At 28.1% G+C, this 57,671-nt stretch carries 49 protein-coding genes (1 of these 49 only partly in view); 12 read left to right on the plus strand and 37 right to left on the minus strand.

Features of this window, described 5'->3' with window-relative positions; genetic code table 11:
- From I1959_RS11740 to I1959_RS11775, 8 genes are all read right to left on the minus strand, one after another.
- Positions 1 to 1,047 (minus strand): glutamate decarboxylase (locus I1959_RS11740; RefSeq protein ID WP_195238365.1); only part of this gene is annotated, 1,047 nt, incomplete at its 3' end.
- A gap of 318 nt (positions 1,048 to 1,365) precedes the next feature.
- Entirely contained in the window at positions 1,366 to 2,427 is a 1,062-nt protein-coding gene (locus tag I1959_RS11745; protein ID WP_195238367.1) for a DUF2776 family protein, read from the minus strand.
- A gap of 205 nt (positions 2,428 to 2,632) precedes the next feature.
- Complete coding sequence (locus I1959_RS11750; protein ID WP_166506129.1) at positions 2,633 to 4,027, minus strand: glutamate decarboxylase; 1,395 nt, start codon at positions 4,025 to 4,027, stop codon at positions 2,633 to 2,635.
- A gap of 104 nt (positions 4,028 to 4,131) precedes the next feature.
- Entirely contained in the window at positions 4,132 to 5,553 is a 1,422-nt protein-coding gene (gene gadC / locus I1959_RS11755) for a glutamate:gamma-aminobutyrate antiporter (RefSeq protein ID WP_092921567.1), read from the minus strand.
- Positions 5,554 to 5,782: 229 nt separating this feature from the next.
- Entirely contained in the window at positions 5,783 to 8,989 is a 3,207-nt protein-coding gene (gene carB, locus I1959_RS11760; RefSeq protein ID WP_166506130.1) for a carbamoyl-phosphate synthase large subunit, read from the minus strand.
- Between the two features lie 34 nt (positions 8,990 to 9,023).
- Entirely contained in the window at positions 9,024 to 10,070 is a 1,047-nt protein-coding gene (locus I1959_RS11765; protein ID WP_092921571.1) for a carbamoyl phosphate synthase small subunit, read from the minus strand.
- Positions 10,071 to 10,080: 10 nt separating this feature from the next.
- Complete coding sequence (gene pyrF, locus I1959_RS11770; protein ID WP_195238369.1) at positions 10,081 to 10,797, minus strand: orotidine-5'-phosphate decarboxylase; 717 nt, start codon at positions 10,795 to 10,797, stop codon at positions 10,081 to 10,083.
- A gap of 468 nt (positions 10,798 to 11,265) precedes the next feature.
- On the minus strand, positions 11,266 to 12,108 hold the full coding sequence (locus tag I1959_RS11775; protein ID WP_092921575.1) for a nitroreductase family protein: 843 nt from the start codon (positions 12,106 to 12,108) through the stop codon (positions 11,266 to 11,268).
- Positions 12,109 to 12,537: 429 nt separating this feature from the next.
- Here I1959_RS11775 and I1959_RS11780 point away from each other — a divergent pair, with 429 nt between their 5' ends.
- Positions 12,538 to 13,767 (plus strand): aminopeptidase, encoded by a 1,230-nt coding sequence (locus tag I1959_RS11780; protein ID WP_092921577.1) that lies wholly within the window; start codon positions 12,538 to 12,540, stop codon positions 13,765 to 13,767.
- Positions 13,768 to 14,030: 263 nt separating this feature from the next.
- On the opposite strand, the gene I1959_RS11785 is transcribed toward I1959_RS11780, so the two are convergent.
- The 7 genes from I1959_RS11785 to I1959_RS11815 all read right to left on the minus strand — a co-directional run bounded on the left by I1959_RS11785 (position 14,031) and on the right by I1959_RS11815 (position 21,399).
- On the minus strand, positions 14,031 to 14,990 hold the full coding sequence (locus tag I1959_RS11785; protein ID WP_092921581.1) for a carbohydrate kinase family protein: 960 nt from the start codon (positions 14,988 to 14,990) through the stop codon (positions 14,031 to 14,033).
- Positions 14,991 to 15,144: 154 nt separating this feature from the next.
- The gene (locus tag I1959_RS11790; RefSeq protein ID WP_195238375.1) at positions 15,145 to 17,535 is read right to left on the minus strand and encodes a homocysteine S-methyltransferase family protein; all 2,391 of its coding nucleotides are present in this window, start codon (positions 17,533 to 17,535) and stop codon (positions 15,145 to 15,147) included.
- Positions 17,507 to 18,232: a vitamin B12 dependent-methionine synthase activation domain-containing protein gene (locus tag I1959_RS11795; protein ID WP_166506136.1), complete on the minus strand. Its 726-nt coding sequence runs from the start codon at positions 18,230 to 18,232 to the stop codon at positions 17,507 to 17,509. Before I1959_RS11795 ends, I1959_RS11790 begins: the two co-directional genes overlap by 29 nt.
- Positions 18,233 to 18,235: 3 nt before the next feature.
- Entirely contained in the window at positions 18,236 to 18,691 is a 456-nt protein-coding gene (locus I1959_RS11800; RefSeq protein ID WP_092921587.1) for an S-ribosylhomocysteine lyase, read from the minus strand.
- 126 nt (positions 18,692 to 18,817) lie between these two features.
- Positions 18,818 to 19,933: a sensor histidine kinase gene (locus tag I1959_RS11805; RefSeq protein ID WP_195238376.1), complete on the minus strand. Its 1,116-nt coding sequence runs from the start codon at positions 19,931 to 19,933 to the stop codon at positions 18,818 to 18,820.
- Positions 19,923 to 20,612: a response regulator transcription factor gene (locus tag I1959_RS11810; RefSeq protein ID WP_092921591.1), complete on the minus strand. Its 690-nt coding sequence runs from the start codon at positions 20,610 to 20,612 to the stop codon at positions 19,923 to 19,925. The genes I1959_RS11805 and I1959_RS11810 overlap by 11 nt, the downstream gene beginning before the upstream one ends.
- Before the next feature lie 103 nt (positions 20,613 to 20,715).
- Entirely contained in the window at positions 20,716 to 21,399 is a 684-nt protein-coding gene (locus I1959_RS11815) for a M15 family metallopeptidase (protein WP_092921593.1), read from the minus strand.
- Positions 21,400 to 21,551: 152 nt separating this feature from the next.
- Between I1959_RS11815 and I1959_RS11820 the strand changes: the two genes are divergently transcribed.
- The gene (locus I1959_RS11820; protein ID WP_330405538.1) at positions 21,552 to 22,277 is read left to right on the plus strand and encodes a tRNA 2-thiocytidine biosynthesis TtcA family protein; all 726 of its coding nucleotides are present in this window, start codon (positions 21,552 to 21,554) and stop codon (positions 22,275 to 22,277) included.
- 408 nt (positions 22,278 to 22,685) lie between these two features.
- On the opposite strand, the gene I1959_RS11825 is transcribed toward I1959_RS11820, so the two are convergent.
- The 7 genes from I1959_RS11825 to I1959_RS11855 form a co-directional block, all read right to left on the minus strand.
- The gene (locus I1959_RS11825) at positions 22,686 to 23,546 is read right to left on the minus strand and encodes a C39 family peptidase (RefSeq protein WP_195238377.1); all 861 of its coding nucleotides are present in this window, start codon (positions 23,544 to 23,546) and stop codon (positions 22,686 to 22,688) included.
- 1,506 nt (positions 23,547 to 25,052) lie between these two features.
- Entirely contained in the window at positions 25,053 to 25,670 is a 618-nt protein-coding gene (locus I1959_RS11830) for a DUF488 domain-containing protein (RefSeq protein WP_195238378.1), read from the minus strand.
- 207 nt (positions 25,671 to 25,877) lie between these two features.
- Complete coding sequence (gene mprF, locus I1959_RS11835) at positions 25,878 to 28,418, minus strand: bifunctional lysylphosphatidylglycerol flippase/synthetase MprF (protein ID WP_330383664.1); 2,541 nt, start codon at positions 28,416 to 28,418, stop codon at positions 25,878 to 25,880.
- A 294-nt stretch (positions 28,419 to 28,712) separates the two neighbouring features.
- Complete coding sequence (locus I1959_RS11840; protein WP_195238379.1) at positions 28,713 to 29,150, minus strand: YaiI/YqxD family protein; 438 nt, start codon at positions 29,148 to 29,150, stop codon at positions 28,713 to 28,715.
- A gap of 154 nt (positions 29,151 to 29,304) precedes the next feature.
- A complete protein-coding gene (locus I1959_RS11845; RefSeq protein ID WP_166506144.1) occupies positions 29,305 to 29,973 on the minus strand; it encodes an ATP-binding cassette domain-containing protein in 669 nt (222 codons plus the stop codon).
- A 1-nt stretch (position 29,974) separates the two neighbouring features.
- Complete coding sequence (locus tag I1959_RS11850; RefSeq protein ID WP_195238380.1) at positions 29,975 to 30,730, minus strand: ABC transporter permease; 756 nt, start codon at positions 30,728 to 30,730, stop codon at positions 29,975 to 29,977.
- On the minus strand, positions 30,705 to 31,706 hold the full coding sequence (locus I1959_RS11855) for an ABC transporter substrate-binding protein (RefSeq protein WP_195238382.1): 1,002 nt from the start codon (positions 31,704 to 31,706) through the stop codon (positions 30,705 to 30,707). The genes I1959_RS11850 and I1959_RS11855 overlap by 26 nt, the downstream gene beginning before the upstream one ends.
- Before the next feature lie 307 nt (positions 31,707 to 32,013).
- Between I1959_RS11855 and rbr the strand changes: the two genes are divergently transcribed.
- Positions 32,014 to 32,595 (plus strand): rubrerythrin, encoded by a 582-nt coding sequence (rbr, locus tag I1959_RS11860; RefSeq protein WP_195238383.1) that lies wholly within the window; start codon positions 32,014 to 32,016, stop codon positions 32,593 to 32,595.
- 166 nt (positions 32,596 to 32,761) lie between these two features.
- Here the strand turns inward: rbr and I1959_RS11865 are convergent, their stop codons facing one another.
- Positions 32,762 to 33,103 (minus strand): zinc ribbon domain-containing protein YjdM, encoded by a 342-nt coding sequence (locus I1959_RS11865; protein WP_166506148.1) that lies wholly within the window; start codon positions 33,101 to 33,103, stop codon positions 32,762 to 32,764.
- A gap of 369 nt (positions 33,104 to 33,472) precedes the next feature.
- On the opposite strand from I1959_RS11865, the gene I1959_RS11870 reads away from it, so the two are divergent.
- Positions 33,473 to 34,573, plus strand: coding sequence for a PQQ-dependent sugar dehydrogenase (locus I1959_RS11870; protein ID WP_195238385.1), 1,101 nt, complete (start codon positions 33,473 to 33,475; stop codon positions 34,571 to 34,573).
- A 220-nt stretch (positions 34,574 to 34,793) separates the two neighbouring features.
- Here the strand turns inward: I1959_RS11870 and I1959_RS11875 are convergent, their stop codons facing one another.
- A complete protein-coding gene (locus tag I1959_RS11875) occupies positions 34,794 to 35,312 on the minus strand; it encodes a YmaF family protein (protein ID WP_195238387.1) in 519 nt (172 codons plus the stop codon).
- 424 nt (positions 35,313 to 35,736) lie between these two features.
- On the opposite strand from I1959_RS11875, the gene I1959_RS11880 reads away from it, so the two are divergent.
- The gene (locus tag I1959_RS11880; RefSeq protein WP_195238389.1) at positions 35,737 to 36,441 is read left to right on the plus strand and encodes a DUF421 domain-containing protein; all 705 of its coding nucleotides are present in this window, start codon (positions 35,737 to 35,739) and stop codon (positions 36,439 to 36,441) included.
- Between the two features lie 490 nt (positions 36,442 to 36,931).
- Here I1959_RS11880 and I1959_RS11885 read toward each other — a convergent pair whose 3' ends face one another.
- Positions 36,932 to 37,300, minus strand: coding sequence for a phage holin family protein (locus I1959_RS11885; RefSeq protein WP_166506152.1), 369 nt, complete (start codon positions 37,298 to 37,300; stop codon positions 36,932 to 36,934).
- 684 nt (positions 37,301 to 37,984) lie between these two features.
- On the opposite strand from I1959_RS11885, the gene I1959_RS11890 reads away from it, so the two are divergent.
- Entirely contained in the window at positions 37,985 to 38,590 is a 606-nt protein-coding gene (locus I1959_RS11890) for a cupin domain-containing protein (protein WP_195238391.1), read from the plus strand.
- Between the two features lie 274 nt (positions 38,591 to 38,864).
- Here the strand turns inward: I1959_RS11890 and I1959_RS11895 are convergent, their stop codons facing one another.
- Positions 38,865 to 39,500 (minus strand): flavodoxin family protein, encoded by a 636-nt coding sequence (locus I1959_RS11895; RefSeq protein ID WP_092921625.1) that lies wholly within the window; start codon positions 39,498 to 39,500, stop codon positions 38,865 to 38,867.
- A gap of 232 nt (positions 39,501 to 39,732) precedes the next feature.
- On the opposite strand from I1959_RS11895, the gene I1959_RS11900 reads away from it, so the two are divergent.
- The 3 genes from I1959_RS11900 to I1959_RS15665 all read left to right on the plus strand — a co-directional run bounded on the left by I1959_RS11900 (position 39,733) and on the right by I1959_RS15665 (position 41,823).
- Positions 39,733 to 40,074, plus strand: a complete 342-nt coding sequence (locus tag I1959_RS11900; RefSeq protein ID WP_166506154.1) for a winged helix-turn-helix transcriptional regulator — start codon at positions 39,733 to 39,735, stop codon at positions 40,072 to 40,074.
- Between the two features lie 617 nt (positions 40,075 to 40,691).
- Positions 40,692 to 40,892 (plus strand): alcohol dehydrogenase catalytic domain-containing protein, encoded by a 201-nt coding sequence (locus tag I1959_RS15805; RefSeq protein ID WP_330615180.1) that lies wholly within the window; start codon positions 40,692 to 40,694, stop codon positions 40,890 to 40,892.
- A complete protein-coding gene (locus tag I1959_RS15665) occupies positions 40,879 to 41,823 on the plus strand; it encodes a zinc-binding dehydrogenase (RefSeq protein WP_330615181.1) in 945 nt (314 codons plus the stop codon). Before I1959_RS15805 ends, I1959_RS15665 begins: the two co-directional genes overlap by 14 nt.
- A 158-nt stretch (positions 41,824 to 41,981) precedes the next feature.
- Here the strand turns inward: I1959_RS15665 and I1959_RS11910 are convergent, their stop codons facing one another.
- The 5 genes from I1959_RS11910 to I1959_RS11930 form a co-directional block, all read right to left on the minus strand.
- Complete coding sequence (locus tag I1959_RS11910) at positions 41,982 to 42,347, minus strand: ArsR/SmtB family transcription factor (RefSeq protein ID WP_092921631.1); 366 nt, start codon at positions 42,345 to 42,347, stop codon at positions 41,982 to 41,984.
- A gap of 16 nt (positions 42,348 to 42,363) precedes the next feature.
- Entirely contained in the window at positions 42,364 to 43,140 is a 777-nt protein-coding gene (locus I1959_RS11915; RefSeq protein WP_195238400.1) for a nitroreductase family protein, read from the minus strand.
- 460 nt (positions 43,141 to 43,600) lie between these two features.
- Entirely contained in the window at positions 43,601 to 44,356 is a 756-nt protein-coding gene (locus I1959_RS11920; protein ID WP_195238401.1) for a class I SAM-dependent methyltransferase, read from the minus strand.
- A 579-nt stretch (positions 44,357 to 44,935) separates the two neighbouring features.
- Positions 44,936 to 46,084 (minus strand): toxic anion resistance protein, encoded by a 1,149-nt coding sequence (locus I1959_RS11925; protein ID WP_092921635.1) that lies wholly within the window; start codon positions 46,082 to 46,084, stop codon positions 44,936 to 44,938.
- Positions 46,085 to 46,111: 27 nt separating this feature from the next.
- Positions 46,112 to 47,254, minus strand: coding sequence for a 5-bromo-4-chloroindolyl phosphate hydrolysis family protein (locus tag I1959_RS11930; protein ID WP_166506159.1), 1,143 nt, complete (start codon positions 47,252 to 47,254; stop codon positions 46,112 to 46,114).
- Between the two features lie 484 nt (positions 47,255 to 47,738).
- Here I1959_RS11930 and I1959_RS11935 point away from each other — a divergent pair, with 484 nt between their 5' ends.
- Positions 47,739 to 49,118: a GntP family permease gene (locus I1959_RS11935; protein WP_195238404.1), complete on the plus strand. Its 1,380-nt coding sequence runs from the start codon at positions 47,739 to 47,741 to the stop codon at positions 49,116 to 49,118.
- A gap of 361 nt (positions 49,119 to 49,479) precedes the next feature.
- Here I1959_RS11935 and I1959_RS11940 read toward each other — a convergent pair whose 3' ends face one another.
- From I1959_RS11940 to I1959_RS11965, 6 genes are all read right to left on the minus strand, one after another.
- Positions 49,480 to 49,656: a hypothetical protein gene (locus tag I1959_RS11940; RefSeq protein ID WP_195238405.1), complete on the minus strand. Its 177-nt coding sequence runs from the start codon at positions 49,654 to 49,656 to the stop codon at positions 49,480 to 49,482.
- A gap of 12 nt (positions 49,657 to 49,668) precedes the next feature.
- Positions 49,669 to 50,985 carry a hypothetical protein gene (locus I1959_RS11945; protein WP_195238407.1) on the minus strand — a complete coding sequence of 439 codons (1,317 nt, stop codon included), beginning with the start codon at positions 50,983 to 50,985 and terminating at the stop codon, positions 49,669 to 49,671.
- A 219-nt stretch (positions 50,986 to 51,204) separates the two neighbouring features.
- On the minus strand, positions 51,205 to 53,256 hold the full coding sequence (locus tag I1959_RS11950; RefSeq protein WP_195238409.1) for a DUF262 domain-containing protein: 2,052 nt from the start codon (positions 53,254 to 53,256) through the stop codon (positions 51,205 to 51,207).
- Positions 53,257 to 53,512: 256 nt separating this feature from the next.
- Positions 53,513 to 53,992, minus strand: coding sequence for a 23S rRNA (pseudouridine(1915)-N(3))-methyltransferase RlmH (rlmH, locus tag I1959_RS11955; RefSeq protein WP_195238411.1), 480 nt, complete (start codon positions 53,990 to 53,992; stop codon positions 53,513 to 53,515).
- A gap of 46 nt (positions 53,993 to 54,038) precedes the next feature.
- Positions 54,039 to 54,833, minus strand: coding sequence for an MBL fold metallo-hydrolase (locus I1959_RS11960; protein ID WP_092921643.1), 795 nt, complete (start codon positions 54,831 to 54,833; stop codon positions 54,039 to 54,041).
- A gap of 87 nt (positions 54,834 to 54,920) precedes the next feature.
- Positions 54,921 to 56,393: a M1 family metallopeptidase gene (locus I1959_RS11965; protein WP_176698620.1), complete on the minus strand. Its 1,473-nt coding sequence runs from the start codon at positions 56,391 to 56,393 to the stop codon at positions 54,921 to 54,923.
- A 150-nt stretch (positions 56,394 to 56,543) separates the two neighbouring features.
- On the opposite strand from I1959_RS11965, the gene I1959_RS11970 reads away from it, so the two are divergent.
- Together I1959_RS11970 and I1959_RS11975 are read left to right on the plus strand one after the other, a co-directional pair.
- Positions 56,544 to 57,596: a DnaD domain protein gene (locus tag I1959_RS11970; protein ID WP_092921645.1), complete on the plus strand. Its 1,053-nt coding sequence runs from the start codon at positions 56,544 to 56,546 to the stop codon at positions 57,594 to 57,596.
- Positions 57,597 to 57,604: 8 nt separating this feature from the next.
- On the plus strand, positions 57,605 to 57,671 hold the 5' end (the start) of the coding sequence (locus tag I1959_RS11975) for an ATP-binding protein (protein WP_092921647.1). It continues 926 nt past the right edge of the window; 67 of the gene's 993 nt are visible here — the first part of the coding sequence; it begins with the start codon at positions 57,605 to 57,607; the stop codon falls past the right edge of the window.

A 57,671-nucleotide genomic window follows, 5' to 3' on the forward strand; every position in this document is an offset into this window, starting at 1 on the left:
ATCTTTTGTACGTTGATGTATTTGTCTATATCCTTCAAATCCAAGACGTAAGAAGTTATAATATTGTCCTATAACTTGACTTGCTGATCTTGAGAAGTTTATAGCCATAGTTGGCATTGATCCACCTAAGTAACTTACTTCAAATATTAATTCTTTTGGTAAGTATTCTTCATCTTTCCATATTACCCAACCTATACCTGGGTATACTAATCCATATTTATGACCTGATGTACTTATTGAAACTACATTTTTTAATCTAAAGTCCCATTCAAGCTCTGGATCTATAAATGGTACGAACATACCACCTGATGCACCATCTATATGTATAGGTACTGATATCTTAGCTGTTTTATTGTATTCTTCTAATAAAGCATCTAATGCTTTTATATCATCAAATTTACCTGTGTATGTTATACCTAGTAAACCTACTACACCTATTGTATAATCATCTACATAATCTAACACTTTGTCTACATCTAAACTCATGTGTTCTTCATCCATTGGTACTAAACGCATTTCTATATCCCAATATACACAGAATTTTTCCCAACAAACTTGATATCCTGAAGATATTACTAAGTTTGGTTTCTTAGCATTTACATCTATTCCTGCTTCTTTTGCTCTATTTCTCCATCTGAATTTCATAGCCATACCACCTAGCATACATGCTTCAGATGAACCTACTGTAGAAGTACCTATGTATTTCATATCTTCTGGTGCATTCCATAAATCTGCTAACATACTAACACATCTATTTTCCATTTCTGTTGTTTGTGGATATTCAGACTTATCTATAGCATTTTTTTCTAATGTTTCTGCCATAAGTTTAGTTGCTTCTGGTTCCATATAAGTTTGGCAGAATGTACATAAATTAAGTCTTGCATTACCTTCATTCATTAACTCATCTTTAATTAATTGATATGCTACATTTGGAGCAATAGAATCTTTCCCTAAAACATCTTTGGCTACCTCAGAGCCAGATTCTATTGTCCCAAATACTGGTGTATCATATTTATCGCCTAATCTGTCTTTTCTACTAAATAACATTTTTGATTCCTCCTAATAGTGTTTTTATAATTATTAATTTTAATAATTATAAATTTAATTTTTTGTTCAAATTATTGAGCATTTTTCATTTTAGACTTTTTATATATTATTTTGTTTTTTGTTATACTATATATATACCTCTCTTTTTGTGTGTTAAACATATTTTTACAATTTTTTTATATATTTTTTCTTTTTTCTAAATTTTCTTTATAATAGAAAAGAGTATTTTTCAATGCATAAAACAAGTTCTATACATTTCAAAATACTCTTTTTTGCAATTTAATTTTATATTAAAATCAATTTTCTTGTTTAAGTTAATTATTTTGAAGATGAAGTTCCACTTTCTAATATAGATACTATAGAGAATAATGTAAAACAAATTGCTCCAAGTCCAATCATTACACGCGCTGGTATAAAGTATGCTATATTAAATATTTCAGCTTCAAATAAAAATGCTCCCATAAATAAGCATATAAGTGCTGTCACTACTGGTATTAAAGGTACTCTCTTAGCTAATGGATTTGATTTTCTCCACACCATTCCTAATAAAAGTACTTTACTTAATATACTGTAACATACTATCCCTAATCCAATTAGAACAAATCCTGGAGCTATCCAAGCAGGATTTGTAGCTATTGAAAGTACTGCTATCCCCCATATTATATCTATGGTTCCTAATATAACAACTAATATTGACCATTTATAGCGCTCTTTCTCTGTAAACTTATTTTGTATTTGTCTTACAACACTAGCTACTAGTGCTACTAAGCTAGCACAAACTAATGAGATTCCTATTATTACATGCCCTGCTACAAAATTTTCAGTAGCCGAAGATGACATTAATAAATATATACCCCTAATAAAAGCAATTAACGCGCAAACAACAGGTACTGATATTAATATTTTAGCTGTAGGTTCTTTAAAAGAATCTTCAGGTTCATCTCCTTCTTTTAAGTTAGAACTATTTTTAGGTATTAAAAGAAATTTAGTTGATGAAGTTGCAACTGTTGAAACACAACAAGCTATTAATCCTAATCCAAATACTACGTTTCCTGAAACAACATATGCTGAATTTTGACCTGCTGTTTCAAATAACATTATTCCTGATACCATTGTAAATATTGATGCTAAATAACCTATACTTGGTAAAACCCACTTATCAAAATTATTGTACTTATTTATAAGCTGTCTTATTATAGTTGCTGCAGTGGTAAATAGTGCAATACATATAGCTGTTAAATATATCAGAACATGGCCTGCAACTACAAACTCAGATCCTATTAATTGCCCTAAATTTTTCACATAAAACCCATACCCTAGACATACCACTCCCATAAGTAATGGTATCGCCCTAAAAAATATACTAATATAATAATTCATCTTTCTTACCTCCAAAAAAATTTTGAAAGTAGATAAAAATCAAACCAATACCTACATATTAATTATTAGCTTGATTCATAGCTACTTATCTTATTGTAAAAAAGCAACTAGAATTATATTTAATTCCAATTGCTTTTTTATATATATTTTACCAAGTTAGATTAAAGGTTTGATTACTAAAATCTTATTATAATTTAATTTATTTTTAGTGAGTAAATCCATATTTTTTATTTTCTTGTTTTTTTCCATGAACTAATATCTTAGCATTATTTAAATCATTTATAGCCATTTTTAAATCTCTTATGAATAATTCAGCCATATCATAACTTAAGTCTGCTCTACATACTATACGTTGTATTATTGTATCTTGTAGGTTAACTGGTAATGGATATGCTGGTATTTGCCATCCTTTCATTGCTAATCTATCTGCTAAATCATATAATGTCCATTGTACATCATCTTCATTTTTTAATCTGTAACATACTATTGGTAAATTTTCACCATCATTATAGATTTTAAATAAACCAGTAGCTTCTATTTCTCTACTTAAGTACATAGCTACTTCTTTTGTACGTTGATGTATTTGTCTATATCCTTCAAATCCAAGACGTAAGAAGTTATAATATTGTCCTATAACTTGACTTGCTGATCTTGAGAAGTTTATAGCCATAGTTGGCATTGATCCACCTAAGTAACTTACTTCAAATATTAATTCTTTTGGTAAATATTCTTCATCTTTCCATATTACCCAACCTATACCTGGGTATACTAATCCGTATTTATGTCCTGATGTACTTATTGAAACTACATTTTTTAATCTAAAGTCCCATTCAAGTTCTGGATTTATAAATGGAGTAAACATACCACCTGATGCAGCATCTACGTGTATAGGTAATGATACTTTAGCTGTTTTATTATACTCTTCTACTACTGCGTCTAATGCTTTTATATCATCAAACTTACCTGTATATGTTATCCCTAATAAAGCTGCTATACCTATTGTATAATCATCTACATAATCTAACACCTTATTAATGTCTAAACTCATATGTTCTTCATCCATTGGCACTGTACGCATTTCTATATCCCAATATACACAGAATTTTTCCCAGCAAACTTGATATCCTGAAGATACTACTAAGTTTGGTTTCTTAGCATTTACATCTATTCCTGCTTTTTCTGCTCTATTTCTCCATCTGAATTTCATAGCCATACCACCTAGCATACATGCTTCAGATGATCCTACTGTTGATGTACCTATATAGTTCAACTCTTTTGGAGCATTCCATAGGTTAGCTATCATATCAACACATCTATTTTCCATTTCTGTTGTTTGTGGATATTCAGATTTATCTATAGCATTTTTTTCTAATGTTTCTGCCATAAGTTTTGTTGCTTCTGGCTCCATATAAGTTTGACAGAATGTAGCTAAGTTAAGTCTTGCATTTCCTTCATTCATTAACTCATCTTTAATTAATTGATACGCCACGTTTGGAGCAATAGAATCTTTCCCTATTACGTCTTTTGGAATATTAGAGCCAGACTCTATTGTCCCAAACACTGGTGTGCTGTAAGTATCTTCTTTTTTACTACATAACATTTTAAAAATCCTCCTAGAACTTCATGCTTTGATTTAAATTTTTAATGATTTTTTCTAGTGTCTATTTTGCGACTTTTTTACACTTTCTTTAGAGTTAAGACTGTTTAATTAGCCTTTCTCTTTTTATCAGTTATTGCATAAATTACAAAAGGTATTAGAATAGTTATTACAAAACTAACACTTAATATTGTTAAATATTCTGTAACACTCTTACCACTTAATTGGCTAGGTGGAACAAATGATATTACTAGAGCAAATATAGATGTTATGAATCCACATGCTGCTACTATTAATTTAAATGTTTTTCCTCCTGGAACTTGGTAAGAACGTTTTAAATCTTTATGTTTAAGTACTAAAGTAAAGTATCCTATGAAGAATAGTAAGTATCCTACTAGATATATTACAACTGTTAGTGATATTGCTGTAAGGAAAGATACGTTATTTCCTCCTCCACCAAAAGTAAGAACAGCTGCCCATATTGTAACTACTATTCCTTGAATTAATACTAAACGTACTGGAACATCATGTTCATTTGTTTTTGTTAATGATTTAGGTAAAATTCCTTTTTGTGCTGCTGAATACATTCCTCTTGAAGGACCTACAACCCAAGCACTAACTTCTCCCATTACTCCTAAAGCTAATAATAAAGCTATTAATTTTACAAGCCATGTAGCATTAGCACTAAAATGAAGTATTAGAACTTTAAATGTTTCAACAACACCTGAACTTAAGCTTAATTGAGACTTAGGTATTACAGATGCTACTGTTAAACCACCTATAGTATTTAGTATTATAGCTAGTACTACTAATATTATCATTGCTAATGGGTAATTTTTCTTAGCATTTTCTAATTCATTTACATGAGATGCTGATGCTTCAACCCCCATATAAGCTAATATAAATGAAACGAATACAACTAATGTATTTACTTTTGTAAAATCAGGTACGAAATATTTCATTCCAATTTTTACATCTACTGGGTTACCTTGTACTAAGTATGCTATTGATAAACCAAATAAAATTATAGCGGGTATAACTATACCAAATATAAATCCAGCCTTAGCTATCTTAGCTGTGTTTTTTGTTCCGCCTAACTGAGAAAATGTTAATCCCCAGAATATAACTAAAACTCCTATAAATTTTATAGCTGGAACATTGTTTAACGCATTCCAGTTAAATATGTATGAAACACATCCTAAAATAAAATAAATCATAGTTACAAATCCAACTGTGATTTGGAACCATTGGAAGAATATAGCTGCAAAGCCGTATCTTTCACCTAGAGTATTACCTACCCAAGCGAATATTCCCCCTTCTTGCCATCCTTCTACAGTGGCCATTTCTGCTGCACATAAAGCAACTGGTAAAAACCATAAAATTCCTCCTAATAAAAGGAAAAATACTAGATTAAATCCTGATGTTGCGAATGTTGGATATTCATAAACAGTCATTACCATTGATGCTGTCATTGCAAAGAATGCAAACAATGTAAGTGTTCCCTTTTTACCTACTTGTGCATCTTTCATTTGAATCATCTCCTAGGTATTAATTTTTTCTAACATATACTAAATTATCTTAGGCCTAAAGTAACTTATTGTCGTTATATGACATAAATACCCACGCTTCAACATCCATAACCATTTGATTTAAAATTTATTTAGTTTTCTTATTTTATAATTTTCTAACTTTTTCCATGTGTTAAAATTAATAAACACCACTTTAGAGATATCTCTAAAGTGGTGTTTATTAATTTTATTATTCAGCTATATTGTATACTTCTAAACCTTCATTCATTATATGCTTCTTTTTCACTTCAACTAAAGCCTTTAATGTATCAAGTGATGTCATTACTTCCGTAGAGAACTCTGTTGCAGTTCTTCTTATTTTAAATCCATCTCTTGTTGAGTCATTCCCTTTAGTAGGGGTATTTATTACTATATCTACTTGCTTGTTTCTTATAACATCAAGTATGTTTGGTCTAGCTTCTTCTACTCTCTTAACTATATCAGCATCTATTCCATTTTCTTGTAATATCTTAGCTGTTCCTTCTGTAGCTACGAAAGTATAGCCTAATTCATTCATATCTTTTGCTATTTCTATAAACTCTTCTTTATCATGATTATTTATAGTTGCAAGTACTACACCTTTTTTGTCAGACATAGTTTTTCCTGCTCCTAAGAACCCTTTATATAAAGCTTCTTCTAAAGTCTCACCTACACCTAGTACTTCTCCTGTAGATTTCATCTCAGGCCCAAGACTTACATCAACACTAGCAAGTTTTGACATTGAGAATACTGGAACCTTTACAGATACTAGATTAGGCTCTTTATATACACCTGTTCCATATCCTAAGTCTACTAACTTCTCTCCCAACATACATCTAGTAGCTAGGTCCACTATAGGTACATTACTTACCTTACTTATATAAGGTACAGTTCTACTTGCTCTTGGATTAACTTCTATTACATATAATTCATTTTTGAATTCTATAAATTGTATATTTACCATTCCAAGTACGTTTAGCTCTAAAGCAATTTTCTTCGTGTAATCTAATATTTTGGCTTTTATTTCATCATTTATATTTTGACTTGGATACATTGTTATACTATCCCCAGAATGAACCCCAGCTCTTTCTAAATGCTCCATTATTCCTGGTATTAGTATATTTTCTCCATCACATATAGCATCTACTTCTATTTCTCTACCTGTTAAGTACTTATCTATAAGTACTGGATTTTTCTTGTCTCTCTTGAAAGCATCTTCCAAGTATCTAGCTAACTTAGTTTCATCATAAGTTATTTCCATACCTTGACCACCAAGTACATAAGATGGTCTAACAAGTACTGGGTATTCTAATCTCTTAGCTTCTTCTATACCTTCTTCCACTGACCATATAGCTTTTCCTTTTGGTCTGTTTATATTTAATTTCTCTAGTAATTCTTCAAACTTTTCTCTGTCTTCTGCTGCATCTATGTCAGTAAAGTCAGTTCCTAATATTTTTATATTCTTTTCATGTAAGAATTTAGCTAATTTTATAGCTGTTTGCCCACCAAATTGAAGTATTACTCCATCTGGATTTTCTTTTTCTATTATATTTAATACTTCTTCTTCTGTTAATGGTTCGAAGTATAGTTTATCTGATGTATCAAAGTCTGTACTTACTGTTTCTGGGTTGTTGTTTACTATTATAGTTTCTATTCCCATTTTTCTTAATGATTTTACACAATGTACTGAGCAATAATCAAATTCTATCCCTTGACCTATTCTTATTGGTCCAGAACCTAATACTACAACTTTTTTCTTATTACTTACCTCTACTTCATCAAATTGCTCATAAGTTGAGTAGTAATATGGAGATAATGCATCAAACTCTCCTCCACAAGTATCAACCATCTTATATGCTGGTTGTATGTTGTATAGCTTTCTTAACTCACATAATATCTCTGGACTTATCTTCATTAGGTCAGCTATACCTTTATCTGAGAATCCTTTTTTCTTTAGTTCTAATAGGTAATCTTTATTTAAGTCTTCTATTTTCATACCTCTTAATTTTTCTTCTTGCTCTACTATCCACTTAAACTTGTGTATAAACCACTTATCTACACCTGTTATTTGCTCTATCATGTCAACTTTATAGCCTCTTCTTATCATTTCAGCTAAGTCGAATAATCTTTCGTCATCTGGTACCACTATACTCTTCTTTAATTCTTCTAAGCTCTTTTCTTCTGAAGGAGCATGAACTAATGAATATTTTCCTATTTCAAGAGATCTTATACCTTTTAACATTGCAGCTTCAAAGTTACTTCCTATACTCATTATTTCTCCAGTTGCCATCATCTTTGTTCCTAACTTCCTATTAGCTTGCTTGAACTTATCAAATGGCCACTTTGGTATCTTAACTACTACATAATCAAGCGTTGGCTCAAAACATGCGTATGTTTTCTTTGTAACTGCATTTTCTATTTCGTCTAGAGTGTATCCTAAAGCTATTTTTGCAGCAACCTTAGCTATTGGGTATCCAGTAGCCTTAGATGCTAATGCCGAAGATCTACTAACTCTTGGGTTTATTTCTATAATTGCATATTCTAAACTGTGTGGGTTAAGTGCTATCTGTACATTACACCCACCTTTAACCTCTATTGCATTTATTATATCTATAGATGCTTTTCTAAGCATTTGGTATTCTCTATCACTTAAAGTTTGACTTGGAGCTACAACTATACTATCCCCTGTATGAACTCCAACAGGGTCTATATTTTCCATATTACATACAGTTATACAATTTCCATTGCCATCTCTTATTACTTCATATTCTATTTCTTTCCAACCCTTTATACTTTTTTCAAGCAATACTTGGTTAACCGGGCTTAATTGTAAACCTTGAGTAAGTATTTCTGTAAGTTCTTCAACATTTTCAGCTATACCTCCTCCAGTTCCACCTAGTGTATATGCAGGTCTAACAACTACTGGATATCCTATTTTTCCTGCAAACTCTAATCCACTTTCTAAGTCAGTTACTATATCACTAACTACAACTGGTTGATTTATTTCTCTCATTACTTCTCTGAAAGTATCTCTGTCTTCACCCTTTTTTATAGATTCAACAGATGTACCTATTATTTCAACATTATACTTTTCAAGTATTCCAGCTTCATGTAATTCAACTGCTAAATTAAGAGCTGTTTGACCACCCATTCCTGCTAATAAGCTATCTGGTCTTTCCTTTTCTATTATTTTTTCTATAAATTCTATTGTTAATGGTTCTATATATATTTTATCCGCTACTTCTTTGTCCGTCATTATAGTAGCTGGGTTACTGTTTATTAATACGACTTCTATTCCTTCTTCTTTTAATGCTTGGCAAGCTTGTGTTCCAGAATAATCAAACTCTGCTGCTTGCCCTATGATTATAGGTCCTGAACCTAATACTAATGTCTTTTTTATTCTATCTATTTTAGGCATAATTTTTTCTCCTTATCTAATTAAATTTAACAATCTATACTAATGCTAAGAATTTATCAAATATATAATCATTGTCTTTTGGCCCTGGGCAAGCCTCTGGATGATACTGGACACTGTATATAGGTAATTTTGTATGTCTCATTCCTTCTACAGTATTGTCGTTTAAGTTTATATGCGTTACTTCCATATCCTGTGGTAATTCACATACGTAATAACCGTGATTTTGAGATGTTATAAATACTTTGTTTTCCTCTAAATCTTTAACTGGATGATTTCCACCTCTGTGTCCAAACTTTAACTTTCCTGTTTTTCCACCTAAAGTTAATGCTAGTAATTGGTGTCCTAAGCATATTCCTGCTATTGGCTTTTTATCAATTAATTCTTTTATATTTTCTATAACATCTTCTAAATCTTCAGGATCTCCAGGTCCATTAGATAAGAATATTAAATCTGGGTTTATTCCTAATACATCTTCTGGCTTTGTTGTTGCAGGAAATACGGTTATATCACATCCACGATTTGCAAATGATCTTAGTATGTTTTCCTTAACTCCAAAGTCCATTACAGCAACTTTTGTTCCTCTTCCAGCTATATGCTCTACTTCTTTCCTAGTTACTGTTTTTACTGCTTGAGTATTTGAGAATGCATCTAATTTAGCTTGAACTTGCTCTAATGATGTACCTTCTAAAGTTATTATGCCTTTCATAGTTCCGTTGTTTCTTAATATTTTTGTAAGAGCTCTTGTATCTATTCCTTCAAGCCCTATAACTTTATTTTGCTTTAGGTATGTGTCTAAATCCATTTCACATCTAAAGTTATTTGGCATATCACTTTTTTCTCTTACTATAAATCCCTTTACATGAACTCCCTTAGATTCTACGTCTTCTAAGTTTATACCATAGTTTCCTACAAGAGGATATGTCATCGTTACTATCTGTCCATAGTACGAAGGATCTGTTAACACTTCTCCATATCCTGTCATAGAAGTATTGAATACTACTTCTCCTACACTGTCATTTAAATATCCAAAGGCTTTACCTTCGAATATAGTTCCATCTTGTAATATTAATTTCCCCTTCATATTAACCCTCCTAAGCATTCGCTATTTCATTTACTATATTTTTAGCTGACTGAGCTGGATTTTCAGCTTTAGTTATAGGTCTTCCAACTACTAAATAATGTGCTCCTTTGTTGATTGCATCAGCTGGAGTTACTACTCTCTTTTGATCTCCCTTGTCTGCACCTGCTGGTCTTACACCTGGGCATACTGTTACGAAATCTTTTCCGCAAGCCTCAACTATCTTATCTACTTCTTGTGCTGAACAAACTATTCCATCAATTCCTGCTTCCTTAGCTAGTTTGGCTCTTTTTATAGCTAATTCTTCTGTAGTCATATTGCATCCTATATCTTGTAAATCTTTATTGCTTAGCGATGTTAATACTGTAACACCTACTATTATAGGTTTTTCTATATTCAATTTCTCAGCCTCTTCCTTAGCAGCTAATGCACATTGTCTCATACCTTCCATATCAGAAACATGTATTGTCATTAACCAAACATTATCCCTAACTGCTGCTCTTACTGCACTTTGCATAGTATTTGGTATATCATGGAACTTAAGGTCTAAGAATATTTTTTTACCTTTTTCTTTTAAGTAATCTACTGTTTTACCTCTTGTTGCTACATATTGTTCTAACCCTACTTTAAATATATCCACTTCATTTTCTAGTGTATCTATTAATTCTTTAGCTTTATCAAATTCGTTAGTGTCTATCGCCACTATTAGTTTGTCTTTTCCATTTACCATAATTTTACTCCCCTTTTTAATAAAGCCTTAATAAAAAATCCTCATACCACAGGGTATAAGGATTCTATCTATACATAACATTACATTTATAAGCTATGAGATATCTTTCCCAGCCTCTCTGGACTAGTTTAAAAGACTTTATTATATTTTTATTTTAAAAATTCACTTCGTTCATATCGCCAACGATATGGCTTCGTATTCACTCAGTCACATCCGTTGCTAAAAAAACCTCTAGCCAATCCAGCTAGAGGTTATATATACAAAATTAATTATTATAGTTAACCTTTTTAGCCTCTCTGGACTAGTTTCAAGGAATTTCTATTTTATTTTAATTACATACTACACTTCATATCCTCTCGGGATATTTTAAAGCTTTATCTTGTATACAATTATTACATCTTTTCCTTTTAATGTCAACTCTTCTTTTTTTCTTCTCTCTTTATAAATCGATATAATATATAATATTTTCTATTCTTCTATTATAGCACTTATATAATACTCTTTCCCTAATCTTTTTTTAGCCTTTGTTTTTTCATATTTTACTTTCATATCATATTTTTTACAAGCTATATCAAAATTTCTAAGACAAATTCCCATACTTATTTTACTCATTTTCTCTATAGACTTTTTTTGTTTTTCTTCATATATATCAATAGATGTTTTCGTATTGTAAAATCTCCAAGGTTGTACATTCTTTACAGATGATGACATTCTTACAGCACTTAATATTTTAGTCCACTTTCTATCCATTTTCTTTGATATTTCTTTTGTTCTTTTTCTTCTTGGCTCTGCATTTACATTTCTAAAAATATGCTCTCCTTCTTTTGGGTATCCAAAAGCTATTACAATATATGGTTGCTCTTCACTTTCCTCTATACTTTCTTCTAGTTCTATATCTTCTTCCTTAACTTGTTCTTTTGAATATATTTCTATACTCTCTGTATCAATGTCTATAATCTCCTTTACATCTTCTTGAGATAAGTTACACTCTATCCAACAAGTACCTAAACCTAAAGTTGTTAATTGTAACACTACATTTTCTATTGCAAAACCAATATTTTGTAAATAGTCTTCCCCTTTATTCGATGTTACTAATATATAGTGAGGTGCCTTTATATTACAGTCCTTTTTCATTAAAAACTGTATCAAGTGACCTCTATCTATTAAATGTGCTTTTATATCCAATTCTTCATTTAAATAATCAATACTCTTACATATTTCTTTAATTTCTTTCATTAATTCTGGTTTTACAGCTCTATTTGAATATTCTTTTATCGTTCTTCTATAAAATATAGCATCATATAAGTCCATTTATTTCCTCCTAAAATATTTCCAATATCTATATAAATCAAATTGATATATTATATATCTTTTATTAATAGTTATATTTTTCTAGTCATTTCTACAAATTCATATATTATATTATAAATTTTTTTATTCTTTTTGTACATTTAAATACATATTATTTATAATTTATAGTTAAATATTTTTTATATATTTACTTATATTTTTTTGGGTATAAAATATAGTATTATAGTTTATCTAGTGCTTATTTTTGCCGATAATTTATTTTATAAGAAAACTGTTTCCAATTTTCTGTTTTTGTAAATATATTATAAATATTTTTTTATAGTAAAATTATGTAATTCCCTTATTTTTTTAGTATTATTAAGTTAGCAGTGAATAAACTATAATTATCTTAATAAGATAATTTTATTAAAATTTTAGGAGGTTCAAATTATGGAATTTGAAAGAAATTTAGATAAGTATGCTGAGTTAGCTGTTAAAGTCGGAGTTAATATACAAGCTGACCAAACTTTACTTGTTAGATCGCCTATCGAATGTGCTCCTTTTGTTAGAAAAGTTGTTGAGCATGCTTATAAGGCTGGAGCTAAAAATGTACATATAGAATGGTCTGATGAAGAATGTACTTTAATAAAATACTTAAATGCACCTGAAGAAGCATTTAACGAATTCCCTAAGTGGACTTCAGAACAATATGTTGATATAGCAAAAGAAGGGGGAGCTTTCTTAACTATATATGCTCAAAACCCTGATTTATTAAAAAATGTAGATCCTCAAAGAGTCGCTAACTTCCAAAAAGCATCTGCACAAGCTTTAAAGGAATGGAGATCTTACACTCTATCTGACAAATGTAAATGGAGTATAGTATCTGTACCAACTGAATCTTGGGCAGCTAAGATATTCCCTGATGTTTCTAAAGAAGAAGCTGTTGAAAAATTATGGGAAGCAATATTTAAGTGTTCAAGAGTTTCTGGTCAAGACCCAATAGAAGCTTGGAATAATCACAACAATGACTTAAAAACAAGAATGAATTTCTTAAATGATAAAAACTTCAAAACATTAAAATTTAAATCAGCAAAAACTGATTTAACTATGGAATTACCTGAGGGGCATATTTGGTTAAGCGGTGCATCTCAAGACCCTAATGGTGTTAACTTCAACCCAAATATACCAACAGAAGAGGTTTTCTCTATGCCTCACAAATTTAAAGTTAATGGTGTAGTTCATAGCACGAAACCACTTGTTTATGGTGGAAATGTTATAGATAACTTCTCTTTAACATTTAAGGATGGAAAAATAATAGATTTCACAGCTGAAAAAGGTGCTGAGACACTAGGTAAATTAATAGACACTGATGAAGGTTCTCATTACTTAGGAGAAGTTGCATTAGTTCCTTTTAAATCTCCTATATCAGACACTAATATAGTATTCTTCAACACTTTATACGATGAAAATGCATCTTGTCACTTTGCATTAGGATCTGCATACAAGACTTGTATAAAAGATGGTGATTCTATAAAAGAAGAAGAAATGGATAAATATGGTGTTAATACAAGTTTAACTCATGTTGACTTCATGATAGGTTCAGCTGATATGGATATCGTTGGTATAACTAACGATGGTGAAGAAATTCAAGTATTCAAAGATGGAAACTGGGCTTTCTAATTTAATACCTATTAAATAAAAGAGATGCTAGTTAGGCTTAGCATCTCTTTTTAAGGTTATATAAAAATAATAGTAAATATTATAATAAGTTTACTGTCTTATCTATTTATTATCTATAGATAATAAAAAACATCTAGGATTACAAAATATAACCCTAGATGTTTTTTGGTTGTCGACGATAAATATTTTATATCAATTAATCTTACATTTTGCAGATTAACTTATAACTTAATTATACATAATTTTTTTAATATAGTAAATTTCTATTTACTATATTTTACTTCTGTCCACTCTATATTGTTAATATATTTTTCAACTAACTCGTGGCTCATATCTGGATGAATAGTTTCTTCTGTTGCTATAGTTATAGATGACATAGCTATTGCATATTTTACAGTATCAACTATATTAATATTATTCATATAACCATTAGCTATACCTGCTACAAAAGAATCTCCTGCACCAGTAACGTTGATTACTTTTACATCATTAGCCTTAATTTTACCTTCTTCTTGCCCATTGTTGTAGTATATACCATCTTCATCTAATGTTATAAATACGTTTTGGATACCTAAGTCTGTAAAATATTTACCAGCTTTTCTTAAATCTTCATCATTGTGTATTTTAAATCCACACATTATTTCAGCCTCATATCTATTTGGCTTTATAGTATGGAACCCTTTTATTAAGTGTTTAACTGTTTTAGCCTTTGCTGCTGAAACTGGATCTAATATAAGTTTAGTATCTTTACTAAAGTTTTGTATTATATATTCTACTATATCAGGTCTATCTGAGTCTAGTATCATATACTCAGCATTTCTTATTATTTCCGCTTTTGAGTCTATAAATTCTGTAGTAAACATGTCTATTATGTTCATATCAACTACAGCAGAAACCATCTCACCTTGTTCATCTAAGATAGCCATATATGTAGGAGTGTGCCCTCCTTTTATTATTAGAGACTCGCTCATATCATAGTTCATCTTTTTAGAATGATCTAACATTCTTTTTCCTGTCTCATCATCTCCTAATATAGAGATAAATCTTGTATTTACACCTACTCTAGCCATACATTCAGCTATATTTCTACAAACTCCTCCGAAAGAAGTCTTAACTTTACCTGGATTAGAATCATTACATCTATAATTATTGTTTGTAAACCCGCAGATATCAAAAACTGATACTCCGAAAACTAACGCATAAGGTTGCCTATTGTCTATCATTTTTGTTTAAACCTCCCTAAGAATCACCTTCCTATTTTATCACATTCTTATGAGTTTTTTCTATAGATTTTACGTTTTAATGTCAATTATGCAAATTTTTACACTTTTTTTGTCATATTTTAATAAAATAGGAGGTTAAAATACCCCCTATATTTTATCTTAAATTTGTCTTTGCTATTTCTATAGATGATTTCGCATCTTTAGAATAATAGTCTGCCCCAATCTCTTTTGCATACTCATTAGTAAGTACTGCACCACCAACAAATACTTTCGCATCTAGTCCTTCTTTTCTTATTGCTTCTATTGTTTCTTTCATGCTTTTAACTGTAGTTGTCATTAAAGCACTTAATCCTATAAGTTTTATATTTCTATTTTTAGCCTCTTCAACAATTACATCAATATCAACATCTTTCCCTAAATCTAGGACATCATACCCATAATTTTCAAGCATTATCTTTACAATATTTTTACCTATATCGTGTATATCTCCTTTTACAGTTGCTACTATAATTTTTCCTTTTTGCTCTATACTTTCACTTTTACTTTGTAAACTTACTTTTAGAATATCCAGTGCTACTTTCACAGTCTCTGCCGATTGTATTAATTGCGGTAAGAATATTTCACCATTTTCATATTTTTTACCTATTTTATCTAGTGTAGGTATAAGTATTTCTTCTATTACTTCATTTTCTGATTGACTTTTTAAAATATTTGGTATTACTTCTTTTATTTCTTCTTTAAGTCCTCTTTCTATTATTTGTTCTACTGATAATTTTTCTTTATTATTTTGTCTTGTATTGATATCTTTATTATTTACAACATTTGCATATTTACTTATGTAATTTATACAATTTTTATCTATATTTTTTATTACTTTAAAAGAGTTTATAACTTCCATCATGCTATCTTCATTTGGATTTATAATTGGTAAGTCTAGTCCATTTGCTAATGCCATAGTTAAGTAAGTACTATTTAAAGCTTTTCTATTTGGTACACCAAAAGATACATTTGATACCCCTAATATAGTTTTAACTCCCAATTCCTCTTTTATCATTTTTATACATTCTATAGTTGCCATGGCCTCTGATTGCTGCGCTGAAACTGTAAGTGATAAGCAATCTATAAATATATCTTCTTTATTTATTCCATAAGATATTGCTTTATCTACTATTTTTTTAGCAATATTAAATCTTCCTCTTGCCGTTTTTGGTATTCCATTTTCGTCTAAAGTAAGTCCAACCACACATGCTCCGTATTTTTTTACTATCGGAAGTATTTTACTTAATGATTCTTCTTTTCCATTCACAGAATTTACTATAGTTTTACCGTTATAATATCTAAGACCTTGTTCTAAGGCATCTATATTTGATGAATCCACTTGAAGAGGAGTATCTATAACAGATTGAATTTCTTTTATAACCATAGGCATAAAATTTTCTTCTTCTATATTAGGTATTCCTACATTTACATTTAATATTTCAGCTCCACCATTTATTTGTTCTAAACCTAAGTTTATAATGTAATCAAAGTTTCTATTTTTTATTGCATCTTGAAGACTTTTTCTCCCTGTTGGATTTAATCTTTCTCCCATAACAGTCGGAGCTTTTATTTCTACAACCTTTGATGGTGAGCATACAAAACATTTATTTACTTTCTCTACATTTACCTTTTTTAATTCATCTAGATTATTAGATATTTTATTTATAAAAGATGGATCTGTTCCACAACATCCTCCTATTATTGATGCACCTACTTTTACAAAATTTTTAACACCTTTATAAAATTCCTCTGCATCTACATCATATGTAGCTTGTCCATCCACTATATTTGGTAGTCCTGCATTAGCTTGAACCACTACCGGCACCTTTGTCATCTTAGCTATTCTCTCTACTATTGGTAAAAGCTGCTTTGGCCCTAAAGAGCAATTTACACCTACAGCATCTACTCCTAATCCTTCTATAGTTAAAACCATACTTTCTGGAAGGCACCCAGTAAAACTTCTCCCATTTTCATCAAAGGTCATAGTACAAAATACAGGTAAGTTAGTATTTTCCTTAGCTGCTAATACTGCTGCCTTAGCCTCATATAAATCCACCATAGTTTCTATTATTATTAAATCTGCACCAGACTTTTCACCTTGTATTGCTTGTCTTTTAAATATTTCATATGCCCTATCAAAACTTAGTGTTCCCATAGGTTCTAACATTTCTCCTATCGGTCCCATATCTAGTGCTACAAATTTATTATTAATATTTTGTGATTCATTAATAGCTTTTTTAGCAACTTTTACTGCATTATCTACTATTTTTTCTACAGTATACCCTAGTTTTTCTAATTTTAGCTCGTTAGCACCAAAAGTATTTGTAGTTATTACATTTGACCCTGCATCTAGGTATGATTTATGTATTTCTAAAAGTTTATCTGGATTTTCAAATCCAAATATTTCTGGATTTTCCCCTATTTTTAAACCTTTTTGTTGAAGCATTGTTCCCATAGCTCCATCAAATATTAATATATTATCTTTTATAAAATCTCTTACATTCATCTCTGTCATCCCCTTTTTTATATTTACAATTTTTGTTATTTTGGCATTTTGAACATGATTTAAAGCTTTGAATTGTTTTATCTTCTGATATTCCTATTATTGCTATAACAGACTTCCTTGGAATCATTATTCCACTTTCAGTTATAGTCAAACCGATTTCTTTTTGACAATTTAATAGATTTATTATTTCTCTATTTTTTTCTATTGGTAAGTCCCCATATCCTGGGCTATATCTTGATGTTATGAATTTATTAGTATTAATTAATTTTTCTTGTATTTCCAATTGTAGTCTATCGCACAGTTCTTCTATAGCTGTGGTAGCACAAGCATCTAATATTATACTTTTGCTTAACTCATTATAAGAGCGCTTTTTTATTTCTTTTTCTATTTCTATCCCTAGTGTTGTAGCCATTATTATGCATTCACTGCAACTATCTAATAAATTATACAAATCTCTACTTTTTAATGTTAAATTACTTCCCTTTATATATACCTTATCTCCATATGGTCTGTTATCTTCTCTTAATATAGGATAAACCCTCAAAATATATCGAGGGTTTATTGTTGATTTAGTTATTTTTATGCATTCATCAATTATATTATGAAGATTTTCATTTATTTCTTGACCTTTATACTCTAGATATCTTAATACTTCGTTTTTATCTATATCTATAGATTGTGAAAAGTCAATTCTCATTTATTATTCTCCGTATATATTTAGTGAGAATCCTTTTTCTAAAGCTTCTCTAGCATATTCTTGTGCTCCAAATAGAGATAAATCTTTGTAATTTCCACACTCTACAGCAGTAGCTGCTGGTATTTCTTTAGCATCTAAAACCATTTTTAATGCTTTTTCTAACCCTTCTTTTATAACTGCTGGTTCTACATCTCCCCATACTATTAAGTAGAATCCTGTTCTACATCCCATTGGAGATAAGTCTATTATGTTATCTATTGTTTCTCTTAAATAAGTAGCTAATAAATGCTCTAAACCATGCATAGCAGCTGTTCCAAATGTTTCTGCATTTGGTTGTAAGAATCTTATATCAAACTTACTTACCATATCTCCTTTTTCTCCATTTAATAAACAACACTTTCTAACATAAGGTGCTTTTACTTTTGTATGATCTAGTTTAAAACTTTCTACTTTTTGCATTTTAATTCCCTCCGATACTTAAATTTTTTATATGATAATATTATACTTCATAATAAGGATATATTATCAAGTTTTACATGATATTTTTATTTATTAAATTAATTTTTTATTAAATTTCTAAATATTTTATATTAATTTAAGCTTTACTTCAAAAATAGTTCTGCTACTATTACTTTCAACTTTGATGTTTCCCCCATGTAACTCTACTATATTTTTAGCTATAGCTAGTCCTAGTCCTGATCCACCATCATTTCTATTTCTAGATTTTTCTACTCTATAAAATCGTTCGAATATATGAGGTAAGTCTAAAGAAGGTATTTGTTCTCCATAATTTATAATTTGGACTATAGCCATATTATCTTGTTTTCTTGTTACTATATCTATATATCCCCCATCTTTACCATATTTTATCCCATTGCTTATTAAATTTTCAAATACCCTTACTAACTTATTAGCATCTGCATTTATTATTAATTTATCTTCAGAAAAATCAGTTCTTCCTTTTATATTATTTTGCTTAAATTCATACTTAAATTGTTCTGCTATTTGTCCTAATAATTCTACCAAATTTATATTGATTTTATCTAAACTTATAGTATTATTTTGCATCTTTGTAAGTTCAAATAAATCATTTATAAGAATGCTCAAGCTTTTAGATTTTTCGTATGCAATCGTCGTATAGTATCTAAGCTCAACTTCATCTTTATATCTATCATCTTCTATTAAACCTAAATATCCTATTATAGATGTTAAAGGCGTCCTTAAGTCATGCGAGACATTTGTTATTAAATCTGTCTTAGTTTGTTGTGCTCTTCTCTCTTCTATTGTTATATTTCTCAACTGTGAAACTATACTGTTAATATTATTACCTAATTGCCCAACTTCATCTTTTGATACAACTTGTATAGTTTGATTTAAGTCACCGTTAGCCATAATATTAGTTGTATTTATAATTTCACTTATACTATCAATCTTTTTCTTCATAAATATAATATATATAGGTATGGATATTAGGAGAATTAGTATTATATAAATTAAATCTCCTATATAATTATTCTTTGCATATAAAAATTCGTTTACTACATTTATAATTACTTGGGGAATCTTTGCATAACTATTTATATACATATCTACTAATATAAAATAAGTAACACCTATTATACTGCCACCTATTACTATGCTGATTATAAAATATATTACAGGCTTAAATGCGTATTCAAATAAAATTTTTTTATTTTTCAATTTTGTAACCTACTCCCCATACAGTGTGTATTATTTTATTATCTACATACTTTTCTATTTTTTCCCTTATTCTACTTATATGAACCATCACAGTGTTATTAGATTGGTAGTATTGTTCTTTCCATACTTTTTCAAAGATTTCTTCTGTGCTAAATACACGCCCTTTATTACTAGCTAATAGATATAAGATATCAAATTCTCTAGATGTTAAAGATATTTCACTTTCTCCAACAGTAACCTTATGCTTACTTTTATCTATATTTAAATTTTCTATTGTTATTATATCCTTACTATATTTTGATTTATTATTAAAATAATACGCCCTTCTAAGTAATGATTTCACTCTAACTGCAAGCTCTAATGGATTAAATGGCTTTGTCATATAATCATCTGCCCCCGTCATTATACCTTGAATTTTATCCATATCTTCAGATTTAGCACTTAGCATTAATATAGGAATATCTAGTTTTTCTCTTATCCTTCTACAAACTTCTATTCCGTCTATACCAGGCATCATTATATCTAGTATCATCAATTGTATATCTTCTTTTTCTACTATATTTAAAGCTTCTATTCCATTTTCAGCTTTTATTACATCATATCCTTCATTTAATAAATATATTTCAATAAGATTTCTAATTTCTTTTTCATCATCTACTACAAGTACTTTATTTTTCAAATTTCATCATTCCCATCTGTATAATTTGTTTTTATATAATACTTCTACATTATTCGTTAATGTTTCACATAAAACAATTATAATATACTTTTATCGATTTAATTTAATTAATTTTGCTAGCTGTGTACTCTTCTAATGTAGAATTATTTTCATATATTTCTTTAGCTACTTCTTTCCCTACATATCTTATATGCCATGGTTCATATGACTTACCTGTTATATCTTCTTTTCCTAATGGGTATCTTAATATAAACCCGAATTTATGAGCATTCTCTGCTAACCATATAGCTTCTTTCGTACTACCTACAAACCATCTATCTTCATTAGTCACGTCTATACATAATCCAGTTTGATGTTCACTACTACCTGGCTTAGCCACATATTCATTAGCCTTTGTTAATCCATCCGAAATAACCTTTTTAGTATATATATCTTTTTGAGTTGCATAAGATCTATACGCTGATGTACCTAAAAAATTAATTCCTTCTTCTTTTGCTTGCTTAAATAACTCCTCTACTGCTTTTGACGCAACCTCTTCCATTTGTTTTTCTTCATTAGTTGCATTATCGATAAAAGGAATGTTTGGCACATCACTTTTATATGGTTTATAGTTTTCATCTAACTTATTATCATTGTTTACTAATAGCGTGTTTGTTATAATATTTGAGTTACTTTTATTTAATATTTTTTCTTGTGTTGATGTTTTTCCTGGCATTAATATTTTTACTAAAATAATTGTAACTGCTACTATTATTATAATGGGTACTATAACCCTAAATTGTTTCATAATCTATCTTCTCCTTTTAACCTTAACTACTACATTTTCAATGAAATTGTAGTGAATTTTCATAGGTTTATTTTAAAAGATAGATTTTAAATAACTTATAAGTAATTCTTAAGAAATCTTAAGTTTATTAAATTTTGATGGAGGACACAAATATGACTATGCAAAAACTTCTTAGTAAAGCTCGTCAGGCTATACAAGATTTTGATATGATACAAGATAACGATAAAATAGCAGTAGGACTTTCTGGAGGAAAAGATAGTTTAACATTACTTCACATACTGAAAAACTATCAAAGATTCTCACCTCAAAAGTTTGAATTGATTGCAATAACGCTAAACCCTGGTGGTGTAGACAATTCACCATTATACAAACTTTGTGAAGATTTAGATGTAGAATTTCATGAAGTTCAAACTAATATAAAAGAAATTGTATTTGATATAAGAAAAGAGAAAAATCCATGTTCATTATGTGCCAACTTAAGACGTGGTGCGCTAAATGGTACTGCTAAAGAACTAGGATGTACTAAGGTTGCGCTTGGGCACCATAAAGATGATGCAATAGAGACATTTTTAATGTCTATGCTATATGAAGGAAGAGTTAACTGTTTTTCTCCAAAGACGGTTATGGATAAACAAGATTTAACAATAATAAGACCTATGATTTATATAGAAGAATATATGACAAAAAAGGCTACTAGAGAATATAACTATCCAGTTATAGAGAATCCTTGCCCTGCTGATGGTCATACTAATAGACAAAATATAAAAGAACTTGTTCAAAGATTAAATAAAGAAATGCCAGGTTCAAAAAAGAACATATTTGGAGCTTTAAATAATCCTGATAAATTATTTATATGGGATAAAGAAAAAATAAAATAAATATAAAATCTTAAAAATATTATATATCTTAGGTATCAATCTATGAATTAATATTATATTATTCAATTCATAGATAATACGTCAAAATGACTTAAATTTTATTTTGGCGTATTTTTTTATCTATAATAATTGTAATATTATCTCATTGAAGTTTTTTATAGTACCTGAATCGTATAATTAAATCAGATAAATATATAAATAAAAAAGACACTTATGATACGCTTAGGTAACCGACTAAGATCAACAAAAGGATGGTCAAAAATGTATTTTAATTATATTAACATAAATTAGCTATAGTAACTCTAGTAGAAAAACACCAAATGAAGTTATGAAAAAATGAACTGTTTTGAAAATAATTAACTCATCATCCAAAACAATTCATTTATATTTTATAAATTTTTATTAGTTTTAAGCTACACTAAACTTCCATAAATCCTTAGTTTCCTTCATGAAAATATCTATATCCCAAGTTTTATTGCTTTTTTCTTTACTATCAGGATCATTCACTATTATATTTCCATCTTTATCTACGCCAGTTAAGACTATATAATGTCCTTGAGTTGTAAATGTTCCTGGACCCATAGTTGCTATTATTGGCTCTCCTTTTTTAAGAGTAGATATAATTACTTCTTTGCTTAAAGGTATTTCTTTGCCCTTTAGTCCAAAGTTGCTTACTCCATCAGTCATTAAACTCCACTTAGAGCCTATACCCTCTACATAGTACCCTCTATCATAAGCAAAATCTGAAACTACCTTTGGATTTATGTTTGTATTTCCTGTAAGACCTACCGCAACCATCGCTAAAGAAGTTGATCCACATCCATCAATTGCAATAAAGTTAGAACCATATTTATCGTATCCCCATCTTTCGTCCCATTGAAGGAAAAGTGGTATTTCACCTTTTTTGTAATCATCTTTTACAGATATTTTTTTATTTATTTTTGAATCATTGTAGATATAATCCGAAACAAAGTCTATCGTTTCAGGCTTTTTAGCTGCTAAATCTAATAAATCTTTAGGATACAAATCTATATTATTTAATATCTTTTTTACTTTTGGGTATTCATTTGATTCTTCTACTAAACTAATTATAGTTGGATCATTTGAGTTTAAAATTTCTTTAGATATTAATTCATCACCTTTATTTCCAGACATTGTATGCTTCCCCAATATGGCTACTAAACCTATACCTAATATAGCCGCTACGCCTATAATAGAATATTTAACATTCTTCTTCATCACTCTTTTTTTCTTCTTTTTATAGACCATTATGTCATTCTCCTTTTGATGCATATAGAAAACATCTAAAAGCTACCCTATATAGGTTTATTCTATACTTCATAGTTTCCAGGTGTTTTATTTTTACTATAATCTTAAGTCATTCAGCTATTTTCTAGTTGTATCAAACAACTTTGAGCATAATCACCTTCTAACATATTAACTAACTTGTCCATGTTCTTTAATTGAGCTTTATCAATTAATTCTGTAGTAATCTTAGATATTAAGTTTACAGTAGATTATATAAACTAATATCCTTTAGCTTAAGGTTCATCTCTTATTCTATATAACTAAATTACAATATATATTATAATCTATATTTTATAAAAATTTTATTAAGTAATTATCTGCATTATCATATTCCACAATGCTTATAAAGTAGTTTATTATTCAAAGTTACAACACCATCATTTTTGATATATCCATTAACGAAATTATATGTTAATATAATACCTTAATACAATTCTATAACATATTAATAATCAAAAAAGACGCTTATGATAAGCTTAGTTAATCAATTAAAATCAACAAAAGGAATATCAAAAATGCATTTTAACCATACTAACATAAACTAGCTAGCAAATCTAGAGGCAAGTTATTACTTAGGTGTAAAAGAGAGAGGCTTACTTCCAGTTACTTAGTGAACCATAGGTAATTTTCCTTATGTAAATTAACAATTTAGGATATAAAAATTTCTTTATCAATTAAACTTATAACTTAAGAAAATATAATTTTTATAACAAAAAAAGACTGTTTCCGTTACAGTCTTTTTAAAGGGCTATTAAAATTTTTATCAAATACTATTTAAGGGGGGTTAGTATTTTTTTAGTTATAATTCTATATTTAGAAGGAGCATTAAGTATAGCTCCTCCTTTTATGTCAAATTCTTAAATGTCAATTTTTTATGTCCGTCCCTAATGCATATATCATCTTATGTCATTTCTTGTTGCTTATGTATACAATGTACTATATTTTTGTATAACTGTCCATAATACAAAATATTTTTTATATAAAATTTACTTTTTATAACAAATTTAGTTTTTTGTATAAATATTATATAAATTTATATTTTAAAAATCCTTGTAATGAATAAGTTCATAGAAATGCATTTAATATAACCGCTATGAACTTTGCTCCTTAAGAAATTGGATCTGAGATTCAGAAACATATACCAGATTTTGAGCTTAGCTATAATGTAGACCCTATACGTCAATCTATTGCAGAATCTTGGCCTAATTCTATAGATTCATCTTGTGCAGTAGCAGAATGGGGATTTAAGTTCGAACATAATTTAAGTAAGATGACATCAGATATGCTTAGTAAATTATCATCAAAATAATATATAATACGTTTATATAAAATATATGTAATTATTTACATTCCATAGATTCTATCAATAGGAATTTAAGGTGTTTAAAGATTATTCCTATTGATAAAATCTATTTTTTTACTTTTTTAAAAAAAACAATTCTATATACATTATTATGGTTTTATTGTTTATTTAGATATACCTTCCGTTCTATATCCAATTTCTTTATTTGCTAGCCTATATGCTTCATTTATCATGTCCTCTTTAGACATGCTATTACCAATTAAACTATCTATGGTTATTTGATTTCTTTCACTAAAATATTTATCTAAAAGTTGATTTTCTATATCCTCTTGTTCGGCCACATCTCCTTCGTGTAGTATATACTTCACATTTATTCCATTTTCATTTAATCTTCTTCCAACTAATATACTCCTATGACATCTGATTGGATCTTGCATTGCCCCTAAAAGAGCAATTTTATATCCTTTTTTACACCCATCTTTTATTCTCTCTATCCCCTTTTTAAATATATCTTCTTTGCTTACTTTCTCAAAATCAGCAAATCCTTCTCTATTATAAGATTCTTTTGATCCTCTCCTAGCTCCAAATTCTTTTCCCATGTATATATATATAAATCCTTCTTTTCTTAAAGTTTTACAAAAATCTTCTCTATTGTATTGAATATTATACCTAGAATATGGAGTTTCTCTAATATCTACAACACAATTTATATTGTATTGATTTAACATATCTATAAGCTTTTCAATTGGATAATTAGAGTGACCTATCGCAAATACTTGCATAACTTCACCACCTTTTTTAATGAACTTTTACTTATATTTATATCCAAAATGAATTTATATAAATTCTATTATTTTAAATTAACTATTTAAATAATTAGTGTTTTTTATTATTATATCTCATAAACAAAAAATGATAGTCTATTGATGATTGATTTAATCTCATAGACTATCATTTTATTATTATATTTACTTTATATCTTTATAAGTTTAATCTACCTTCTCTATAGGTTTCGAAACTAACAAAATAACTTGAATCATTGTAGTTATTAATGATGTTTTTCTTTTATAAGCCATATATCTTCCATCCCAAGAATCACAGTATTTTTCTTTGAACTTCTTTAGACCTTGGAATGAATAGAATTTATGTCCATGTGAATATACCTTGGCAGCTATCTTCTCACCTAGAAATGCATACTTTGATATACCTACATTTGATAATGGAGCCATACCCATATTAAATCTTGAGTATCCATTTTCTTTTCCCCACTCAAATAGATTAACGAACATGAAGTCCATTATTCCATTACAAGTTTCATGTGAAAAACGCATTAAGTCTATCGATAAAGTTTTATGACCATCATACATCGGCATAAAGTTAGCAAATCCCTTTATTTCACCATCTTTATTTTTAACTATAGATATTGGATTTCTACTTAAATACTCTACATCGAAAAATCCTATTGAGAATCCTTTTTCTTGTCTTCCACATAGCCATTCATCAGATACAGCTTTTATACTATCCATAAATTCATCACTGAAAGGAGGCTTTACAACTTCAAATGTATATTCTTCTTTGCTAACTCTTGATATAGCATTTCTTACACTCTTCATTTTTCTTCCTTCTAATGTAAATTTATTTAAATCTACAGCTGCCTCTTCTCCTAATTTAAAGAACTCATATCCTGTTTCATGAAGGTATGGAATTAATTTATCATCTATAGCACAGAATGTTGGTATATATCCATATTTATCAGCTAACTCATAGAATTCCTGAATAGTATTAAATATATTTTCATCATTCCCTACTGGATTTCCTAATATAAATATCTTATTAGCATAAGTTTGATATTGTATTAAAACATCCTTATCTTTATTTATATAAACATACTTATCATTTAAATATATAAAGTGTATTATAGATGTCCCGCCAAATTTATTTAGTATATTTTCTACATCATCTTTACATTCTTCTAATTTCATCTTAGGGAATTCATTTTTACCATTCTTATAATATATAATACATAAGAATAATATGGCTATTATAAATCCAGCTATACTTAAAAACATTACATTTGATGATGCATTTGAAAATTGTATTTGATATTGAGTAAAAGGTATCTTTCCTACTTTTCCATGAACGCTTGCGTAGAAAGTATATAGATATAGTATTAAGAAAGATAGCAATATTATTACATCTTGTATAAATATTCCCCAACGCATTACAAAACTTTCTCTATAAAATTGTTTTTTACCAAGCCAAATTATAAGACCTACTATTACTAAATACAATGCTCTACCATAGTCCGTTCCTTGTGCGAAAGTCACCCCAATACATAAGGCAACTATTATTAAAGTTAATTTATAAATATTTTTTGATTTATAAATTAATAATCTAGACATAGCTATAAGTAAAAATCCTAATACTATGGCAAATTTATCTGGTATATATATTATTGATAGATGTGAGACTCTACTTATTATATTTATTTTATTTATAACTTCGGGAATAGCTTCTGATATTAACAGAATACTTCCTGTTAATAGTACAATAAGTACTATACCTATATGAGCCATTTTTGATAGTATAGTCATTACTATATCTCTTATATCATCATCTACAGTCTTCCACATTACATTTCCATATAAAATTAATCCTATAATTAATGGAACTATATAATAAGAAATTCTATATAGGAATATAGCTAATAAAACTTTCTCTGATGGAACATTTAAAGCTTGTAATCCTAGTATCATTGTCAAATCAAAAGAACCAAGTCCTCCTGGTGATAAACTTACAATAGCCACTATAATTGCTAGTACAAATACCGGGAATAATTTCATAAATGATATATTTGCATCTAGTACTAACATGATAGAGTATATTAAAACTATAGTTGTTAACCATTCTAATGCTGATATTCCCATTATAGTTACCGCATCTTTAATATCTTTTCTATCTTCATCATTTCCCTTAATAAACTTATATATGAAGTATATTGATATTGCCGGGAAATATATACTTATTATTAAAGTTAATATGCTTGTCCAATCATTTAACTTTAATGACTCAAAATTAGTGATGGCATATATGAAACTTACCATCGAAAAACCAGTTAAATTTAAAGCTACTATTTTTGATATCTCTTTTACAAGTAACTTTTTGTCCTTCACATAATTACCATAAAAATTACTCTTTAATGCTATGGCTGTACTTCCTCCAAATCCAGCTATACTAGCAATTGAACTAGCTATCCATGAGAATTTATATAACTCCCTGTTATCTAAGTTGATATTCACTCTTCTTTTTAGTACAAAATCGTAAAGACTTAAAGGAAGATATGAAATAATTCCTAAAAGTATTATTGTTATTGAGTTTATAAGCGTTAACTTATCTGCATATAGTTTAAATGTATTCATATTAAATGAAGAAACTACACTGATAAACTCTTTCATAACTATAACAAATATTACTAATGCTATTAAATACTTTAATGTATTTTTTAATTTTACTTTATTTATAATTATAATCTCCTCCTTTTATATTTCTGATAATAAGGCTATTTTACCATACTTTGACACAATATATCCTTACATTCTTCTTTATCTTATATAACAGATTTGTAAGAATTTAAATTTATTGTAAAAGTTTTGCCTGACAATATATATTATTCTACAAAAAAAAATAGATATTTAAAATCTATCCCTTTTTATTTTTAATAAACTTCTTAATACTATTGCTTTATATTACTAATAATATTAAATATTCATACTATTTGTTAATAATATAAATTTTAAAGATAACGGATTTATAGTTAACAATCTTTATAATAATTCCTTACATAATTCTTGTAAATACTTTTCAAATCTTATATTATCTTCTTTCTTCCTTTTTGATGGACCCTTTACTCGAGCACCTGAGCTTCTTAGTTTTTTTGATATATGTCTTGTAAATAGTAATTGGTCTATATTTTCATTTGTATATACTCTTCCATTTTGATTTATTGGGTATCCTCCCTTTGAAAGTGCCATTGCAGCTAAACCGTAATCTTGAGTTACTATTATATCACCCTTATTTACTTTATTAACCAAAGAAAAATCTACGGAATCTCTTCCTTTTGATAAGACTATAGTTTCTACATTATACTTATCAAAGTTATGTGATGTATCACACATTATTAATACTTCTATATTAAATTTTTTAGCTACTTTTATTGTTATATCTACAACTGGGCATCCATCACCATCTATTAATATTTTCATAATTTCCCTCTTCTCTTTTATATGTAATACTACTCTATAGTATTTTACTTTATAATGTTTATTAATTACAAAAAAAGATGAACTAATTTTTAAATTAGTTCATCTTTAAATTAAATTATTTTTATATACCTCGTAAATACTAAAAAATTATTAATTATATTAAATTTATTATCTGTTTTTTATCTTCTATCTGATTTGAGTTAAATGTTGCTTTTATAATTAATGGATCCCCTCCTAGTATATATATTTTCCCCGTAAAATATAAGGCTTCATCTATATCATGTGTTACAAATAAAACTGTTCTAGTTTCTTCTCTCAAAACATTTTTGAAAGCCTTCATAATGTCATTTTTATTTTTTATATCTATCGATTTAAAAGGTTCATCCATTATTATAAGTTTTGATGGTTTAGCAAATGCTCTAGCGATATTTACCCTTTGTCTGATTCCACCGCTTAAACTTTGAGGATAATAGTTTTCAAAATCCTGTACTCCCACCAAGTTTAAGTATTTTTTGCAAATTTTGTCTAACTCACCTTTTTTATAGTCATTTTTTAATATTAACTTCAGATTTTCCTTTACTGTTAACCATTCTACAAGCCTATCCTCTTGAAATATGTAACTTATACTATTTGTATTTATACCTTCTATTTTTCCGCTATCTTTTTCTACTATATTGCTAATTATTTTTAGTAATGTAGTTTTTCCGCATCCTGATTTCCCTAATATAGTATTTACTCTATTTTCCTTAAATATAATATTAAAGTCTTTAAATATAACCTTATCATCATATTTCTTATATAAATTTTTTATCTTTATATCCATACTACACTCTCCATTTAAAGGACTTTTTAGTTATAAACTTATTAAGTATATCTAAAGCAAATGAAATCATTGCTATGATTATTATCCATGCAAATATAGCTTCTGTATTAAAATTCATTTTTTCATATTGAATTACTGTTCCTATTCCATACTTTGGTTGCCCGTGAACCTCTCCTGCTATAACCACTTTAAAAGCCAATGAAAATGTAGACACTAATAAATTAGTAACTTGAAACTTTATTAATGGAAAGTAGATATATTTAAGTTTGTCTATTTTTTTTACCTTATAGATGTTTGTCATCTCTATTATGTTTTTATCAACTCCTAAAATAGAACTTAATACACCTTCATATAATATGGGGAAAACTATAAATATCCCAACTATAAAAGGTGCGTTGTCCTTATCAAACCATATAAGAGCCAATACTACTAAAACCATAGTTGGGATAGATGTTGATAAAGCATTTACGGGTTTTAGTATGTTTCTAAATAAACTACTTCCTGAAGAAACTATACCTAAAAATATTGAACTTATTAAAGCTAATAAAAAACTTACTATTGTCCTGTAAGCAGAGCTAAGCACATTTATAAAAAAATCTTCACTTTTAAATATAATTAGAATATTAGCTAGAACCACTTCTACTGTAGGTAAATATATCGGATTATCTATAAGTGTCGCTAATATTTCCCAAATTATAATTAATAATATACAAGATGCAAGTATCTGTAATCTATCTTTCCATAAAAATTCCTTCATCTGGTATATTTCCTCCTAGTGACTTTGGATTTGAGTCGAATAGCTTTTTATAATAGTTTTTGTATATATCCTTGCTATCTTCTATAGGTACGAATTTAAGATTTGCTCTTTCAATAGATTTTACAATTATAGGTTTCTCTGTTGAAACTTCTATTTCTCCACAGTATGTAGCAAGTTCTGATGGGTTATCATTTGCCCATTCTATCCCTTCTTTAACATTATCTAAAAATTTATTAGTAAAATCTTTATTTTCTTCTAAAAAACTATTCTTAACTATAATAGTTGCTTGAGGATATCCATATTCTGAATCTGCTATTTCTTTATATTCATCATTTAAGCCTTTAAATATTTTCACATTTTCTTTTTTAGTCATGAGAGCACTAAGAGCTGGTTCTGGTACTATTGCTGTATTTTCTTTACCAGACACTATCATTGGTACTAATTCACTTGGTGAATTTACATAGCTAAAATTAACATCACCTTCAGTATTTAATCCCTTTTCAGATATTATATATTGTGCTGTTATGTCTGGTGTTAGACCCTTACCTATGTTCATAATATTTTTTCCTTTTAAGTCTTCATAATTATTTATATCTTCTGTTGAAACTATGTAAGATGAACCAAACCCTGTTGTTCCTGCTATTTGGTAATTCTTTGTTTTGTTATAAACTATAGATGCCATATTAGATGGTACTATAGCTATATCTGGTTCTTCTTTCATAACTGTTGTTGAAAGAGTTTCTGATGTCTTTTCTATCGTATATTCAATTTCATAATTTGACTTTATTTCTGGTTTCTCTTTTATTAATTTAGCTATTGCTATTGTTGGTAATCCATCTGGAGATACCACTTTTACAACCTTCTTAGATGTTTCGTCTTTAATACTTTCTGATTTTTCTTTATCAATAGATGAACAACCTGACAATACCCCCATTGCAATTATTCCTGTTGATAAAATACTTATAAACTTTCTCATATCTAATCCCCCTTTTTTATAAATTCCCTATAACACTTATTTGTTCAAATAAATTCTGTCAACTTTATCAAATATTTAATTTTTCTATCCTTTATATTTTCTATATTTATAATTAATTTACCTTTTATCATATTCTTTAGCTTATTAATTATTCGTCAAGTAATATAGCAACTATTCATTTTTATTCTATTATTCTTAAAATTACGAAAATATAAGATTTCTAATTATTTTGTTTAGATTAATTTTAAGTTGGTATTTATATTAAAGTATTTAAAATATAATTTATACTTAGGGAGATGAATTAAAGATGAAATCTTTAAAAGGAACTAAAACAGCACAAAATTTAATGAATGCATTTGCAGGAGAATCAATGGCTAAAAACAAATACCAATTCTATGCTAAAATAGCTAGAAAAGAAGGATTTGCTCAAATTGGAGATATATTTGATGAAACTGCTCAAAACGAAGAAATGCATGGAAAAATATTCTTTAGATACTTATTAAATGATTTCACTAAAGAGGATGTTCAAGTAACAGGTTCTTATGGGGTAGGTATGTCTAGTACTTTAGAAAACTTAAAAACAGCAGCAGCTGGTGAAAATGAAGAAGATACTCTTTACCTAAAATTCGCTGCAGATGCTAGAGAAGAAGGATTTGAAGAAATAGCTGCTTCTTTTACTCATATTCATGGAATAGAAGCTCATCATAGAGATAGATTCTTAAGATTAGCTAAGAATATAGAAGAAAATAAAGTATTCGAGAAACCAGAAGTTAAAGAATGGGTATGTACAGTATGTGGATATGTTCATTCAGGAACAGAAGCTCCACAAGTTTGTCCAGCTTGCAAACATCCACAAGGATATTATGAAATAAAAGCTGAAAACTTCTAAGGCTAAGTATATAAAAAAGGTTAAACACATATCATTTATCAATAATGTGTATTTAACCTTTTTTATATTTCATAAATTTTTACTTTCTATACTACTTTATATCGTTTATTCTAACACAAAAAAGCCAGGTATTTTACCTAGCTTTTTTGTGTTTAAAATCTATATACTATGCTTTTTTTACAACGCTAGACTTTAATTTCATAGCTCCAAAACCGTCTATTTTACACTCTATATCGTGTCCATCAGCTGCATCTGGAACTAAACGTATACTCTTTACCTTTGTTCCTATTTTTATAGAAGATGAACTTCCCTTAACTTTAAGGTCTTTAACTACTGTTACAGCATCTCCATCTTTTAATACGTTTCCATTTACGTCTTTTATTACAACTTCTTCTTCAACTGAATCAGTTGGATTCCATTCATATGCACACTCTGGGCAAACTAAAAGATTTCCATCTTCATATACATACTCTGAATTACATTTTGGGCAATTTGGTAAAGTTTCCATAATATTATTTCCTCCGTTCAATATAGTTAATTTTTTTGCTCATAGGCTATATAATATCATAGTCTTCTCATATTGACAAATCTTCATACCGACTAGGCTCAAAGTTAGTATTTATCCTTGCTAATATAATTATTTATTGATCACTTAATACTGTCTATTTTAATATTTTCTGATAAGTATCAAATGATTAATACTTTAAATCTCAAACTAATATAATTAAACATAGAATTACTTAACTAATAGAAATAATTTTACTAATACAACTTAGCTTCACTAAGTATTCTATTATAATTTCTACTTATTAGAATTGTAATTTTCACATTAAAATAACAATGTGATTTTTAGATAAATAATTTGGAGGATATCAATATGAAAAATAAGATTTTTAATGTTTTATATAATACAATATTTCGTAATCATAATAAAAACAATATAAAAATAAAGTCAATAGCATCAAGACAAATTCCTTATGAAATTGAAGTTATCGCTGAAAATTTATATGTACCTTGGGCTATAGATATAAGCAATGAAGGTAACATATATTTTACAGAAAGATCTGGTGCTGTTAGAATTATTGAAAATGGGAAACTTAATCCACAGCCACTCATCACATTTAGTTCTCCCTTTGTAAGTCAAGGAGAAGGAGGATTAATGGGTATAGCCCTAGATCCAAACTTTTCAAATAACCATTATATTTATGTTATGCATTCATATCTAGAAGCTAATCAAATCTATAATCGTATAGTTAGGTTAGTTGAAAACAATAATATAGCATCCATTGACCAGATTATACTGGATAAAATCCCTGGAGGAAGTATCCATAATGGAGGAAGAATAAAGATAGGACCAGACCAAAAATTATATATAACAACAGGAGATGCCGGAAATCCTGCATTAGCACAAGACCCTACAAGCACCGCTGGAAAGATACTTCGAGTAGAATTAGACGGAAGTATTCCTAAAGGTAATCCAATTATTAACTCTCCTATTTATAGCTTAGGTCATAGAAACCCTCAAGGCTTAGCATGGAATTCAAAAAATGTATTGTATGCATCAGAGCATGGGCAATCAGCGCACGACGAAATAAACATAATACAACCAGGAACCAATTATGGGTGGCCTATCGTTCAAGGAGATGAAGAATCTACAGAAGTTATAACACAAAAACCTTTGATACATAGCGGTGAAGTTACATGGGCTCCATCTGGTATCACCTTCGTAAATCAAGGACCATGGGAAGGAGAATTACTCGTTGCTACTTTACGTGGACAACAGTTGCTTGGTATTTCGCTAAATGGAAAGGGAACAGTAGTTAAGAATGTAGAATCATGGCTAAAAAATGAATATGGACGTTTGCGTGAAGTTGTCCAAGGAAAAGATGGTTCAATTTACCTTGCAACAAGTAATAAAGACGGTAGAGGGAATCCTGATATAAATGATGATAGAATTTTCCGCCTCACTCCAAAATAAAAACACAATTTCTAAATATACTTTCTTATGGCATAATCAAATTATTTTCTAAATAATTAAAGTAATTAAAATATAGGAGCTTACCTTTGATTTATGAAAAATATAGAATATATGTAAAGAGGTCTATAAAATATATTTTATAGACCCTATTAAACTTAATTCTCTTTTTTATGCAATTATATTTTTAATCACAGTAAATTTTTATCTATTTTTATAGAATTTATACTAAAGGTGCTTGAATTTGGGTAGTGAAAAGGAACATATGAAAATGGCCATCAACAACAGTAGTTTGTCCAGATACTAAGTGAACATGTTTATTAGTTCCTGGTATTGGAATTGCTGGACCAGTTGTAACGCGTATTTGATGGAAATGATCTAAAAAGTCTGTATTGTCATTTCTGATTCTATGAACATGGTTTGTCCCACCATTTATTGGAATAGCTTCTCCTGTAACACCAGCAACTCTATGATTATGTCTGTCATCGCCTTCTTCAGCTAATTTAACACTTTCTGAGTATTCATGAACATGCGTCTGCATTTCGTCTTCATCATGACAATTACAGCAATTACATTTATGCCAATTCATATGTTTACATTCATCTTCATTATGACATTTACAGCAATTATCTCTATGACAATTCATATGTCTACATTCATCTTCATTATGATATCTCATACATTTAAAGCTGTTACCTCTATTATCATTATCTCTTCTACATCTATTATTTTGAAAACTCATTCTTTCTCTCTCCTATTATATTATATTAAAAGACTCTTATAAGAAATCTCTTGATATAATATATATGAGCATTTGTCAATTTCGTTCCTATTTCTCGTTAATTTTACATAATTCCCTCCTTTACACACCACTATAATTTTTCGTTTTTTAGTAAACAATTTTCCCTTCACTCTTGATACTTCTTACTTTTTTAGATTCCATTAATATGTATTAATAGTTAGATTATTATTAATCATAATACTCAAGTTAAAATAAAAGATTCTATTCAAAAAATATTATCCTCTTATATATTGAAACATCATCATTCCACTTTATTTCGTTAGAAAAATGCTTTGCGAATTAGTCTATATACTCTAATTTTTTTATAAGTTATTGGTTAAAATAACATAAGTATTAAATATTTTAGGCAAAGGAGATATTTTATATGAACTTTTTAAATGGTCAAGAAACACTTAGCACCATTGACTGGATACTTCGTGCTATTATTGCTTTTTTCTTTTTGCTAGCAATTGCAAAGTTATTAGGGCATCGTTCCATTTCTCAATTAAGACTAATTGATTTTGCTATTACTTTAGTAATCGGTAATATTATTGCTCATCCATTGTCTGATGAAAAGCTTGGACTAGAAGGCTCCATCATTACAACACTTGTATTAGTTGTTCTATATATTTTGGGAGTATTCATAGTTCTTAAATTTCCGTACCTTGGAAAAATTATTAATAATCCACCAATCACGCTTATTCAAAATGGTGAAATCCTTTATAACGGGCTAAAAAAAGCACGAATATCAATCGATATATTATTAGAAGAATTACGTGAAAAAAAGGTAGAAGATCTGAAGAAAGTAGCATTAGCAACATTAGAGCCTAATGGTAAAATTTCTATTTTTTTACATCCAGAATATGAGCCCATTACACCTTCACATTTGTCTATTAAAATGGAACCTTTTGGTTTTCCAAGAACAATTATTAAAGATGGTAAAATTAACTTTGAACAGCTAAAAATGCTTAATAAAGATGAGAACTGGGTTGTTTCCAAATTAGAAAGTTTATATCAAGTCGATGTAAAAAATGTTTTACTTGCCACACTTGATAATAAAGATAACTTGAATGTTTTTTTATATAAATAATCCATTGAGGCATAAACATATCCATATACACAGATTAGTTTAAGCCTCTTTTATTCTAAGAATCTCATTTATCTATGATGCTGTTATCAGAGACTTACTCTACGGATCTTATTTTTATTTAGTTTGTTATTTATCTCACTTACATACCTTTTTAAACCAATGAAAAATATCACCTTCTATATTTACATTTATCTGTCTCTTAGCAGCATAACTACGTATTAAATGCCTTATCTAACTACTTCAAAATATCTATAATTGCTCTTTCATCCAATTGAACTAAATTAAAAATTAATATATTAATTTTTAATTTTATCCTTAAAAATCTAAAGAATTTTTTTATTTACTAAGTTGACAAAATCCTATATTTTTTAATATTTATTATATATAAAAACCCGTATCACTTCGTTGTGATACGGGTTTTTGTAATAACCTTAAATAAAACTATTGGTTAAATTACTACTTTAGTATAATTTTTTAAATGTATTTTAAATTACATAGCTCTAGCAGGGAATATTGCATCTAAAACTCCAATAACTATAGCTGCCAGTATTGCGCCTATAATAGTTACACCCATATCAGGTACTAAAAATTGTGCTAAATATATTATTATAGCTGCAATTATAAACCCTTTTATTCCTTTTCCAAAAGGAGATGCGTCAACTCCCATAAGTAATTCTGCTAAATAATCTAATCCAGATATAACAACTGCAGCTATTAAAAATGACCATATTCCATTGATTGAAAATCCTGGAGTTACAAATGATGTTATCATTAGAATAACTGCGACTAATATAAATCTTCCTATCCATCTTAATAAACTATTATTATTTCCTTTTTTTTCATTATTATCATGTGCCATATAAGCCACTCCTTTAATAAAATTTTATAATTACTTTTTGTTATTAAATCTCTACAAATAAATCTTCAGTATTTATTAAATAGTTCATTTTTAATAATAAATATTTATTATTTTTACATTATAGTTATATATTTACCATTGTGTTAAATATTATTCCTTATAATATTGAAAAACCTTACAATTATAATTTTATTATTATCTAAAATCCTAATAATCCCTATTTTTAATTTTTGTAAGCTAGGTTCGAGTTTAATAGTTAAAGGAGTATATAACAATGAAAAAATTTAAAAAAATTCATTTTTATCATTATTTGTATTAATGCTTATTTTAATTAATTTGATTATCATAAAAACTTTTTATTAATACTCTAATATCTAATAAAATATTACAATACTAAAAAGCCTTCTACTATCAACTATTTTGCTATATAGAAGTATAACTTACCATATATAAATAACACTACCCTATGAATTAATAATATAATTATTATTATACTAAATTCCACTATATCTTACTTCTAATGCACTTCTCTGTACTTTACTCTACGAAACAAATTTTTCTTTATTTTCTCATTTATATTGTCACCTTTAAATTCATTAACTTCAATACAACTAAATGAAAATACAACATTCTTGTGGGATAAGCACCTTCTCTAAACATATATCATAAAATATTATAAAGTCTATGAAAGGAATGAGAAATATGTTTAATGTTTGTGAACCATATACCTATTCTTACTGGATTAATACACCAATGTATAATATTTATAGAGGATATACATACCCTTACTGGGTTAATGCTCCAATGTATCCATACCCCTTCTGGACTAACATACCAATATATAACTCATACTTTAAGAGACAAACTACTACATTGAAGGATTATGGAGCAGAGCCATTTACAGTTAATATTGATGAAGCTACTAAGCAAAACAATACTTTTCGTACCGCTTTATGGACAGGAAACGATCTGCAAGTTACCTTAATGAGCATCGATGTTGGGGATGACATAGGTTTGGAAGTCCACCCAACAGGTGACCAATTCATACGTATTGAAGAAGGTCAAGGTCTTGTTAAAATGGGTGAGAATAAAGATAAATTGGACTTTGAAAGAGAAGTTCATGATGATTATGCCATCATGATACCTGCTGGTAAATGGCACAATGTAATCAATACGGGTGATAAACCACTTAAATTGTATGCTATCTATGCCCCACCTGAGCATCCACATGGTACTGTTCATAAAACTAAAGCAGATGCAGAAGCTGCTGAGCATAACTCCGAGCATTAATCAAAAGATACTGTAAAAATGGCTTTCTATGTTAAGATTAAATTCTCGTAGGAAGCTGTATTTTACAGCAAAACAAATTCTTCTATTTATACAATATAAGTATAAACTTTAATATAATTGTTTATAAAATCTAAATTCTATATTTCATTCAGAATATAAAGCATAACTATTCACTATAATTTATATACTTTTATTTAAGTAATCTAATGACTTTCCGTTTTTCATTAATAAATACCAAAAGACCGTATCAATTATTTGATACGATCTTTTTTATCTATCTTATAAAGTTTGTAAATATCTTATCTTCTTTTTCATTTTCTTTAACTTGAGATTTTCCAGCTTCAAGTACTTTCATCATCCAAGCCATATTTTTCCCAAGTACTCTCATTATTTGCATACCTTCTTCATCTTGAGTCACTTCTCCAGGAGTAGTTCCATAAGCTACATTCCAATAATTAGATGTAGGCATTATCATTTCTGAATAATTAATATAGTTATTTAATTGGTCAAATACAGGTATTCCTCCTGATCTTCTTACTGCTACTACACTTGCTCCTATTTTATGTCTAAACATTCCTCCATTTGAAGAAGCTACATAAAAAGCACGATCTAAGAATGATTTCATAGTTCCTGCTATTGCTGAATAATGAACTGGAGATCCTAAAATTATTCCATCAGCTTCTTTCATTTTTTGAACCCATTCATTTACTCCATCAGTTTCTATGACACATCTTTCATTCTGATTTCTTGAACATCCCCCACAAGCTAGACATCCACGTACTAATTTATTTCCTACATGAACAATTTCTACTTCTATTCCTTCTTTTTCTAATTCCGCTGCTACAGTTTTTATAGCATTATAAGTATTTCCGTTCTTATTAGGACTTCCATTGAAAGCAACTACTTTCATAACTTTACCTCCAAACATTGATTTTGCCTATGTGATTATTATATTTGTCATCTAGAAGCCTTACAAGTACGCACTTTTTAGTAAGATTACTTACCTATAGGTAAGATTTTTGAAATAAATATATTTTGAAATAAATAAATTTTTATAAAACTAAAAATAATATATAATATATTCATAAGTAATTTATTACAGTATTACTTTATTAAGAATAATTAGCAGGTAGGTAAAATTAATGGTTTATTATAATGGCAAAGAATTTGTATGTTTATTAGACTTAGCAATGGAATTTATTAAAGGTAAATGGAAATCTATTTTATTATGTAATTTATATAGAGGACCTAAAAGATTTTTAGAACTTCAAAAATCCATTGGAAGTTTAAGTCAAAAAGTTTTAAACGAAAAACTTAAAGAGCTTGAGAATGATGGTTTAATAGAAAAAATAGTATATGCTGAAGTGCCACCTAAGGTAGAATATTTCTTAACTGATAAAGGAAAAGAGCTTTATGAAATTATATCCCCTCTTGAAAATTGGTCTAATAAATACTACCCTAACTTAGATAAGATTCATAAATAAATATTATATAAAAGCAACTATATATTACTTTTATATAATATTTATTTTTTGTTTTATAAGATACAATATCTAATATATATCTAGAAAATAATATACAAATAAAAACCGTATCACTTACTTGGGATACGGTTCTCCGTTACACTTCTAAAAGAGATAATTTTTAGGTTAAATATTTTCAAATCAAGTATTTTCTACAATTATCTTCTCTACTAATTTTACCTCTGATCTAAAACCCAACTTCTTAAGATGTATTACTAGTTCATTCCCATCTATTACCCTATAATGAGACTTTCTAGTAACTTCTACATTGCCAATTATTTTTGAAATTTGTAACGTCTTATATTTATTTTACATAATATTTTCACCTCAATCCAACTATATCTTAACCTATATAATAAGTATGGTGTTGTAATGGATAGTTAGACTTAACATCACTTATGATACTGTTATTTTTACATTATAGTTATATATTTATTAATATATTAAGTATTATATTTTATTCTTAGTATATCTCAAGCAAAATACAATATTTCAGTATCAACCTAAAGAATATTTTGCCTTAATATAGCTAAAACTACATTATACGTAAATTTTGCTATATCAAGGAGGGCATATTATTGAAAGCTATTGTATATGAAGGAATTAAAAATGTAAATGTACGTGATGTAGCCGATCCCAAACTAGAAAAAAGTGATGATATTATTATTAAAGTTACATCTACTGCTATATGCGGTTCAGATCTTCATTTAATTCATGGAATGATTCCAAATCTTAAAAAAAAATTCAATCTTAGGTCACGAAACAATGGGAATAGTTGAAGAAGTAGGTAAAGATGTTACTAAATTAAAAAAAGGTGATAGAGTTGTTGTTCCTTTTCCTATATCTTGTGGACATTGTTCCTATTGTGAACATGAGTTATATAGTCAATGTGATAACTCTAATGAATATGGCTCATGTGGTGGTATATTTGGTTATAGTGATACTTTTGGTGGATATGATGGAGGGCAAGCAGAATATTTAAGGGTTCCATATGCTAATGTAGGTCCTATAAAAATTCCTGAAGAATTATCAGATGATCAGGTACTTTTCCTTACGGATGTTTTGCCAACTTCTTACTGGGGTGTTGATAATGCAGGTGTTAAAAAAGGTGATACAGTTGTTGTACTTGGTTGTGGACCTATAGGTCTTTCTGTTATCAAATGGCTTATATTAAAAAATGTAGGAAGAATTATTGCAGTGGATAGAGTTTCATACAGACTTAAGCATGCCGCCTCCTACAAAGGTATTGAGACAGTTAACTTTGAAGATCATGATGATACAGGTGAGTACATAAAAGAAATTACTCATGGTGGTGCGGATGTTATTATAGACTGTGTAGGAATGGATGGTGTAATGTCAAACTTTGAAAAAATTGAAACTCTCCTAAAACTTCAAGGAGGTTCAAAGTCAGCAATTGAAGTTTCATCTAGAGCTGTTAGAAAAGGGGGAACTGTTATGATGGTTGGTGTTTATGGTGCAAGATATAATCTGTTCCCATTAGGTGATTTCTTTTCTAGAAATATCACATTAAAGATGGGTCAATGCCCTGCTCAAGCTTATATGCCTAAAATTTTAGATATAATCAAAAAAGGTGAATATAATCCTACTGATATTATTACTCATAAGTTGTCATTATCTGAAGGTAAACATGCCTATGATATATTTGATAGTAAATTAGATAACTGTATAAAGGTAGTCTTAAAACCATAATTATAAAAACCGTATCACTTACTTGTGATACGGTTCTCTGTACCTTACTCTACAGATCATATCTTTAAGGTGACAATAGTGCCTCTGTTTTTAAATTCTTTATTTTATAATACCAACCAGAAGTTAATGATGCTATTTATATCTACAATAACTTTGATTTACTCCCCTTTTCTAGTGTCATCTTTACTAATGTGTTGTACCCCCATAAATATAAGATTCATTAGTTCTGTTAGGTTTTTCCATTGTGATTCCTTTGAATCGAGGTAATAAAAGTTTTTTGTTCCTTCTCGACGTACATTCACAATCTCTGCTTCTTTGAGTATTTTAAGATGATGAGATACAGCAGGACGTGAGAGATGAGTTTTTTCTGTAATTTCTCCCACTCGAATTCCATTAAAATCACTCTCTAATAGAGTAAGTAAGATCAATTGCCTTGTTTCGTCACCGATAGCAGAAATTGCCTTACGACATATTTTAAATTTTGATGTTATTTCTTTTAATCTTTCTTCACATTCTTTTTCCATAAACTTCTCCTCACACTTATAAGTATCTTACATTAGCTGTTTCTTTTTGTGCAGTACGTCTGTATTTCACATCTGGATATCCAAGAACTAGCGTTGTAACCACATAATCATTGCGTTTTAGATTTAAATGTCTTCGTAATTTTGGTGAATGGTTTACTACACTTGTAAAAAATCCACTATATAGTACACCCAATCTACAAGACTCTGCCATTAGTGCCATATTTGATGCTGCAAGCGATCCACTAACCTTATCTTTAGTTACTACCATTATTGCAATAGGTGCCTGTTTAAAAAAGAAGTTATCATCAATCGTAACTTCTTTTGCACTTTTCATAAAAAGGCTTACAATTGATTTTATTCTTCTAAAAAATTTCACTGCTATTTTCTCATACTTACTTTTGTCCTCACCCAAAACAATGTATGATACATTTTGTGCATTTTTAGCACTAGGTGTAAATCTACCTGCCTCAATAATTTTTTGTATAATTTCTGAAGGTAATTTTTTATTTTTAAACTTACGGATAGTTCTTCTTGATTTAATTGCCATTAATAATTCATCTGAATCTAAAACAGGTTGTTTTGAAAGTTCTATTGGTGGTTCATCAAATCCTGTCAGTGTAATAGCTTCTTTTGGACATATTGCTGCACAGTGACCGCACTTTATACAATCTTGATTTTTTATTACTGATTTTTTATCTTTAATAATTATATTATTTACCGGACAATCATTTTTACAAAGGCCACACCCAATGCAAAGATCTTTGTTAACTTCAATTATGTGTTGCTCTTTCATAATATATTCATCTGCCTTTCGTTTATTTGTTTAAACCATTATAACATTTAAATATTTTAAAATTTCATTGGTAAAGAATTTGATTACCATTAAATTTTATTAATAACACTACTTTTAGTTATTATTGTTAGTTTAACTAGCAAGAGTAATATATTTTTAATTACGTACAAATTGAAATTAAAGTAATCGAACTTGATATAGAAATTAATTGCAAAGAAAAAAGCACTCCATCTCGCAAGATTAGTGCTAATTTTTATTAACTTATTCTTATATTAGATTTCAGTTAAGCTATTATCCCTTACTTATGGTGCGGTGCTCCGTTACAGCTTTAAATGAGCACGATTTTATTTCCCTTTTATATCCTATATTCCTCTTATATTTACATCCCTTATTTATTCTTATTTTAAGTATTAACTATTTAAACCGCCAAATTTATTAAACTTAATATGGTGCTTATTTTCTATACATCTCCCACATAGCTACGTGTTAAATTCGGCATTATAAGTTGTCCGTTATTGCTATATTTTTTATAAATTTTTTTTAATTCATTAACGTAGTTATTATACTGTGAATCATTACTTTTTAGGGCATATGAGGATGATAGATTTCGTCCAATAAATTCATCCATATCAAAAATTAAATTGTTAGGAAAAACTTTTGTTTCATATTTACCGTTAAAAAAATCTGAAAAATCGTCCTTATTAGTTTTACCATACATTCCATCAGAAAAACCTTTGAAATTTGGGCAATATTTGCGATTAACTTCATAGTTTTCTATAACTAATTCATTGTTATTATCTCTAATATTCCAAACCAAAATCACTTTTTCTTCAGGTTTCAAAATACGCTGGCACTCTTTTTTAAATCTTTCCCTATCAAACCAATGGAAAGCCTGTGCAACAGTGATATAATCAACGCTATTGTCGTCAATAGTAGTATTCTCAGCATTTCCATTAACAGATGTAAATCCAAGAAAATTATTTAAATTAGTTTCAGCAATATCACGCATATCAGCATTAGGTTCAATACCATATACCTTACTACCTTTTTCAAGTAGTTGCCGAGTTAAAATACCAGTACCAGAGCCTATATCAGCAATAATACTCCTTTGAGATATTCCTACATCTGTAAAAAAATAATCAATAAAGTCGAAAGGATATGATGGACGATATTTAGAATATATTTTTCCCATACCATTAAATTTATTTTCATTCATATCTCTAACCTTCTAAGCTAATACAAATAATATTGCATATAATTTATGATTTATTCACATTCAGTATATAAGACCATAAAATTCTATCTATATAGAAATATTTTTTATAGATAGATTTCTATAGCTAGGTCTTGTATTCTTCTTTACTAATTATTTCAAAACTATGACTCTTTCCTTTTCATATTGTTTGATAGGATATTTGATAAACTATTTTGCCTACATTCTATAATTCATGACATACAAAGATCTATTTTTATTGTCTAGATTTTTACAAGTCATATACTTCCTTATCTTGAACTGTTTTAGAATAATGCATTCCAAGACAATAAATACATTAGAATTATTATCCCATTAATAAGTAAATCTGAAAATATCTATAATTTACCTTATAATAAAAGACTCACAAATACTTGTAAACCAAGTATTTGCAAGCCTTTTATTAATGTACCTAATGAATCTGAACTAACAATCTATGTTTTATTAACCCCTATTTCATATACTTAAATTTTATCTAACTATTAAAAAATGTACTTATTTATGATATGATTCACCGTATCAGCAATAAGTGAAGTATATATACTAATATTTAAAAGCTAAAAGCTTATTTTTTAATTGATTTTCAATATTTCTTAATTCAACTTCGGCTTCCCTACGTTTTTGACGTCCTTCTGTTTGTATATTAAGTATTTCATCAAGAGTTGAAATTAATGACTCATTTGTAGCTCTAAGTGTTTCAATATCAACAATTCCTCTTTCAGACTCTTTTGCAGTTTCTATAGTTGAAGTTTTTAATATTTCTGCATTTTTACGTAAAAGTTCATTTGTCATATCTGTTACTTCTCTTTGAACTCTTGCAGCATTAGCAGCGTGAGCAACTCCAAGTGCTAAAACCATTTGATTTTTCCAAAGTGGAATAGTATTTATAATTGTAGATTGTATTTTTTCAGACATTAATGCATCATTATTTTGAATTAAACGAATTTGTGGAGCCATTTGTAAAGAAATCATTTTAGTTAATTCTAAATCGTGAATTTTCTTTTCAAAACGATTGCAAAGAGCCACAAAATCATTCAATTCTTGAGCATCCTGAGGGTTCCCACTATTTCTTGCTTTTTCTTGCAATTTAGGAAGTTCTTCCTTTTCTAGTTTTTGAAGTTTCTTTTTACCAGCTAAGATATACATAGAAAGCTCTTTAAAGTATACTTTATTTATTTCATACATCTTATCTAGCATAGCAATATCTTTTAAAAGCTGTATTTGATGCGATTCAAGAACATTACACATTTTACTAATATTCTTATCTACATTTTCATATTTTATTTTCATTTGGGAAATCTTATCCTTACCTTTTTTAAAGAAACCTAAAATTCCTTTTTTCTCTTCGGATTCTTCAAAATTCTTTAATTCATGAACTACACTAGATAATATTTCCCCAATTTCACCTAAATCTTTAGTTTTTACATTATTCAGCGCTGACTGTGAAAAATCAGAAATTTTCTTTTGAGCACCTACCCCATATTGTAAAATAGAATTTGAATCATTTATCTCTATTTTATCTACAAATTGATCAACCATCTTTTTTTCTTCTTCTGTAAGTTGTATTTCATCAATTATTTTTTCTTCTACTTTTTCCTCTTTTACTTTTACATTAAGCACCTCATCTTGGAATGGTTGAAAAGTTAATTCTGGTTTTATATCAATAGACCCTTCTTTGAATTCATCACTCATTTTTAATGCCTCCCTTTTATTTAAAACTTACTTTTTAAAATCGTCTTCTGCTAATCCCTCTTGTTTAAATAATGTTTTAAGAACAGAAATATCTGTAGAAATATCTAAAACAACATCTTCAAATAAATCATCTAATAAATTTTCAAAAGCGCTATTAATAAGATCAATACTCTTTTCAATTTCACTTTTAGCACTTTCTATATTCTCACCTTGAACTAATTGATTGTTTATATCTTTGTACGAACTAATTAATTTTATAGTAATAGGAAGATAATGATTTATAAATTTATTAACTTCTTGTATCTTTTTAGGATTTTTTTCAACTTGAATAAGGATTTGGTTTGAAATGTTTCCTAATTTATCTAACTTTATAGCTATTTCTTCTTTATAAAGATCATTTCTTATACTTTTTATTTGTTCAATATAATTTCTTCCTATTTTAATTGTAGATTCTATTTCTTCTTTTTCTAAATTTTCTATTTCTTCATTTAATTTTTCATTATTGCTCTCTTTAACCATTTGTTGCTTTTTTAAATTTAAATAGTCACCATAAACTTCATCACTTAACATAAAGTAAGTTTTTTCTTCATCTATATGTCCTTCTAAAAACATACCTAAGTCAATCATTTTACTTAGATCTTTAACAACAAAACTCTCTTTTTCTTTGGCAAATTTAGCTAAGTCCTTAATTAAGAAATAACTATTGTCATCAATAAACCTTACATACTTCTTAAAACGTTTTACTCTTTTTCTTAAATTTATTCCTCTTAATAATAAACCTACACTTACTGCAAGGAATAAAAATAGAACTCCAAAAATAATGTTGCTACCTAAAATAATTCCACTGAAGAATGTATTAACTATTAGAAATATCAACACTGAAGAGCCAAAAACTAAACTTCCACTCGCTCCGAATAATATATAAAGTATTCCCGATATACTTCCAGCTGGTCTTTTACTAATATATGTTGATATATTATTTTTAGATTTTTTATTTAAGCCCATATATTTTTCACTATATTCATTAAGCTTTGATTTAAATTGATTTAAGGTATCCTCAGTTTTATCGTTAACATCCTTTTTAAAATTAGCTAAATCTATTGCTTTAAGTGCATTGCTAACTGTAGACATAATTTGGTCTTCTAAATTAGAAAAATCCTTTTTATCCATTATCTTGCCTCCAGATTATTTTTCTTATAATTAACATAAGTCTAGATATATACTATACCGTTATGTTAATATTTTAAGTTTATTATATCTTATAATTTAGCTAATTGTAACTGCTAACTTAAAAGGAATATAATAAATATATTTTATAAATACATTATTACTTATGATACAATACCTTTGCTAATAAATATAGCCTTAAGTAAGTCATATCAACACCTGAGGCTATGTATCTTGCTTATTTATGATACGGTTCTCCGTTACACCCCCAAAGGATGTCGCTTTTTATTCTATTATATTAGTATATTTTTTAATTTCTCTATATCTGTATATGGAAAGAAACTCAAGAATAGATGAAATCACAAATATAATATTTTTTATCATAAGTTGTCTAGTAAGAGCAACTTCCCCTGTTTTTAATTTAATCATTTTGGGTATCATAAGATAAGTTACTTTAAAATTTTAAATTGAAAGAGGACATTTTAATATGATAAGCATAATCGGATTAATTTTATCATTATCTTTGATAATATTTTTAGCCTACAAAGGGTATTCAACTATTATTACAGCTCCCTTAGTTGCCTTACTTACGGTATTATTAATAGGTGGAGATTCTAATACACAGTTAATGGTTCATTATACTGAAGTATATATGGGTGGGTTTGCAAATTTCGTAAAGAACTACTTCCCTATTTTCTTAACAGGTGCAATCTTTGCTAAATTAATGGAAGAAGCTCTTTATGCTAAATCCATAGCAAATTTCATTACTAAAAATTTAGGTAAAAATAAAACTATATTAGCAGTAGTACTTGCTGGTGCACTTCTTACATATGGAGGGGTTTCTTTATTTACAGTTGCCTTTGTATTATATCCTATTGCCAATGTTTTGTTTAAAGAATCTGATATTCCAAAGAGATTAATTCCAGGAACTATTGCTCTAGGGTCATTTACCTTTACAATGACAGCTCTTCCAGGTACTCCTGAAATACAAAATGTTATTCCTATGAGATACTTTGGTACAGATACTTTTGCTGCACCTCTTATAGGAATTATAGCTAGTGTATTAATGCTAGTACTTGGTATGGCTTGGCTTTCATATCGCGTTAGAAAAGCACATGATAATCTAGAAGGATATGGAAATCATTATATTGAGAATAACTTTAATGAAGATAAGAATATTCCAAATATATTTTTAGCAGTAACACCTATATTAATTATATTTTTAAGTAATTTATTCTTTTCAAAAATATTTTACCAATTAATCGATGGCTCTTATTTGAGTAAATATAACTTAGCACTAGATAATGTGTCTGGCACATGGAGTGTAATTATCTCTATAGTTATATCCACATTATTTATAATAATAACTAACTTTAGGAAAATTTCTAACTTAAATAAAGTTCTTAATGAAGGTATATCAAATTCCTTTTTACCACTGCTTAGTTCTAGTGCTATTGTTGGGTATGGAAGTGTTATAAAATCATTGCCTGTATTTATTGCTTTGCAATCAATGATATTAAATGTATCCTCTAATCCAATAATTTCAGAAGCTTTATCAGTGAACATAATTTGTGGTATTACAGCATCTGCCTCTGGAGGACTTACTATAACACTAGATGCTCTATCATCTACCTTTATAGCAATGAGTCACTCCCTTAATATTTCTCCTGAAATAATGCATAGAATAGCTTCTTTAGCTTCTGGTGGACTTGATACCTTACCTCATAATGGAGCAGTAATAACAACACTTGCTATTTGTAGCCTTACTCATAAGGATTCCTATAAAGATATTTTTATTACCTCTGTTGTTATACCTATATTAGTAACCGCATTGGTCGTTATTACTACATCTATATTATATACTTAAGATTAATGGTATAAAAATAACCACACTTTAGAATTTCAATATATTAAATCCTTAGGTGTGGTTATATATTTAGCATAATTTCTAGAAAAATTATCTATTGTGTAAATTCACGCATTCCTTCACGCCTTTTTTCTTATGGATAATAATATTATCACTAGAATCTTTTCAGTATATCACAAGAGAGTTATACTTTACTTGTGATACGGTTCTCCGTACCGTACTCAACGGAGCACGATTTTTATTTTATATTTTTCATTCCCATTTACACAATCTATATTTTTAAATATAACCTTCTACTTTACAAAAATTAAGCTAGATAAAGCATGCTTTATCTAGCTGTGAAACTTATAAATCTACTTATTTAATTCTTATTATCTTTTTCAAAAAAATGCTGCTTATTATAAGCTAATTTATCTTTTGTTTTATACGGATTATACACAAATAGTTTTTCACTTTTAGAAAAATCATTTTTATTAGAAAATATATTTTTGCTATTATTATTGTTATAATTTTTATCTAGTAAATTATATTTATTCATACTAATGCCTCCTTATTTATTTATATTAAAATATGAGTGATTTAGTTCTTTGCTAAAATAATGCTTTCTCTTAATCCATATAAACCCGTCACTTTTAGAAATTATAGCTACATCTATTGGTCCACCAACTGTTTCTGCATCAAATGTAAATTTTCTTTTAAAAGATGTTATATTCACCAATGTTTCAGCCATTATAGCTAACTCTTCTTTGGGAAGCAATGATACCATATCTAATATCGGATTTATAAACTTTTCCCTTTGTTTATTAGTAATATTAGATTTTAATTCATTTAAATTATTAATCAGGTATTCTGCAATACTATCTATATAAACTCCATTTTCCATTTTATTATTCTCTTTGTTTAGTAATGATATTCCATTTTCTTGTAGCATATTAATTATATAGCTCATTATTTCAGAATAACTATTTTCTAAATTTTGCATTAAGAACATCTCTAGATTTTGATCTATTCCTGTTAGTATTGAGTATACCATTTCTTGTTGTGCAAATGGAACAATTTCTGCTGTTGGATGTCCGTCTATATCATCTTGGTATATTTCACTTACCTTATTTAATTTATATTTTAATTTTCCATTAATTATACCTTCAGTATAAAACTCTTGTAACACTGGTAATAAATCAGATTCTCCATATCCTGCTATAACTATTCCTGTTTGATTTAACCATATATCTTTACAAATTAAATTTCCTGCTAATATTTTTAATTTCTCTATATTTTCTTCATCTAATTTTACAACTAGCCTATCACTTATGTTTCTCACAACACTTTCACTTTGTGATTTAATGTATTCTATATCGTCTTCACTGAATCCTTCTACAAATTCCCTATTTTTAGAATCTTCTACGATTCTATTTAAGACCTCTATAAATATATCATCTGATTCTTTAACTGTTGGATGTCTATCCACAAATATATTATAAATTTCATTTCCAGCTATTTCTGTTATTTCTTTTACAGCTACCATCATATTATTATATATTATTGCTTCACTATTAGTATTCCTATAAAACTTATTTGGATTTCCTAAAAAATTTATAAAACTATTTGATGCTTCTTCAAGAGTATCAAATTTAATATCTGATAGAGATATATGTTTTCTATATTCTTCTATCACAACCTCCCATGGTAAGCCCATAAATGATCCATTTCCATATACCATAATTCCTATTGGCATACCTTTTACTAAGTTAAATAACTTATTTGCCGAATTTAATATTTTAGGATTTTCACTTCCTCCAAATGTTACGGCACTATCAGCTGCAAGAGCAACACCTTGTCTATTTAAAATTCCAATTTCTGCTGTCATATATTCCTCCAAATTATTTAATTAATGCCTTTTAATAAGTAAATATTCGACAAAAATACTAATTTCCCTTTAAATTATCAAATAAAAAGACCGTATCACTTACTTGTGATACGGTTCTCCGTACCGTACTCTACGGAGCACGTTTTTTGTAATTATATATACATAGATTTTTATAAATCAAATCTAAATCATTAAATTAACTCTTTTCTTATAATTATATTAATTTTTAACTTCAAAAATTTCAATATCTTCTTCATTTATGTTTAAAAGCAATATTAGTCTCTTTAAATATTCATTTTTCATTTGAGAATTATATTTAGTTCCAATATATATACCAGTATTTTTTAATTCAAAATAATGATGTTTAAGTGATTCACTTTCATATGAAACAAATGATTTTCCACCAAATCCAGTTTCGTTTAATACGCTAATAAACTCAGTTGGATTTTCTAAATAAAAACATTCTATTAAAAATTTATATACATCTGTAACACTAGATACGTCTTTTTCCTTTTCTTTAAATATGACTTTATTGATTTTTTTATTTACCCAATTATCATTAATTGTTAATGCAGAGCTATTGCCTACCTCTATATCAGTAATAGGGTAATCCCAAATTTCTTTTGCTTTGCTAAATAAATCATTAGCTCTATTTATAATAGCTTCTTCATTCCAATGATCTAATTCTCTTAATCCATCATTTAACCTTGCTGGACATTCTTTAAATCCATTCTTCATATCCCTTTTTTCACAAAATACTTTATCACTCATCCTTGAGTTATATCCTGTAATTGTTAAATTACCTATACTATGACCATACTTATCTTGAATTTCTTTCCAGTTTTCTCCTAGTTCTGATATCCATTCTTTTGATAACTTTTTGTTTTGAGGTAATATATGTTCGATTGTAAGTTCACTAGCCTCTATATTTAATTTTTCATTTTGATTATAATTTTCTAACTCATATATTACATAATTTCTTATATTTTTATTTTTTTTGTATAGCGGCTGGCTTATAAACCCTTGTAAAAATTCATTATCCTTAATAAATTTAGTATTACCTTGTCTTGTTAATAAAAATCTCTCTACTGAATGTTTATAGTCTTTTTCTCTTATCTGGCTTATTAAAGCTATAGATAACTTATTATAAACATTGGTTGGTTGACCTTGAAAGAATCTTCTAATCGTATAACTAAGTATTATCTTAAATATATCTATTAAATCTGACTTAGATAGTTTTTTAGACTTATAATCTATTATTAACTTAATTAATATTATTTTAAATGGATTTATATCAATTTTATTAAAGTCAGATATATACTTTCTTATATCATCATCCTCAAAATTTTCACATATTATATCTTTATATGCTTTCGCATATTTTAACATATCATCTAATTCAGAATTAATAATAACTAAATCTTCTTTATTAAATTTATCCTTGAATTTTTCATATACATCTGTTTCTTTTATTATTTCCTTTGACTTTATAGATAAATAATTTCTTAGAAATTCTGTTAAAGATTTAGAGTCGTTATCAAATAAACCTTCTATTTTACTCCAATAATTATAATAAATTTCTTCTTGTAATCTTATTGGTAGATTTAAAAAGATATAGTTTCTAATAAAATCAGCACTTTCCATACCTAACCCTGTAGAATTTACACTTTCAAATGTTTCTTGAGCATCATCATTTTCTCCTAATGATAACTCTATAATCATTAATCTGTTCATTAAAGTGTATATTTCATCGCAATTAACTCTTTCTTCTTTTAATCTATTGTAAAAATATTTGTAATTTATATTGATTAAATGGTTTGAATCTTTAATTTCCCTATTATTAATTAAATCATTGTATACTTCTCTATCTGTTTGGGAAAGTGTTAATTTTGTTTTAGTTATTGATTTTGTATATGGATTAATCAATGCCTGATTATATATTTTTCTGTAAAAATCTGTTTCCTCACCATTATGTATTTCCTTGTCATAATCGGCTAAAGCTTTTAAAAATATTGATGTTGTTGTCAATCTTTGTTGAGAATCTACAATTTCTAAAGTGCTTACATCTGTTCCAATTAAATTATCTTTTTTATAAATAACAGTTCCTAAAAAGTGCTTACTTTTGCTATTTTTCTTTAACCTAACTATATCATCATATAATTTTTTACATTGAATAACAGTCCAACTATATTTTCGCTGATATACAGGTATATAAAATTGAGAATTTGGATAATTGATTAATTTAATAAATTCTATTTGTTGTGATTCCATTTAAATGTTTCCTTTCAGCTTTATAAAATTCATTATATCCTTTCGGTGTTATACAAACAATTATATCTTTTCGGTATAGAAAAATATATATCATTTTCGCAATTCCAAATATTACTATGTTTTTCGCAAATACATAGTAGTATATGTCGTAATTTTTTATATTTTATTCACAATATAATTTCATAAAAAATAAACACTCCTAAAAATATTTAATATATTTAGAAGTGCTTACTTTTATAACTTAAATTGTTATCCCTTATTTGTGATACGGTTCATTATTATCTATTCTAAACGCTCTATAAACTTGCTCTAAAAGTATAAGTCTCATAAGTTGATGTGGAAAAGTCATCTTAGAGAAAGATAACTTATAATCAGCTCTCTTCAATACTTCGTCACAAAGCCCTAAAGAACCTCCTATAACAAAAGTTATATGACTATTCCCTCTAACAGCTAGCTTGCTCATAGTATCTGCTAATTCTTCAGAAGATAAATTCTTTCCATCAATAGCAAGAGCGATAACATAACTATTACTCTTTATTTTACTTAGAATTTTTTTACCTTCCTTTTCTTTAACTATTAACATATCCTTTGGGCTTAAGTTTTCTGGACATTTTTCATCATCTAATTCTATTAAATCTAGTTTACAATACTTAGATAATCTTTTTGAAAATTCTTCTATTCCTAATTTTAAATACTTTTCTTTTAATTTACCTACGCTAATAACCGTTATATTCATAAGAATTCTCCTTTATCCGCTCTATTTATGTCTTAATAAATCCTCTTTATTTAACTTTGTATATATCTGAAACTTCTTCTCTTAATAAAACATCTAACTTAACATCTTGTCCAACTATTATATCATTTTGAGTAAGTATACTCTTAGATGTCTCATATGCTAGTTCTGGGAAGTTATTTTCTTTACTTAAATGAGCTAATAATATTCTTTCCGTTCCGTTATTTATAAGCTCAACACAGAATTTAGCTGCATCTTCATTTGATAAATGCCCTTCCTCTGACATCACCCTCTTTTTTAATGAGTATGGGTAAGACCCCATCATAAGCATATTAGGGTCATAATTTGATTCTAATATTACTAATTTTGATTTATATAAATGTCTTCTTATATTGTCATCTATATATCCTATATCTGTAGCTATAGACATCTTATCATTCCCTGTGTAGAAGTTGTATCCTACTGCGTCCGATGCATCGTGTGGTATTGAAAATGGTCTTATTACCACATCTCCTAAAGAGTAAGTTTTATCATTTTCAAATACCTTCATATTATTACTTTCTATATTTCCTAATTTATCTTTCATAGCACACCATGTTTTTACATTTGCAAATATAGGTATATTATATTTTCTAGACATTATCCCTGCACCTTTTATATGGTCTGAATGTTCATGAGTTATGAATATTCCTTTTATTTTTTCCATGTTTATTCCTATATCATCAAGTCCTGTTGTTATTCTCTTTCCACTAAGACCTGCATCTACTAATATTCCTGTATCTTTATACTCTATATAATGGCAATTTCCGCTACTTCCACTTCCTATTGAACAGTATTTTAGCATTTATTCACCTCGTCTTCTCATTGTCATAGATTATATTATACCAAAAAACTCAAGCATTAAATAATTATTTAATGCTTGAGTTAAAATTTACTTGTATTCTTTTATAATTTTATCTATATCTACACCTTTATCATTCCATAACTTTACAAACTCTGCACTACTTACATTTTTGTGCATATATGTAGAGTAATATTCCTTTAAAGTATCAAAAAATACCTTATCTCCCACTTCTTTTCTTACTTCATGGAAAGCTAAAGCCCCTTTAGTATACACATTTAAACTATATTCAATTGAGTTTGAATACCCTGTTACTGGTTTAAATATATCTTCACTACGATAGCTTTTGGCCTGTAACTCCATATTATCTATTAATTTTTTAGCTAGTTTATCTCCATATTTTTTTTCAAAGTATAATATTGTGGAATACTCTGTTAGTGCTTCATCTAGCCAAGGTTCACTTATTTCATTATTTCCAACCACTGAATACCACCATTGGTGCGCTGTCTCGTGTGCAATTACATATTCTAATAAAAACTTATCTCTCTTATTGTACAAGCTTTGATCTATCATTATTAAAGTTGGGTATTCCATCCCTCCTATAAAAAAGTCGCTTGCTATTACAGAGTATGTATCATATGGATATTTCCCAAATAATTCACTAAATATCTCCATAGAGCTCTTTGCGATATATGTAGCATCCTTAGATAATTCTTCATTTAAATTATATGTATTAATATTCACTTCATTATATTTATCACTATCAACGTGAAACTTATCACTTAAAATAAAAGCGAAATCTCTAACTTGTCTTGCTTCTACTTCATAAAGAGTCTTATCACTATCAGATGTCTCCTTTACTACCTTCCCTGTGCATCCCATTTTATACTTTTTAGGCAAAAGTATCTTTAAATAGAAGTCGCTTGTATCACTATAAAATGGATCACCTACTGTTTCATAACTATTTAAATTCCATCCGTTGGCATCATTGACACTAGCTATTGGAAACCAATTGGCTACATTTACTGTGTTTTCTCCATACCCAAATCTACCTTGTGAATTAGGTATTTTAACATTGTATTTCATATCTATAGATACTTTATTTCCTGGCTTAATTGGATTTTTTAATTCAACCTCTAGTATATCATTCTTATCACCACTTACCTTATAGGCCAATTTTTTACCATTATTTAGTATGTTTTTTAAATCTATATATCCTTCATTAAATCCATTTGGATATGCTTGTTTCATTTCAGATTTTTCAAAAGGTGCAAATTCACTCTTTGAAAAGGCATTTGGATATATATGAAAATATAATTTGTCTAAAGTGCTTTTTGTATTATTTACATACTCTATATTTTGGTTACACATTAAACGTTTACTTTCATCATCGAAGACTACATCTATTGTATATCTATTAATCTCTTTTTCATTTGCTAGGTTAGCTGAAGGTATTCCTTTTTTATCATTGTAAAAATATACTCCTCCACTGGCTACTAAAACTAATGCTATTATTCCTACTGATAATAGCTTTCTTACTCTTTTAGTAAAGTTTATTATCAAATCTTCTCCCCCCTGTTTTACATGAATAATTTAAAAGTTTTTTTGCAAGATAAATTTATATAGCTTTTTATGATATAATTCTTCTTGATAATTATGTAGGCTACATTTAATATCACATTTTTATGATATAATTTAAAGCGAGGTGATAAAATGTTTTTTAAAGAACCTAATGAGGTTGACTTAGGTGATACATCCATTCCAAATATCTTTATAGATATATTTATGCCTATGGCGGACGGGTTATACGTTAAAGTTTATCTCCTTGGATATAAAAATGCTTGTGACCCAAGTTCTAATCCTAAGTTTAACAATAATTCTATTGCAAAAGACTTAAATATCCCTCTTTCAGATGTGTTATCAGCATGGAAGTTTTGGGAAAGCAAAAATATAATTAAAATGCACAAAAACGAAGGCCTTGATGAATTTGATTATTCTGTTGAGTTTTTAGATTTAAAGAAACAGTATATAGAAAATACCACTGTTAATACTAAATCTATTAAATCAAATACAGACTCTATCGTTTCTGTTGCTGAAAACCCAAGCATTAGAAAGATGTTTAACTCTATAAATCAAATTGTAGGCAGACATCTTGACCCAGGTGAAAAAATTAGTATTTTAGATATAATGAATAAATACAATATGAATCCAGATATGATTGTTTATGCTTATGAAAATGTAAAAGAAAGAACTGGTTCTTCCAAGCCTGTTAAATATATTGAGAGTATAATTAGAAACTGGTATGATAGCAACTTATATACTCCTGATGATGTTAAGGTTAGTTTTAATGCTAGAAGTGAAAGATATACGATATACAAAACTATATTTAATGAATTAGGATTCTTTAGACAGCCTTCTAGGTCTGAAAAAGAAACTATGGATATATGGTTAGATCAATTTAATATGGATATTGAATTAATTCTTGAAGCTTGTTCTAAGTCCAAAAATATTTCTAATCCTTCTATAACATACATTGATGGTGTTATTAAAAGTTGGAATAATAAAAGCATAAAAAATCTTCAAGATTTAAAGATACAAGAAGAATCAAGAAAATTAAAAGAAAATGTTGGTAAATTTTCCTCTAATAAAACTTCCGAAAATTATAAAAAGACTAAGTTCCATAACTTTAATGAGACATTCACTCAGTATAGTCCAGAGGAATTAGATAGAATTATCGAAAAAAGTCAGAAGGAAAAATTTAGGTAGGTGATTAGATGAACGAAAGTAAAATAAGAGAGATCCTGCTAAAGTACGAGCAAAAAAGAGATGCAGATGAACTTG

It is taken from the genome of Romboutsia sp. 1001285H_161024_C4 (genome assembly GCF_015550185.1).
GTDB classification, from domain to species: domain Bacteria; phylum Bacillota; class Clostridia; order Peptostreptococcales; family Peptostreptococcaceae; genus Romboutsia_C; species Romboutsia_C hominis.

Coding starts and splice junctions, on each gene's coding strand:
- I1959_RS11745 (WP_195238367.1), bottom strand. CDS start 2,427: ATGAATTATTATATTAGTATATTTTTTAGGGCGATACCATTACTTATG.
- I1959_RS11750 (WP_166506129.1), bottom strand. CDS start 4,027: ATGTTATGTAGTAAAAAAGAAGATACTTACAGCACACCAGTGTTTGGG.
- gadC (WP_092921567.1), bottom strand. CDS start 5,553: ATGAAAGATGCACAAGTAGGTAAAAAGGGAACACTTACATTGTTTGCA.
- carB (WP_166506130.1), bottom strand. CDS start 8,989: ATGCCTAAAATAGATAGAATAAAAAAGACATTAGTATTAGGTTCAGGA.
- I1959_RS11765 (WP_092921571.1), bottom strand. CDS start 10,070: ATGAAGGGGAAATTAATATTACAAGATGGAACTATATTCGAAGGTAAA.
- pyrF (WP_195238369.1), bottom strand. CDS start 10,797: ATGGTAAATGGAAAAGACAAACTAATAGTGGCGATAGACACTAACGAA.
- I1959_RS11775 (WP_092921575.1), bottom strand. CDS start 12,108: ATGGACTTATATGATGCTATATTTTATAGAAGAACGATAAAAGAATAT.
- I1959_RS11780 (WP_092921577.1), top strand. CDS start 12,538: ATGGAATTTGAAAGAAATTTAGATAAGTATGCTGAGTTAGCTGTTAAA.
- I1959_RS11785 (WP_092921581.1), bottom strand. CDS start 14,990: ATGATAGACAATAGGCAACCTTATGCGTTAGTTTTCGGAGTATCAGTT.
- I1959_RS11790 (WP_195238375.1), bottom strand. CDS start 17,535: ATGAATGTAAGAGATTTTATAAAAGATAATATATTAATATTTGATGGA.
- I1959_RS11795 (WP_166506136.1), bottom strand. CDS start 18,232: ATGAGAATTGACTTTTCACAATCTATAGATATAGATAAAAACGAAGTA.
- I1959_RS11800 (WP_092921587.1), bottom strand. CDS start 18,691: ATGCAAAAAGTAGAAAGTTTTAAACTAGATCATACAAAAGTAAAAGCA.
- I1959_RS11815 (WP_092921593.1), bottom strand. CDS start 21,399: ATGAAACAATTTAGGGTTATAGTACCCATTATAATAATAGTAGCAGTT.
- I1959_RS11820 (WP_330405538.1), top strand. CDS start 21,552: ATGACTATGCAAAAACTTCTTAGTAAAGCTCGTCAGGCTATACAAGAT.
- I1959_RS11825 (WP_195238377.1), bottom strand. CDS start 23,546: ATGGTCTATAAAAAGAAGAAAAAAAGAGTGATGAAGAAGAATGTTAAA.
- I1959_RS11830 (WP_195238378.1), bottom strand. CDS start 25,670: ATGCAAGTATTTGCGATAGGTCACTCTAATTATCCAATTGAAAAGCTT.
- I1959_RS11840 (WP_195238379.1), bottom strand. CDS start 29,150: ATGAAAATATTAATAGATGGTGATGGATGCCCAGTTGTAGATATAACA.
- I1959_RS11845 (WP_166506144.1), bottom strand. CDS start 29,973: ATGGATATAAAGATAAAAAATTTATATAAGAAATATGATGATAAGGTT.
- I1959_RS11850 (WP_195238380.1), bottom strand. CDS start 30,730: ATGAAGGAATTTTTATGGAAAGATAGATTACAGATACTTGCATCTTGT.
- I1959_RS11855 (WP_195238382.1), bottom strand. CDS start 31,706: ATGAGAAAGTTTATAAGTATTTTATCAACAGGAATAATTGCAATGGGG.
- rbr (WP_195238383.1), top strand. CDS start 32,014: ATGAAATCTTTAAAAGGAACTAAAACAGCACAAAATTTAATGAATGCA.
- I1959_RS11865 (WP_166506148.1), bottom strand. CDS start 33,103: ATGGAAACTTTACCAAATTGCCCAAAATGTAATTCAGAGTATGTATAT.
- I1959_RS11870 (WP_195238385.1), top strand. CDS start 33,473: ATGAAAAATAAGATTTTTAATGTTTTATATAATACAATATTTCGTAAT.
- I1959_RS11875 (WP_195238387.1), bottom strand. CDS start 35,312: ATGAGTTTTCAAAATAATAGATGTAGAAGAGATAATGATAATAGAGGT.
- I1959_RS11880 (WP_195238389.1), top strand. CDS start 35,737: ATGAACTTTTTAAATGGTCAAGAAACACTTAGCACCATTGACTGGATA.
- I1959_RS11885 (WP_166506152.1), bottom strand. CDS start 37,300: ATGGCACATGATAATAATGAAAAAAAAGGAAATAATAATAGTTTATTA.
- I1959_RS11890 (WP_195238391.1), top strand. CDS start 37,985: ATGAAAGGAATGAGAAATATGTTTAATGTTTGTGAACCATATACCTAT.
- I1959_RS11895 (WP_092921625.1), bottom strand. CDS start 39,500: ATGAAAGTAGTTGCTTTCAATGGAAGTCCTAATAAGAACGGAAATACT.
- I1959_RS11900 (WP_166506154.1), top strand. CDS start 39,733: ATGGTTTATTATAATGGCAAAGAATTTGTATGTTTATTAGACTTAGCA.
- I1959_RS15665 (WP_330615181.1), top strand. CDS start 40,879: ATGGGAATAGTTGAAGAAGTAGGTAAAGATGTTACTAAATTAAAAAAA.
- I1959_RS11910 (WP_092921631.1), bottom strand. CDS start 42,347: ATGGAAAAAGAATGTGAAGAAAGATTAAAAGAAATAACATCAAAATTT.
- I1959_RS11915 (WP_195238400.1), bottom strand. CDS start 43,140: ATGAAAGAGCAACACATAATTGAAGTTAACAAAGATCTTTGCATTGGG.
- I1959_RS11920 (WP_195238401.1), bottom strand. CDS start 44,356: ATGAATGAAAATAAATTTAATGGTATGGGAAAAATATATTCTAAATAT.
- I1959_RS11925 (WP_092921635.1), bottom strand. CDS start 46,084: ATGAGTGATGAATTCAAAGAAGGGTCTATTGATATAAAACCAGAATTA.
- I1959_RS11930 (WP_166506159.1), bottom strand. CDS start 47,254: ATGGATAAAAAGGATTTTTCTAATTTAGAAGACCAAATTATGTCTACA.
- I1959_RS11935 (WP_195238404.1), top strand. CDS start 47,739: ATGATAAGCATAATCGGATTAATTTTATCATTATCTTTGATAATATTT.
- I1959_RS11940 (WP_195238405.1), bottom strand. CDS start 49,656: ATGAATAAATATAATTTACTAGATAAAAATTATAACAATAATAATAGC.
- I1959_RS11945 (WP_195238407.1), bottom strand. CDS start 50,985: ATGACAGCAGAAATTGGAATTTTAAATAGACAAGGTGTTGCTCTTGCA.
- I1959_RS11950 (WP_195238409.1), bottom strand. CDS start 53,256: ATGGAATCACAACAAATAGAATTTATTAAATTAATCAATTATCCAAAT.
- rlmH (WP_195238411.1), bottom strand. CDS start 53,992: ATGAATATAACGGTTATTAGCGTAGGTAAATTAAAAGAAAAGTATTTA.
- I1959_RS11960 (WP_092921643.1), bottom strand. CDS start 54,833: ATGCTAAAATACTGTTCAATAGGAAGTGGAAGTAGCGGAAATTGCCAT.
- I1959_RS11970 (WP_092921645.1), top strand. CDS start 56,544: ATGTTTTTTAAAGAACCTAATGAGGTTGACTTAGGTGATACATCCATT.